Below are 57,671 nucleotides of genomic sequence, written 5' to 3'. Positions count from 1 at the left end.
ATCAATTAATAATTTAAGTGTAGGAATAGCAGATTTCTCATCTACAATCAAAGCAGCTTCTTCAACCGAAATAATTTCTCGAAGTTTCAATGCTTCGAAAACCAAGAATTCGTAATCATTTAATTCTTCAATCGTTTCGTAATTGGGATTAATCAATCGAACAAATGTTTGGGATTCTAATTTTAACGCTGAAGGAAAGGCATTCCGAAAAACATCTCCCAATGAGCACATATAATAATTCGACATCCATTCCCAAAACTTTATCTGTGTTTGCGTAACCAAAGGTTCGTCATCCAAAAAAGCATGAATTGATTTTGTTTTGTATAATTCTGGCGCATTTTGATGAACAGAATGTACAACACCTGTATACAGCTTTTGGGTTCCAAAAGGTACAGAAACACGCTGACCAATCTTAATTTGCTGTACATCTGATTCGGAAAGATGGTAAGTAAAAGTCCCATTCAACGATAGTGGTAAAATAATTTCAGCAAAATAAGTTATGTTCATTTTATACGATTAAAAGGGCAAGTTAAGCATTTTTTTTCTCAGAAATTAAGATTATAAAAGCATAAACTTTTACAAACTATTATCATTTCATTTTCAGTTTGTTTGGATAAATAATTATATAAAATGAGCTATAAATTTGAATTGAAAATTTTATCTTTAAGAATAATAAATTCTTTAAAATATGAAATCACTTTTCACTTTAGCAACTCTTTCTACCTTCATACTTTTTTCTTGTAGCACAACTGTTACACACGATCGCTTATTTACAGGAGAAATTGTTAGAGATTGTACAGGAACTTACATTCGTATAGATAATAAAGTGGATTATTTGGTTTGCAATGCTGAAATACTTTCAGAAAAAAAAGAAGGTGAAAGTGTAAGTGTTATTTATGATTTTGAAAAAACATGTGATGAGCTCGATAATAAAGCGACATGTATGATGTATCACGAACACAAAGGAAAAATTAGAATTAAGAAAAAATAGATTGAATAAAAAAATCCACTCGTTTGAGTGGATTTTTATTTATAATAAATTTCGATTATTTCGATTTTTTACGACGTTCTAATTCTTTTTCAATCAACATCAATTCTCGTCCAGTTTGTCCAGCAACAGAGGTATTTTCTTGTGCACGACGAACCAAGTATGGCATCACTTCTTTGATTGGTCCGTAAGGTAAATATTTTGCAATATTATAACCTAAATGAGCCAAGTTAAACGAAATATTATCACTCATTCCGAATAATTGTCCAAACCAGAAATTAGGATTATTTTTCTCGATTCCATTTTCGTTCATTAATTTAATCAACAATTCGCAACTTTCTTCGTTGTGCGAACCTGCAAATAAACCAAAACGCTCATGATGCGTTGTTATAAATTCTAAAGCTAAGTTATAATCTCTGTCTGATGCTTCCTTGTTTGGTTGAATTGGAGATGGATAACCTTCTGCTTGCGCACGTGCACGTTCTTTTTCCATATAAGCTCCACGAACAATTTTAAATCCTAAGAAATAACCTTCGCGTTCAGCTTTTGCATACATCTCTTTCAAATAAGCCAAACGGTCGTGACGATACATTTGCAACGTATTCCAAACCAAGGCACGTTTTGTATTGTACTTCATCATCATTTCGTCTGTCAAATCATCTGCAGATCCTTGCATCCAAGTTTCTTCTGCATCAATCATAATGTTAACGTCTAAATCGTAACCTTTTTGACAAACTGCTTCGAAACGTTGACGAATATTTGCCCAAGATTTTTCTTCTTCAGCTGTTAATGTTTGTTTTTTTCCTACTTTTTCAAATAATTCGATTCGTCCAAATGCTGTAGGTTTAAAAACTACAAATGGAATTGAAGGATTTGATTTTGCCAAATCAACTAAGTGTAACATCACGTCACGAACTTCGTCAAATTGTTTTTCTTCTGTTAATCCTTCAATCGAGTAATCTAAAATAGAACTTACATGGTATTTAAATAATTCATTTGCTACAACCACACCTTGCTCTGCTGTTTCGCCTCCTACAAATTGTTTGTAAATTGTTTCGCGAATGGCAGGTTTAACGAATGGTAAATCTACGGCAAATGGTAAATTAAAAAACTTAGTTCCAAAACTTGTTAATGCGGGGCTTCCGATTAATTTGTATAAGTAATAGGCTTTCTTTAAATCTTTGTCAGATTTCGATTCGAAAGCAAACTGTGTATTGTCGAATAATGACATGTGAGTTAATTATTTTTTGTGTTATATAACTTTACAAATTTATAATTAAAACCTGATTAAAATAAAAAAACCTACAAGAAATTCTTGTAGGTTTTTGATATATTTTAATGGTATAAAATAGTTGCCTATTCTTATCCTCTTTTAGCATATTTGCTTCTGAATTTGTCGATACGTCCTGCAGTATCAACCAATTTAGATTTACCTGTGTAAAATGGGTGAGATGTAGAAGAAATCTCCATTTTGATTAATGGGTACTCTACTCCGTCAACAACTAATGTATCTCTAGTATCTGCACAAGATTTTGTGATGAATACTTCTTCGTTAGACATATCTTTGAATGCTACTAAACGGTAATTTGTTGGGTGGATATCTTTTTTCATTTTTTTAATCTTCTTTGTTAACTTTATTGGAGTGCAAAGATAATATTATTTTGAGAATGTTGCAATCAATTTGACTGAAAAAACATCTTAAACAATACGTTAAGCAAATTTAATTTCGAGTGTAATGGGCTTCTTAAAATTAAACCTGCACTTCTTGTACACATTTTTTTCGTGGTGCAAATATAAACATTTTCGTTATTTGTACAAATATTTTTCTCAGATTCTCTCTATAAAAATCTAATTTTTATCTTTGTCTTATAAACAATAAATTACCGCATTTGTTGTTTAACTATTATCAATGAATCATTAATTCTATGAATGTAAAAACATTTGTCGCTGGACTTGGTATCGCTTCTTTGATTGGTTTTCAATCGTGTCGCGATGATTTTGACTATGATCCAATTAGTTCTGAATTGCGCTATAGCAAAGATACTGTTTCCGTAGACACCGTATATAATTTCTCGAAATCAGAGACATATCTCTTAAAAATTTATAACCCGGAAAATGATGATCGCGTGATTCCGAAAATTTATTTGACACGTGGAGATCAATCATTTTTTAATATTAATGTTGACGGAAAAGCAGGAACAAGTTTCGAAAATGTTCCTATCCGTAAAAAAGATAGTTTATTTATTTTCGTTGAAGTTAATGCACAAGAAGCTCCTCAAAATCCATTATACGATGATGAAATTAATTTCGAAACATCTAATTCTTCGAAAAAGATTAAATTATTATCGTGGATAGAAAAAGCTAAAATTCATCCGAAAGATGCTACGATTTCTTCTGCTAATTGGAATGTAAATGAAGCGCAAGTGATTGATGGAAATTTAACTGTTACCAGCGATTTAACAATTGACAAAGGTGCGAAAGTATATTTCAAAAAAGGTGCGAGTTTAACGATTGGTAACAGCGCGAAACTTATGGTAAATGGTGCTTTGAATGAGGAAATAAAATTCCGTTCGGCTCGTCATGACAACAAATATGATTCGATTCCTGATCAATGGAATAAAATAGAATTAGCGCCAAATAGTACGTCAAAAATTAATTATGCTAAAATTATTGGTGCCGATACTGGTTTACATGTGAACAATGCGAAGTTAGAGATTAGTAATGCGAAGATTGTTAATAATCAATCGTACGGAATTTTAGCTACAAATGCCACAATTACTGGTCATAATTTGGTTATGAACAACAGTAATTTAGCAACTTTAGCTATAGAATATGGTGGATCATACGAATTTTATCATTCAACATTTGCTAATTATTTCAATTTTGCAACTGCAGCCGGACCAGCTTATTCACTTTTCTTGAGTAACGAAAACAATGATAAAAATGTTTCGGCTTTAACAAAAGCGACTTTTGGAAACTGTATTTTTTATAATGAACGTACACCAAATGCAATCGTATTAGATAAAAAAGATGGTGCTCCATTTAATTATTTATTCGATACCAATATTATTCATAATTCGGATACCTCAACATTAAATGTAACAACTGCTCCAAATTTCTTGGACAATATTACATTAAACCCAATGTTTGAAAACACTGATTATAATGCCAATAAACTATGGCTAAAAGCCGAATCTCCTGCAAAGAATAAAGGAAAAGTTAGTTTTGCACAACAATTTCCGTTAGATTATAATGGTCAACCACGAGGAACGACTCCTACGATTGGGGCATATCAATAAAATTAAAAAGCTCAATCATAATTTGATTGAGCTTTTTTTATGAACTATAATTCATTTAAATAAATCTAAATTCGATTACTTTTTTCTCTAACTAATACGCCTACAACACCTAAAATAATCACCTCATCACTTTCTTGTATTTGTACACAATTTTTATAGCTCGCGTTAAGAGCAACTAATTTATTATTGACTTTATCAAAACGTTTCAAGGTATAATCATCATGATTGACTGATACAATTATATCATCATTATGCAAGGGAATCAAATCTGTTCGAATCACCAAAACATCATTTTTTTGATAAACAGGATACATCGAATCTCCACCAACCACAATCAAAAAAGTAGATTCGGGATGCGTTAAATAACGTTCGTCCAAACTTATTTTATCGTTTACAAAATCTTCCGCTGGCGAAGGAAAACCTGCATTTACTTGACCAAAATTTGGTATATAATATTTTTTACCTTCCGTATTGATTTCAAAAACTGTTAGTTCTTGGTCGATCATTTTTATAATATGTTTCATCTTTATTCGTTTAATAAACAACTAATAAATCCTTCCATTTTGTGGTATAACAAGGAGACAATTTATTTTGACGCATTTTCCATGTTTTATTCAAATCCTGCGAAGCTAACTTTATTTTTGAGGCACCAAACTTCTTGTTCATCGTATCAATTGCTTTCATCAAATTAGGATGATGTTGATTTTCTTCTTCAAAAAGTGACAATTGTTTTTGATCCGAAGAAACAATTCCCGAAACCACTACTCCAGCCTTTTTGTACTCGTATCCTTCTTTATAAATTTGTTCAAAAACCTTTATTGCAAACTTAGACAAGGTAATACTCGAATTGGATTCATAAGGCAATTGACACGAAATAGAACGATAATATTGTGGTTTATTTTTATCAAAATTATTGGTCTGAATGAATACTGTAATCAAATTACAAGATGATTTCTGTTTACGAAGTTTTTCTGCACACGAAACAGCAAAAGTCGAAACACGCTCTTTCACATATTCAAAATCGCTGGTATATTCTTCGAAGCTACGTGTTGTTGCAATACTTTTTTTGGCTGAAACGGTTTCTAAATCTAAAACAGCTTCTCCTAATAAATCTTTTTTCAGACGTAAACCAACAATCGAAAATTCTTTTCGAAGAAAATCATCTTTTAATTGTACAAAATCGAGTGCTTTTTTAACACCTATCCACCTCAATCGTCGAGACATTCGTCGACCAATTCCCCATACATCTTCTATATCTAACCATTTCAGTGCTTTGTAAATTTGTTCTTGCGTTTTGATTACATACACACCTTGGTGAATTTCTGGAAATTTTTTCGCAATATGATTGGCTAATTTTGCCAATGATTTTGTTGGTGCAATTCCAACACAAACGGGTAATTTGGTAAACTGATATATTTTAGATTTGATTTCTAATCCGTAATTTTTCAAATCAAAACGATTAAATCCTTCTAATTTTAGAAAACATTCATCGATCGAATAAATCTCATAATCAGGTGAATACGTCGATAAAATTGACATCACTCGATTGCTCATATCCGCATATAATTGATAATTAGACGAAAAAACCTCTATCTTTTTTTGTTCAAAAATTCGTTTAAATTGATGTGCAGGTGCTCCCATTGGAATCCCCTCTAACTTCGCTTCTGCAGAACGCGAAATGACACAACCATCATTATTAGACAAAACAACTATAGGCTGATGAAGAAGTTTCGGTTGAAATACACGATGACAACTGGCATAAAAATTATTACAATCAATTAAAGCGAACATGCTGCAAAGTTGAGAAGATTAAACGCCACATCGTGTCATCGAAAATGTTAATTTAATAAAAAATAAAGCCACTCCAATTGAAGTGACTTTTCAGTTATTTCATTTTATATTTTTTGCGCAATTCTTTTATCACAACCTCTGGTTCGTAAACGGTTTGATATTTTAATGGTTTATTGTTTTTGAAATATTGTACTTTCAACCATGTATCGTTAGTATCTAACTTCGTGTAACTGTTACTTTTTTCTAAAACTTTTTCGTTTACGGTGCTCAATACAGCAAAATAATCAAAGTTATTTCGTTGTCCTATTTCCGCTGCTCTTAACAAAGCATAATCAAATGTTCTTCCTTTTTTATTGTACTCATTTCCATCAAATGTTACAATATACGTATCATTATTCACCTTTTCTTCGGTGTAACCTCCTGTTCCATTATATTTTTGGTATGCAACAGCTTTGCTGTTATTACAGCTTGCCAAAGTCAATACAAAAACTCCAGCACATAAAATTTGAGTTATTCTTTTCATATTAAATTAAATTAAATTGGTAAAAAGAGCTTTAACAAAAGTTGTTCCTTTTACAACTCATTTTAAGAAATCTAAATATTTTCTTAACAAATTATTTTTTAATAAATGACATTCATTTCATATTCCCTTTTAAAGTCATTAAATTCAAAACATTAACATTCTTTTCTCGACCACTTATTTAACATTCTATTAACTCATTGATTCTAATAAAAATCATTTAAGTTATAATGCTTTATCTGATAAACTCGCCTATTTTTGTAAATCAATTATAAGTAATGAGTAAATTAGAAAAATATCTATTTTCTACCAGAACCATGACGCTCTTGCTGTTTATCTACGCAATCGCTATGGGGTATGCCACTTTCATTGAAAATGACTACGATACGGCTACTGCAAAAGCTGTTATTTACGAGGCAAAGTGGTTTGAGGTTTTAATGATTTGGTTAATCGTACTGTTCTTAATGAACATCAAACGATACAGATTATGGTCAAAGGAAAAATTGCCTTTATTGGTTTTCCACTTAGCATTTTTGTTTATTTTCATTGGAGGAGGAATTACTCGCTACATCAGTTTCGAGGGTGAAATGCCTATTCCAGAAGGAGGTACAAGCAACGAAATTACATCATACAAATCTTATTTCAAGATGATGGTTGATGACGGAACACAACGTTTGGCGTACGACAATCATCAATACAATATGACGTATTTTGATCGAAAAGACAGCACAAACTCTTTGTTATACAGACAATTTGAAGGTGAATACCAGTTCAAAGACAAAGTAATCAAACTACGCACATTTGATTTTGTTCCACATGCTTTGGATACAATTGTAAGAAGAAAAGACGGGATTAACGTTTTGGAAATTGTTACAGTTGGTCAAGGTGGACGTAATTCAGTTTTTATTCGTAATGGTGAAATCAAAAGCGTTAACGGAACACTTGTCGCGTATAACCGTCCGCAAGATGGCGCTGTACAAATTACAGGTGAAGGAGAAAATTTGACTATCAAATCTCCTTTCGAAGGTGATTATATACAAATGGCTGGTCAAGAGATTGGACAAGTAACAGACATGCAAAAATTGCAAGAAGGCGCTGGTAAAGTTGAATTTAATGTTGCTGCTCCATTAAAATTGCGTTCGTTATATACCATTAACGATGCTCAGTTTGTGATTCCAAACCCTTCGTTCAAAGGAGAAGTTTTATACAGACAAGGTTCTAAATTTAAAGCAGACGAAAAAAATCTTCCTGGCGCTATTAGAGCAGAAGTGATTGTTGGTGACAAACGTGATACAGTAACTATTGTTGGAGGAAAAGGTGTTTCGAATTACTCTGCAGATGTCCAAATTGACGGAATGAATATTTCGTTAGGATATGGTTCTAAGATGGTAAAAGTTCCGTTTAGTATTCGTTTAGATGACTTTATTTTAGATCGTTATCCTGGTTCTACCAATCCATCTTCTTTCGAATCTAATATTACAGTTATCGATGAAGGAAAAGAAACAAAACATCACATTTATATGAACAATGTAATGGATTATAAAGGTTATCGTTTTTTCCAATCAAGCTATTTCCCTACAGAGGACGGAACAATTTTATCTGTTAACCAAGACTGGTGGGGAACTAATATTACTTACTTAGGTTATTTTATGTTATTTGGAGGAATGTTTGTTTCTTTATTCTGGAAAGGGACTCGTTTCATACAGTTAAACTCTTTATTAAAAAGTTTACACACGAAAAAAACAACTATTTTACTTCCGTTCTTTTTATTGTCTGGATTAGCTTTTGCTCAAAATCCTACAACGACTGATGGAAATAAAGCAACGCACCAAAAAATAACAACTGAACCTGATCAAAATGTACATTCTCCAGAACATATCGCAAACTTCTCTTCGGAGATGGCTAATGGCGATGAGTTGGCGAAAGGAGTTAAAATTCCAGATGAACATGCTGACAAATTTGGTCATTTACTAATTCAAGATATCGAAGGACGTATAAAACCTGTGAATACACAGTCGTTAGAAATTCTTCGTAAAGTCTATAAAAAAGATAAATTTCACGGTTTATCTGCTGATAAATGGTTTATCTCTTTACAATTAGACCCTGCTTATTGGGTGAATGCACCTATGATTAAAGTTGGTTCTAAAGGAGGAGATCAATTAGCGAAAATAACAAATGCGAATGCTGATGGTTATACATCGTTAATGAATTTGATTGATCCTAAAACAACTCGTTTCAAATTAGATAAAGCCTATAACGAAGCGTTCTCAAGAAAACCTTCTGAGCGTTCAAAATTTGATGAAGAAGTTATTTCGGTAACAGAACGTTTCAATATTTTAGATCAAACAGCGAAAGGGTATCAGTTAAAAATCATTCCTGTACAAAATGATCCATCAGAACGTTGGACTTCTTGGATTTATCAGACACAAGAAAATCCTGTCGAAATTGATACAATGGCACTTGGAATGGTGAGTGTATATTTTAACATGGTATCAAAAGGTATCGAAAATGGTGATTGGACACCTGCTGATAATGCAGTTGATTACATTGATAAATACCAACACAAATGGGGGAAAAATGTTGTTCCTTCTGCAACAAAAGTTGAAATCGAAGTATTATACAACAAATATAATGTGTTCTTTTGGGTGATGGTTGCTTATGCAACTGTTGGTGGAATTTTAATGATTTTATCATTCATTCAATTATTCTCAGAAAGCAAAGCATTACACCGAATCATCAACGTTTGTTTAGGATTATTGTTAGTCATCTTTATAGGACAAGCAATAGGACTGGGTGTTCGTTGGTACTTAACAGGACACGCACCTTGGTCGAACGGATACGAAGCCATTGTATTTATCTCTTGGGTGAGTGTATTGGCTGGACTATTATTATACAAAAACCGAAACGCATTTATTCCAACTACAGGAGCTATGGTTGCTGTAATTATGATGGGGTTTGCGCACGGAGGTTCTATGTTAGATCCACAAATTACACCATTGGTACCTGTACTTAAATCGTATTGGTTAATTGTACACGTTGCAATTATTGTTTCGTCTTATGGTTTCTTTGGATTGAGCGCAATTTTAGGCGTTTTCTCGTTAATTATTATGATGATTAAACCAAACAAGAAGATTGAAATTTCGTTAAAAGAAATGACTTACGTTTCTGAAATGTCTTTAACAATCGGTATTTACCTACTTGCTGTCGGAACATTTTTAGGTGGTATGTGGGCTAATGAATCTTGGGGACGCTATTGGTCTTGGGATCCAAAAGAAACTTGGGCTTTCGTTTCAGTAATTATTTATGCAGTCGTTCTACATATGCGTTTAGTACCAGGTTTAAGAGGAAAATACGCGTTTAACGTTGCTGCGATGTGGGCGATTTGGACAGTTGTTATGACGTATTTCGGTGTTAACTATTACTTAGATGGATTACACTCGTACGCAGCTGGAGATGAAATTCCAATTCCATTTTGGGTTCCTGCAACAGCAGTTGGAATGTTAGTGTTAACACTTGCAGCGTGGTACCTACAAAACAAAGTGTATCATATCAAAACAAAAGAATAAATTTATTCAATTATAATTTCAAAAAAGCTCATTTAAAGATGAGCTTTTTTGTTTTCTAAATGTTTTTTCTCGCTGCCTACGACTCGCATATAAAATGAAAACACAATTCTGAGAATTATTCAGATTTATATTTTTCCCTTATCAATAAATTCGATCTAACTTTTTATCAGTTAACAAGAAGCTTCTTATTACAAGAAATGAAGCTTCTTGTTCCGTAAAAAGAAGCTTCTCGTTGCATGAAAGGAAGCTTCTCGTTGCATAAAAGGAAGCTTCTCGTTTAATAAAAAGAAAGCGCATTGTTACACTACTCTACTTTACCCCTCTTTTCATGCTTGCATTTCAGAAGACAAGCCTTCTTAATTTGTTCTTTGTTAAGTTCAGAAAAAAATGGTTGATGCACACATTCCACATCTTGATACAAAAGAAAAAGACAACCCAAAAAATTCGGATTGTCTTTTAACTTGAAAAATATTTAAAAGAATTGTTTCTATTTAAAATCAGCTTCTGTAACGTTCTTATTTACTTCTACTGTATCAATTGTAATTTTAGTTGTTTGAGGTCCAGCTTCTGTTGTCATTTCAGAAGGCAACAAGACACCATCAAAAGATTTATAACCTTTATTTATTGTCGTTGCGACCATCTCACCTTGAGGAGATTTCATTACTTGTTCAGACTTCATCAATAAACCAGTTTTTACATCATAATAATCTGTACGAGAAATTTCTGCAGCAACAACTTTGTAATATTCAACTCCGTTTTCAGAAACGATTCCTTCTACTTTAGCAGTTTTATATCCTTCCGATAAAGGAGCAAATAAAGAGTTTGTTTTCTTTAAAGGAGCTGTCATTTCAGCTGGTAAATCAATTTTCTGACCAACATTATAAAAACCTTTTTCTCCATCAAAAGCTTGAGTAACATTCATTCCGCCAAGACTCATTACAGTCAACGTTTTATTTGGTGCTAAATCTTTTTTAGTATAATCACCGCTCATTCCCATTGTTTCAATTTTCCCTTTTTGAACCAATGATTTTACAGCTTTTACTTTATCCGCTCCACCAATCGCTTTCAAATAATTATCTGTAATTTGAGTTATTGTAGTTGTTGTCGATTTTGCTCCAGAGGTTGGTTTATCTATTTTATTACCATAAGAATCGTAATATGTTACAGGATAACCCAATTTTTCTAAAGCGGGTGCGATTTGTTCTAACTTTCCAGTTACATTAATTTTCGCTTGATCAGGACGGAAATATTTTTTCGAAACACGTAACACATCATCTACTGTAACTGCGTTTATATTTTTGATATAATCGGCATAAAAGTTATCCGATAATTGATTCGTCTTTTTCGTTAAAGCTTGACCTGCAACAGTTGAAGGACTTTCTAATGTCAAAATAAAGTTTCCTAAGAATTTCGATTTTACATCTTCCAACATTTGTTGATCGATTTTATTTACCGTCATTCCTTTAATCTCTTTCATCGTTTCGACAATAGCAGAATCTGTTACTTCGTTACGAACAGTTGCATTTGTATTGAAACGACCGATATAGCGAGAATCAGAAACTCCTCCACGTGCACCGTATGTCCAACCGTGTGCTTCACGAAGATTCATGTTTAATTTTGAGTTGAAATCTCCTCCTAAAATAGAAGAAGCAATTAATGAAGCGTAATAATCAGGGTCTTTCTTCGTCAATTGAACTGGATAAGATACCGATACAACAGACTGAACTGCATTTGGCATATTAATCGCATTTAACTCTGTTTTTGTTACTTCTTCAACTTTAGGAAAAGCAGGAATATTTAATTGTCCAGCTTTCCACGATTTGAAGTTTTTATCGGCTAATGCTTTTACATCTTTTGTTGAAATATCTCCAACAACGATTAAATAAGCATTATTTGGTTTGTAGTAGGTATTGTAGTAATCCTTTACGTCTTGCAACGTTATTTTTTCGATTTGTTCTGGTGTATCAAACTCAGAGAAAGGATTGTTTTTTCCGTAAACTAAAATATTAGAAACGCGAGAAGCTGCACTTTCTACAGATTTCTCATTCGCTTTTAAACCTTCGATGTAACGTTTTTTAACATCTGCAAATTCGCTTTCAGTAAAATTTGGATTTAAAGCACCATCGGCCATATAACCAAAAATCTCGTTAAAATATTTTGTCAAAGAACTTGCCGAAGCACCTTCTTCCCAAAAGTTAACACGAGCACCTAAAAACTCAATTCTTTTATTGAATTCATCTTTCGATTTCGAAACAGTTCCTGTTCCTAACATCTCGCTCAATAAAGATTCGGCACCTTTCTTAGCACCTAATGCAAAAGGTGGATTATCAATTGTTAATGTCGCAGAAACGCGAGGTAATTTGTGATTCTCTACAACGATAACCGTTAAACCATTTTTTAGTTTAAATTCGTTTGATTTCCCTAAGTTAACCGTAGGCGCTGGACCTGGTTTAGGCATAGGGATTTGAACTTGAGCATTTACGCTAACTGCCATAAAAGCAATCGCAAGAGATAATATCTTTGTTTTCATAATTCAGTCGTTTTTTATTTGGCAGCTTTTTTAGATTCTGGTAAATAGTGGATAATTACACGTTGGTTTTTGTTAAGATACTTTTTCGCAACATTTTTGATATCTTCTCTCGAAACTGATTGATAGATTTTCAATTCTTCGTTGATTTTATTTGTATCTCCACCCAACATATATGCATCGGCCAAAGCATGTGCAATATTTTGAACGCCTGATTTTGAAGCAACAAAACTATTTTCGATTCCATTTAAGATTTTTTGGTAATCTTCTTCAGAAATTAAATTCGTTTGTACTTTCTCTATATCTTGTTGTAAATCATTTTCTAATTTATCAAACGAAACTTCTCCTTGAGGTAAAATTCCGATTGAATAGATTCCGTAGTCTTCCATTTGACGATTGAAAGCAAAAATCTGTAAAGCTTCTTTCTTCTCATCAACATATTTTTTATATAAAACTGAGGATTTTCCTCCTGTTAAATAACTTGATAACATTTCTAATGCATAGGCATCTTTCGATTTGTTATCTGGAGTACGATAATTAATAGCTAACAAAGGAATCTGAATATTAGAATCATACTCCGTTGCACGCACTTCAGTCGTAATTGGATCTTCTTGAATTACTGTTTTTACAACCTCTTTTCCACGAGGAATTACACCAAAATATTTTTCAATTAATTTCTTAGCATCCTCTTTCTTGAAATCTCCTGCAACCACTAACACTGCATTATTTGGCACATAGTATTGTTGACTAAAGTGTTTAAAATCCTCTAATTTGGCATTACTCAAATCTTCAAACGAACCAATTACACTCCAACGATATCCACTTTTCTTGAAAACATGCGGGTTAACGGCTTCTCCGTAAGAAAATCTTCCATAAGGTTGATTGTCTAAACGAGAACGTTTTTCTTCTTTTACAACCTCTTTTTGGGTATCAACACCAATTTGATTAATGATTGGCTGACGCAAACGATCTGATTCCATCCATAATCCTAACTCTAAATTATTTGACGGAAATGTTTCGTAATAATATGTTCTATCAGTCGTTGTATTCGCGTTATTTGATCCTCCATGAGAAGAAACAATCTTGAACCATTCTCCTCTTTTGATATTTTCTGTCCCTTCGAATAATAAATGCTCAAAAAAGTGAGCAAATCCAGTTTTACCAACTTGTTCATCTTTCGATCCTACGTGATACATCACACCAGTTGTCACTACTGGAGCTGAATTATCCTGATGAAGGATAACATGTAATCCATTTGGTAAAGTATACTCATCAAATTCTATTTGCTGTCCAAAAAGTGCTGAACCTACAAATAAGATAGACATAAAAAGTTTCTTCATTTAGTAGTTTTTAAAGTTTTTATCAATTTACTTATGTAACATTAGTAGCAGTATTTTCAAAAATGTTACACCAAATTTGCATTAATATTAAAAAAATGTAAAATAGCACATGTCTATTGATTTAGTAGGCATTTCTATTAATTTACAACATTATTTATGAATAAACCTATAGTAAATGTTTTAGTATTTACTATAGATTTGTAAAAATCGAGAGAAAGAAAATGGATTTTATAGAGTTTTTTGGTTTCGTAGGTGCTTTTTTCATTGGACTTATCATGGGAGTTCTTGGTGGTGGCGGTTCTATCTTAGCTGTACCTATCTTAGCTTATATTTTTCATTTCGACGAGAGAATTGCAACTGCATATTCTTTATGTATAGTTGGTTCTACAGGATTAGTTGGTGGAATAAAGCAAGCTTCTAAAAAAATGGTCGATTGGAAAGTTGTTTATCAATTTGGTGTACCTGCAGTTATTGGAATTACGTTGGTTCGTGCTTTTTTAATTCCAGCACTTCCGAGTAATTTATTTTCTATAGGTGATTTTATCGTCACACGTCGAATGGCTATGTTTGGTCTTTTTGCGTTTCTAATGATATTTGCAGCAGTTTCTATGCTAAAAGGTAAAAAAGAAACGGAAATCGTTCAGCGAGATGAAAAATTAAATCCTGTTTTATTAATTCAAGGATTTTTGATTGGAGGATTAACAGGAATGGTTGGTGCAGGTGGTGGATTTTTAATTGTCCCTGCTTTGATGATGGTCGCAAAATTGGATATGAAAAAGGCTTCGGCTACATCATTAGTCATCATTGCGATTAATTCGTTAATAGGATTTTTTATTGGTGATGCATTTCACATTAAAATAAATTGGGAATTCTTAAGTGTTTTTATTGGAATTTCTATGGCTGGTATTTTTGTTGGAACCTACATTAACAAATTTTTACCTGTACAATTTTTAAAACGAACATTTGCAATTTTCATTATCTTAATGGCTGTTTTCATGTTCATCGAAGAATTTATAATTCAATAATTTATCATATGGAATTCAACGAAAATTTTTGGAATGATAAATATATCAATAACCAAACTGGCTGGGATCTAAAGTCCCCTTCTACTCCATTAAAAGCTTATATTGATCAATTAGAAGATAAAAATATCCGTATTTTAATTCCGGGGTGCGGGAATGCTTACGAAGCTGAATATCTTTTGGAAAAAGGTTTTACAAACCTCACATTAATTGATATAGCTGAAATTGTAGTCGAAAAAATAAAAGAAAAATTTAAAGACAACCCTCATATAAAAGTTCTTCACAAAGACTTTTTCGAATTAGATGATCAATTTGATTTGATATTAGAGCAAACATTTTTTTGTGCTTTAAACCCTGAATTACGCCAAAAGTATAGCATCAAAATGAATCAATTATTAGCGGAAAATGGTAAATTGGTTGGTGTTTTATTCAACAGAGATTTTGGAAATGACACTCCTCCTTTTGGCGGAAACAAAGCCGAATACCATACCTATTTCAACGATTATTTTGATTTCAAAGTCATGGAAGAATGTTACAACTCAATTCCTCCACGAGCTGGAAATGAATTGTTTATCAATTTAAAAAAGATCACAAAATAACCTATGATTTCATTCATAGTTTTAGCGTTAACTATCAATCTTATTTGATTTTAAATAAACAAAAAGTATCAGAATTTGTCCATTAACGGAAAGTTCTAAATTTAATTATTTGTATTTTTACACACTAAATTCATACTTATGAAAATTGAACAAATTTACACCGGATGTCTTGCACAAGGTGCTTATTATATAGAAAGCAATGGTGAAGTTGCAATTATTGATCCGTTGAGAGAAACACAATCTTATGTTGATCAAGCAACAAAAGATAACGCAAAAATCAAGTATATTTTTGAAACACATTTCCATGCTGATTTCGTTTCTGGACATGTCGATTTAGCCCAAAAAACTGGTGCAACAATTGTTTATGGTCCAACAGCTGAACCAAGTTTTGACGCGCATATTGCGACAGATGGAGAAGTATTTACTTTAGGTAATATTACGATTACAGCGTTACATACCCCAGGTCATACGATGGAGAGTACAACCTATTTGTTGAAGGATGAAAACGGTAAAGATTATGCAATTTTTACAGGAGATACATTATTTATTGGTGATGTTGGTCGTCCTGATTTGGCTCAAAAATTAAATTCAGATTTAACACAAGAGAAATTAGCTGGTTATTTATTTGATTCGTTACGAAACAAAATTATGCCTTTAGCGAATGATATTATTGTTTATCCTGCGCATGGAGCTGGTTCTGCTTGTGGTAAAAATATGAGTAAAGAAACTTTTGATACATTAGGAAATCAAAAAAATGTAAATTATGCATTGAATCCTAACATGACAAAAGAGGAGTTTATTACAGAATTAACTTCAGGGTTAATGCCTCCTCCTTTCTATTTTCCAGAAAATGTGATGATGAATAAATTGGGTGTAGAATCTTTAGACGTCGTAAAAGAACGTGCCAATAAAGCTTTATCGCCTGATGAATTTATTCAAGTTGCTGAAGACGCAAACGCCTTAATTTTAGACGTACGTGATTCGCAAACATTCGCAGAAGGATTTGTTCCAAATTCAATTAACATCGGAATCAAAGGAAATTTTGCTCCATGGGTTGGAACTTTAATTACAGATATCAAACAACCAATTTTACTAATTGCAGAAGTTGGTGCAGAAGAAGAAGCGGTAACACGTTTAGCACGTGTTGGATATGATAATGTGATTGGATTTTTGAACAATGGTTTCCAAGCTTGGCTTGATGCAGAAAAGGATTTTGATGAAATTGTTTCTATTTCACCTGAAGAATTTGTCGAATTAGTTGATGAAACAGAATTAAAAGTCTTAGACGTTCGTAAACCAGGAGAATTCGAAACTGCTCATGTAGAAGATGCAATTACTGCTCCATTAGATTTTATCAACGAATCAATGAAAGTAATCGATCCAGAAGAAACTTATTTAGTACATTGTGCTGGTGGATACCGTTCGATGATTTTCACGTCTATTTTACGTGCTCGTGGTTACGAAAATTTAATTGATGTAGCAGGAGGTTTTGGTAAAATAAAAGAAGTAGAAGGTGTTAAAATAGTAGAAGGAACCTCTCCATGTCAATTGGGAAATAATTCTTGCTCAACGAAATAAACAATTTTTTGCAATAAATAACGTTATAGCCTTGGAACACCAAGGCTATTTTCGTATTCTTCAACTCAAACATTATACATGAAAAATATAGTATTCATTTGTACCCTACTCTTTTGCTCAACACTTTTTGCTCAACAAAAAATACGTGGAGCTGAATCGTTTGTATTAACAATTCCGAAAGATTATCAGCGCACAATTGGATTAAATGACTATGCAACTATTCAATTTGAAAGTATTGCACCAAAACCAAATTCGTACGGATTTTTAATTTTCGAGCATAAAGATGAATTAAAATTAGCCGATCCTAAATTAGATATGATCGACTATACATTGAATTCTATAGAGCCGTATACGACACAAAACGGATTTAAATATCTAAAAAAACCTTATGTTTCGTATGAACAAGGATTCAATTTCGCTTATGCTGAATTTGAGACAAATGAACCCGAATCTGGTCACATTTATTTTTTGCAAACTGTTATCGAAACAAAAGAGTTTGTTTATCAAATTCTACAATATTGTAGTTTCGAAGACCGAGATATCATGAAAAGTGATTTTGTTTCTATTGTAAATAGTTTCAAATTGAAATAGCTGTAAGAAAGAAATAAAAAAATCTCCTTCCAAAAATTTGAAAGGAGATTTTTTATCTTATCTCGTTATTGTTAAATCGTATTCATTATCAGATTCATCAAGCTTATATGTTAATTTCATATTGAAATCCTGCATAAATTTCTTACAAAATGTTTCAATATTTAATGAATCTGGAAAAGTAGATTTGTTCACAGTCAAAAACAAAGTTGTCCAACTTGTATTGTTTTTAAAAATTGTTGTAAACCTGTTTTCCCAATAATTTAAAAACTTTTCTTCTTTTTCATTGCTTAAAATCTCTTCCATTTTACCTGCTTTATAAACCAATAACAAATTTACAATTATTTCTATTTAAAAACCTCTTTTTTACGATTTATTAACTTTTATTCATGACTAATTTTCCAGTATATTGCCATTCTTAAGATTCGCTTAAGATTCCCTTATTTACTTTTAAGAGTAACTAAACATTAAGACATTTGAATATTAATTCAAAACAAAATGTTGACAATCATCGGAAGTGATGTTATAATATTTTACGATTTGAAATAAATGCAGATGATTTGAAACTCGTACAGGAACGATTTTTTCGCGCAGAAAATGATGCAACTGTACATATTTCTGGTTCGGGATCAGGTCTAAATATTGCCACTAAATTAGCTGAAATGTAAGGGATTACGATAAAAATTGAAAGTATACAACTGAAAAGAACAAAGATTAATTTAATTTTTAATATTGAACATTTTTGAGTAATTTCAATCAATTAAAATTCAAAAAAATGAGCCAACACGAGTACACGAACGGAGAAGTTACCATAATTTGGAAACCTGAATTGTGCGAGCATGCAGGAATTTGCACTAAATTACTCCCAAAAGTATATCATCCTAAAGAAATACCTTGGATAAAACCTGAAAACGCAAGCAGCGAAGAAATTAAGAAACAAGTTTCTCAATGTCCTTCTGGTGCTTTAAGTTTTAAATAATACTAAACTATTATTTTTTATTGATTTCGATAGCTCTGAAACCTTTTTCAGAAATTTCTTTCTTATAAGTTACTTTATCATATTTTTTCACTTCTTGTTTCAATTGACTTTGGTGAAAAAATATGCTATCGTTTGATTTTTCTTCTGTAATAAAACCAAATCCTTTCTCATTAAAAGAATTGATTACACCCGTAAAAACTTGTGTAGGATCAAACGCTGTATTTGGATTTTCTTGGCGACTTAGCAAATCCTCTTCTCTATTTTGTAAATGTGGAGGAACATCTGTTAAATTTCCGTTGATATCAACATAAGCAATCATTTCTTCTAATGATTTTCCTTTGTTGTTATTTGTTTTTCTTTCTTCTCTTTGAAGAAGTTTTTCTTGTCTTTTTTTCTCTTTTTTCTTGATATTCTCTTTCTTAGAATATGAATCTGCCATATTTATATATTTTTTATAATTTGAATTTAACCCGATTTACTTGAAAAACTTTTAATTTTTATATTTTCTTTCAAATTTTAAAAATAAAAAATTTGAAAACTAAATCTGTAAAATAGCTTACGCTTTTATTACTAATAAAATGCTTGGATAAAAAATGTAGTACCAATTTGATAATAAAGTTTAAGTGCTAAACATAAACTGAAGCGATAAATTTGTACAGTAAAGCAAATAAAAGAAGCTTTGTAAACCAATTATTGCACAAAGATACAAAAAATTAAGCAACTGAATTAGTTGCAAATCTACAATCAAAAAAACTCATCTTCAATTCATAAATTTATCCCACTAAAACCACACAATAGATATACAAACAATACAGAAATTTTGTAATTTCAACAGACCACATGGATCATTTAAAGGAAAAACACCTTATGAAATACTAAAATCTAAACTAAAATAATTAAATTTATTATCTACGAAGTGATGAAGTACGACAAAATGTATTTAATAAAAAAGCAATGGATGAAATGGAAAGTTTTTGATCTAAATATTTCTCAATTTTAAATAGTTCTTGAAGGGTTAATCTTGTATAATTTTAGCTCATAACAACACTAAATTAATAATTTATAGTGTCGCATTAGTTTTCTGAACCCGCGCTTTTCTTCTTCCTCCAATGAACTGGTGTTACAATAAGATAGCATTAAAATCTCTTGGTCTTGAAAAATTTTAAGGCTATCTCTTGAGGCCTCTAAGATTTCAATCTCTTGTTTTACATCCAAACAAAATGAGTCTTTCTTGGCTTCTATTACTTTTAATGATTTGTAATAATGTAACTTCTCGTAAATTTTTGGTTAGTCTTTTTTGAAATAATCTAATTCGTCTTGCAATGAATTAAATTGGTGAGTAGTTAAAATCATTTGGATCTGATCTAAGAAGTCTGTAATTAAAGCGATTGCTTTTTTAGACTCTTCGATTGGATCATCACATGCAAACTTTAATTCAGCTAATTGTAATTCAAAATTGCTGAATTTCGAAATTAATTCTTGACTCATCTAATTTTGATTACGGTTAGTTAAATTGTTATTATTCAGAAATTTAATACAAATTCAACAATTCTAAAAATTAAATTTATAGTTGAAATACCTTTCTGTTTTGAATTACATTTTTTAAATGTTCCATATCATGAATAATTTTTTGTTCCGTAATCCTTGCATAATGTTGCGTTGTCGTGATATTTGTATGACCTAACATTTTGGAAACTGATTCGATTGGTACACCATTGGAAAGTGTTACCGTTGTTGCAAACGTATGTCTAGCACAATGAAAAGTCAGTTCTTTATTGATCCCAGATAAAGTTGCAATTTCTTTAAGGTATGCATTCATCTTTTGGTTACTGAATACAGGTAATAATTTTCAGTTTTGACATAAAAAATGTTCCTTGTATTTTTCGATTATGTCTAACGGAATATTTAATAATGGAATTTTTGTAGGAGTAGAAGTTTTCTGTCTATAAGTATGAATCCACAATTGACCATCAATACCCTTTACGATATGGTTTTTCGTTAAATTAAAAATATCAATATAGGCTAAACCTGTATAGCAGGAAAAAATAAAAATATCTCTTACAAGGTTTAATCTTTCAGTGCAATGTTCTTTTTCGTAAATCGCATAGATTTCCTCTTGCGAAAGAAAGATTCGTTCTACTTTTTCGACTTTCGGTTTATAATTGACAAATGGATCTTTTTGAATCCAATCTTTTGCCATACATTCTCTAATTATCTTTTTGAAATTCTTAATATATTTGACTGTTGTGTTATTGTTGCATTTGCGTTCGGCTCGAAAATAGAAATCTAAATCCATAATAAAAGCGTGGTCGATATCATCAATAGCTATGTCTTCTTTTTTGTATTGATGTTTTAGAAATTCTTTGATGTGCTTTAGTGTGGTTTCATAGCGTTCTATTGTTCCAGGTGCGACTTCTTTGTTGATTATTTTTTTTAATTGATCGTTGTGTTGATGGAAGATAGGTACTAGCATACGTTTGTTTGCGTTGCCTTGTGAATTAAGGAATTGTTTTATTTCTTCTATTGTTAAAACTTCATTACGTAAGCTGTATTGAATTTCGAGGTTAATTATTTTAGATTTGATGACTTCTAGGTAACCATTAATTGAATAGGCTTCTTCTGTCTTTCCTTTGATTTTGGAATTTTTGTGGTCCCACGTTTTAGGATCGATGTATTTTTTTGTGGAGAATTCGTAGCGTTTATTGGCTATACGGATTGTAAAGTATATTGGTTGTAGTCCTTGTTTATTGGTCTTTGAGTTACGTGGACCAACATTAATTTTAAGATTCTGTCTCATCTGATTCAATTTTTATTGGTTAGATAAAATTTAAAGTGTTATTAGTGTAGAATCAAGATGTTCATCTATTGGACACGTTCTTGGTTAGGCTATGACAAGGGCTATGAAAAAGGTTAGGGTATTTTCATTGTCCTTTTTTACTATCTCTTTTGGGTAAAGGGATAGGACTTATTTCTTTAATATTTCTGCGACCTTTTTTTGAAATTAAAATAGGTCGCTAAATAGTCGCTGTTTTTTCTGAAACAAATGTTTTAATCTGAAAGTTTATTGCATAAAAAAACCTCTATTTCGTTAAAAATAGAGGTTATTTGAATCAACTTTGTTTAAAGTTGCGGAGAGTGAGGGATTCGAACCCCCGGAGGTGTGACCCTCAACAGTTTTCAAGACTGCCGCATTCGACCACTCTGCCAACTCTCCTACACAGCGTTTATTGCCGTATTGCGAGTGCAAATATAGAACGCTTTTTCGAATTAGCAAACCTTAATTTAAAGTTTTTTTTATACAACTTGTTAGTTAATTCAGTATCAAATAACTATTTTTTAAAATAATTAGGTAAAAAGGACTAAACCGACCTGAATTATGAAACCAAGTGTAAAAAATAATGCTGCAAACTTTAATAAAGTAAATCGGAAAGCATCATTTAAAATTAATTTTTCGATTAATGGTCTTGAAATTTTATCATCAAGAATTTGTTCTAATTTTTTATAAAAAAGCAACATAAACCCTATGATGATAAGCACTGAAATAAATACAAATAACGAACTAATTGAATGATAAAACATCATTCCCATAAACATTCCAAAAACAGCTAATATTAGCTGAGGGATTTGACGAATCATTTTACGTATTAGGTCTTCTGTTTTTCTCAACCAATCTGCTCCTAAAATTTCTGGAGCTGCCATCCAAAAAGCTAAAAACTGCAAAACTAAACCTAAAATTGTAAGTGTTTTGATCATGAATACAATTTAGCTTTAAAGATAAAAAAAACCACTCAATTAAATTGAATGGTTTAATAAATTATAGTTTTCAGAAAAGATATTATTCATCTTCTTCGTCATCCTCTTTCATTGTATGATACACGTTATTCACGTCTTCATCTTCATCAAATTTCTCTAACAATTTCTCGATGTCAGCTCTTTCTTCTTCTGTTAATTCCTTTGTTGTTTGAGGAATTCTTTCAAATTCTGATGATATAATTTCGTATCCGCCCTCTTCTAAAGATTTAAAGATTGTTCCATAATTCTCAAAAGGTGCAATTAACACAATTCCATCTTCATCTTCAAAAACTTCTTCTACACCAAAATCGATCATTTCAAATTCTAATTCTTCCATATCAACCCCTTCAGGTTTTTGAATTTTAAAATTACAAATATGATCAAACATAAATTCAACAGAACCTTGTGTTCCTAATTGTCCATTACATTTACTAAAGTAAGAACGAACGCTGGCAACTGTACGGTTGTTATTGTTTGTAGAAGTTTCAACTAACATTGCAATTCCATGCGGTCCATAACCTTCAAAAATTACTTCTTTATAGTTTTCTGTATTTTTATCAGATGCTTTTTTGATTGCGCGTTCGATATTATCTTTCGGCATATTAACCGCTTTGGCATTCTGAATTACCGCACGAAGATGAGAATTTGAATGCGGATCAGGCCCTCCTGCTTTTACTGCCATTACGATATCCTTCCCAATTTTAGTAAACGCTTTAGACATTGCCGCCCAACGTTTCAATTTACGTCCTTTTCTAAATTCAAATGCTCTTCCCATTTATACTTGTTTTAATAGTTGCAAATTTATTCATAATACGAAAAAAATCCAAGAACTATGTCCTGGATTTTTAAGTTGTTATTATTTTAGACTGATTATTTCAATCCGTGGTATTTTAACATCGGTTCAATTGATGGATTTTTACCTCTAAAATTTTTGTACACTTCATTCAAGTTATCCGAATTACCTTGAGAGAAAACTTTATCACGTAAAATTTGACCATTTTCTCTGGTCATTCCTCCATTTTCTAATGTCCATTCGTATGCATCATGATCTAACATTTCTGCCCAAATATAAGCGAAGTAACCTGCTGCATAACCTCCCCCAAAAATATGGCTAAAATACGTAGAACGATAACGTGGCGGAACCTGTGGTAAATTTGTTTTATTCGCTATCAATGCTTGTTTCTCAAATTCATCTACATTCGATATTGTTTGATCTGAAGAAACTGTATGCCAAGACAAATCTAACGATGCTGCAGAAAGTAATTCTGTTAATGTATAACCTTTGTTAAAGTTAGCTGCTTTTTTCATTTTTTCTACTAACGCATCAGGAATTGTAGCACCTGTTTGATAATGTTTTGCGTAGTTTCTTAGTACAGAAGGCTCTGTTACATAATGTTCGTGAAATTGAGATGGGAACTCAACAAAATCTCTCGAAACATTCGTTCCTGATAAGGTTGGGTAAGTTTGATTCGCAAAAAAACCGTGTAAAGCATGTCCAAATTCGTGGAAAGTTGTAACCACATCATCATACGAAATCAACGCAGGTTGACCTTTTGCAGGTTTTGTATAATTACCTACATTATAGATTACAGGTTTTGTCCCGAATAAGTGCGATTGCTCAACGATATTACTCATCCAAGCACCTCCTTGTTTAGAATCTCTTTTGAAATAATCTGTATAGAATAATCCTAATTGTGAACCATCTTCATTAAACAATTCGTACACTTTTACATCTTCGTGCCAAGTTGGAATATCCGTTCGTTTTTTGAATGTAATTCCGTACAATTCTTTAGCCATAAAGAAAAGACCATTTTCTACAACAGACTCTAAAACAAAATAAGATTTCATTGCATTTTCATCTAAGTCATATTTTTCTTTACGCACTTTTTCAGCATAATAATTCCAATCTGCAGCTGATAAAGTATTTGACGAATTTTCTTTTTTTGCTAAAGTTTCAAATTCTAATGCATCTTTTTGCGCCATTGCTGTTGCAGCAGGAATCATTTTATTCAAAAGACCTTTTGCAGCAGTAGGATTTTGTGCCATTTGATCTTGTAAATTCCACTCTGCATAGTTATTAAAACCTAACAATTTAGCTTTCTCCGCACGACTTTTTACCAAAGCTAAAATTGTAGCACGCGTATCATTTTCATCATTTTTTTCTGTTCGAATCCAAGCTGCATCAAATAATTTTTTTCGTGATACTGGATTCGACATATTTTGTAATTCTGGCTGTTGTGTTGTATTTAATAAACTAATCAAATATGTTCCATCTGCTTGTTTGAACGATTCCAAATCAGCTTCGCTTAATCCTGCTAATTCTTCTTTTGTAAAGGTTACACCTCCAGCTTTTGTTCCTTTCAATAATTGATTCGAGAATTTTGTTTCAAGTGAAGCGATTTCTCCATTCAATTTTTTCAATTCGTCTTTCTGCGATAAAGTTAAATTAGCACCAGCCAATTCAAATCGTTGGTAATACACATCTAACAAGCGAGCAGATTCTTTATCTAAGTTCAACGATTTTTTATTTTCGTATAAACTTTTTACACGTTGAAATAATTGATCATTCAAATAAATTGCATCGCTGTGCGCTGCAAATTTAGGAGACATCTCCTCCTCTATTGCTTGCAATGTTTCGTTTGTATTTGCTCCTGTCAATAATCCAAAAACATGACTTACACGAGTTAAAAGTTGTCCAGACTTTTCCATTTCTACCAACGTATTTTCAAAAGTTGGTACTGCAGGATTCGTTGCAATTTTATTAATTTCAGCTAATTGTTCAGCCATTCCTTGCAATAAAGCAGGTTTGAAATCTTCGTTCTTAATTTTCGTAAAATCAGCTGTTTGGTAAGGCAATTTACTTACCTCGAAAAAAGGATTTGTATCGTTCCACATCGTATTTGTTGACTTTTGACTACAAGAAGTGGCTAAGATTGAAGAACCAACCATCATTCCGTAAAAAAGTTTTTTATTGAACATTTTATATTATTTTAAACTTAACGAAGTTAAAACTTATAACTCAAAGTTTCAAAAATATTAATGTGTAGAAGATTAAAATATGACTTTCAACCTCATTCTCTATGCGTTAAATAATTGATAAAGCTTCTTGAAAAGGTTGATTTATTTTCACCTAAAATAATTACCTTTGAAGAAGAGTGTGGAAGAGATTTCACTCTTTTTTATGACCTTAAAAATCAACAAATTTTGTATTTAGATTTAGAAGAATTAAAATATTTATTAGCCGAAAGTGTAGAGGAATTACCAAATTGGGAATCACATGAAAAACTTTCGCCTCCATATCGTCAAAAATTTGATTTAGAATATGTAAAACGTACCAATCCAAGAAGTGCGTCTGTCATGATCTTATTGTATCAAAATGAATTTGGAGAAATAGAATTTCCTGTAACGATGCGTGTATCGTATGATGGTGCACATTCTCATCAATTTTCTTTACCAGGCGGACAGTTTGAAGAACAAGATATCAGTTTTGATGAAACGGCTATTCGCGAAACGGTAGAAGAATTGGGTGTAGATTATGAAAATATCGAAATTATTCGACAACTGAGTGAGATGTACATTCCGCCAAGTAACTTTTTGGTTTATCCTTATATTGGTATATATCACGGAGAACCATTGTTTAACCCTGATGAACGAGAAGTACAATATGTTGTTCCATTAAATTTGGAAGCTTTTTTGAATGCTGATTACGAGGTTTTTGAAAGAGAATTTTCTGGTCAAGTGGTTGAAATTCCAGGTTACAACATCGGTGATGATGAATATCTTTGGGGTGCAACAGCAATGATTTTAGAAGAATTTAAAGATTATCTAAAAATCCTATTAAATTTGTAAATTAAACAATTAAGAACTCGTGTCTCAAAAAGCAAAGAAAAAGAACGCATTTCGCGATTCATTTGGACATTTATATTTCCTAAAAAGAACATTGATTTTCTTATTGGGATCTTTTACATATAACCGTTACAATGGTTTTAATAAATTAAAAGTTACTGGAACAAAAAACTTAGTCGATTTACCTGCTCAAAATGTATTATTCGTTTCAAATCATCAAACTTATTTTGCAGATGTATTTGCGATGTATCATGTATTTTGTAGTGTGAAAAATGGATTTATTGATACCATCAAAAATCCGATTTATCTACTAAACCCTAAGATTGATTTTTATTACGTTGCTGCAGAAGAAACGATGAAAGATAATCTTTTGACAAAGTTATTCGCGTATACAGGAGCGGTAACAGTGAAAAGAACATGGCGTGCAAAAGGAGAGAATGTAAATCGAAAAGTTGATTTATCAGAAATTAACAATATCGATATCGCCTTGCAAAGTGGTTGGGTTGTAACTTTTCCGCAAGGAACTACAACTGCATTTGCGCCTGGTCGCCGTGGAACTGCGCATTTAATCAAAAAAAATAAACCCATTGTTATTCCAGTTGTAATTGATGGTTTTCGTAGAGCTTTTGATAAAAAAGGTTTGCGCATCAAAAAAAGAGGAATTAATGCAACAATGACTTTTAAAGAACCATTGGATATTGATTACGAAAATGATTCGAGTGATGCTATTATGCAAAAAATAATGAATGCAATTGAACAAGCTCCAGAATTTAATAAAGTTCGACCAATGGACGAAATTCTTGCAGAAAACAGCGAAAAATCATTGGATGATTATCTAAACGAAGATGACGAAGAGTTTGATGATTTCGAAGAAATGGGATACGACGAAGAAAATAAAAAAGACTAAAAGAATACAACATACAAAATGAAAAAAGTTCATTTTATTGCAATTGGCGGAAGTACTATGCATAATCTGGCAATTGCTTTGCACGAAAAAGGATATCAAGTTACAGGTTCTGATGACGCTATTTTCGAACCTTCGAAAACTCGTTTAGCTCAGCGTGGAATTCTGCCAGAAGAAATGGGATGGTATCCAGAAAAAATCACAGCTGATATCGATGCTGTTATTTTAGGAATGCATGCTCATGCTGATAATCCTGAAATGTTACGTGCACAAGAATTAGGTTTAAAAATCTATTCATATCCAGAATATTTATACGAACAATCAAAAGACAAAACACGTATTGTAATTGGTGGTTCTCATGGAAAAACAACCATTACATCGATGATTTTACATGTTTTGCATTACCACAACATCGATGTTGATTATATGGTCGGTGCACAATTGGATGGTTTTGATGTGATGGTAAAACTAACAGATGACAACGAATTTATGATTATGGAAGGTGACGAATATTTATCATCAGCCTTAGATCGTCGCTCTAAATTTTTGTTGTATCAACCTAATATTGCTTTAATATCTGGGATTGCTTGGGATCACATCAACGTTTTCCCTACGTTTGAAGATTATACTTCTCAATTCTCAAAATTTGTCGATTCTATCGTTAATGGAGGTGCTTTAATCTATAACGAAACAGACGAAGAAGTTGTAAAAGTGGTAGAAGAAACCGAAAAAGCAATTAAGAAGTTTCCGTATCATTTACCACAACACTTTATAGAGAACGGAGTTACATTTATCGAAACAGAAGACGGTCCAATTCCATTGGAAGTTTTTGGTAACCATAATTTAATGAATTTAGAAGGTGCGCGTGCGATTTGTAAACAATTAGGTGTAATGGATGATGATTTCAATGAAGCAATTCAATCTTTCAAAGGTGCATCTAAACGTTTGGAATTAATTAACCGTACCTCTGATTTTGTTGCGTACAAAGATTTTGCACATGCACCAAGTAAAGTAACTTCGGTTACCAATGCGGTAAAAGAACAATATACGGATAAAACTGTTGTAGGTTGTTTGGAAATTCATACGTATTCTTCTTTGAATCCTGAATTTTTAGTACAATACAAAGGCGCTTTAGATAAAGCTGATATCAAAATTGTAATGTATAGCCCTGAGGCTTTAGAAATAAAACGTATGCCAATGATTTCTCCAGAAGATATCAAGAAAGCTTTTGGTGACGATTCTATTTTAGTCTTTACAAATGGGGAGCAATTAAAACAATACATCGAAAGTTTGGATAAAAAAGAGAAGGTCTTTTTGATGATGAGCTCTGGAAACTTTGGTGGAGTTGATTTGAATGAACTATTCAAAGCATAAATAAAAAAAGGAGAACCTGAAATTTCAAGTTCTCCTTTTTTATGAATAATTTAATTTGGTTCATTCCATTAATTTGACACAAATTTTAATCCTATTATCGAACAGATTAAACTTGTTAAAAAGAAAACTCGCCAGAAACTTGCGGGTTCTTTAAAAATAAAAATCCCGACTAAAACAGTTCCCACAGCACCAATTCCTGTCCATACAGCATAAGCTGTTCCTATTGGTAAGGTTTGGGTTGCTTTTACCAGTAAAACCATACTTATGGTTAAGAAGAATAAAAATCCACCATACCATAAATAAGTCTCATTACCAGTCGCTTCCTTAGCTTTTCCTAAGCATGATGCAAAGCCTACTTCGCACAAACCTGCTATCAATAAAATAATCCAATTCATTCTGATAAAAATTAAGACTACAAAAATGTAGCCTCAAAATTAATTATTTATACTATTATTTACCGAAACTATCACTAAATTCTACTTGTCCTTTGATGTGAACTTCGCTCCACGTTTTAGAAATTCCGTCAGCACCTTTGTGCAACTCTAAACACGCTTGATTTAAAGCATCCATTGCTTTAGTTGTATTAAAGTCCATTAAATCGACATCGGCTTCGATTGCAAATGTATTATTATCAAAAGATGATTTCACTTCATATTCTTTCGATGTATTATTTAAGGTTAAATTCAAAAATGTTTTTCCTTCTCTAAAGTGTAATTGACCTTTTATTTCACTTGTATTGATCATATTTCCAAACAAAATATCTTTCAATTTTTGATCACGATCAATTTGATCAGAATTTAAAGTCGCAATAGAAGCTAAAATATTTGCGCCTTCTAAAACTTCTTGAGGTGTTTTACCTTCTTCATTCGCATCTTTCACTAAAACGACATCAAATCGTCCTGAAACTGCAACTTTATCAGTTGTTTTATAAGCTGTCCATTCTACTGCAGACTTACGAATTACACCTTCTACGATTTCGGTTGGTTCTTCAACTGTTACTTCAGTTTTAACTTCTTTTTCAACCACATTTTCTTCTGACTTATTTGTACAATTCATCAGCATAACAGACATACAACATACAAGTGCTGTAGATATTTTTTTCATTTCAAACATTTATTGCACAAAAGTACAATAAGCCTACACGAATTCACAATTGATTTTTAACATATTCTAAAAATAGTCTACTTTTGTATCATGATAAAAAATATTTTAAACACTTGTTTGATTATCATTTGCTTACCTTTTATTTTAATCTACGAGATATATTGTTCAGTTTATAAATACAGAAAATAAATTGGTACCTTCGCTTACAAATTTTAAAAATGAGCGAAAGAATAATTGGAATAATGGGTGCTATACCTCAAGAAATAAATGGTGTAGTTAACTTATTATCAAATAAAGAGGAACACGAAATTGGTCAAAGACATTATTATACAGGTGAATTAAATAATCAAAAAGTTGTTGTAGTTTATTCACGAGTTGGTAAAGTTGCAGCAGCTACAACAGTTTCTACCTTAATATTAGAGTTTAAAATTACAGAATTAATTTTTACAGGTGTTGCAGGAGGAATCCATTCTAACGTAAAAATAGGCGATATCGTATTGGGGCAAAGTTTAATTCAACATGACATGAATGCCTCTCCTTTGTTTCCTACTTTTGAAATTCCAATGTTAGGAAAAGCTTATTTCGAAGCCAATCCTTTTCAATTAGAAATAGCAACAACCGCTATATTAGATTTATTAGAAGAACAGCATCTTCACAATGTTATTTCCGAAAAAGATTTGAATAAATTTAATATTCACGAACCTCAGTTACATGTTGGTTTAATAGGATCAGGAGATTTATTTTTCTCGACAACTGCAAAAAAAGAAAAACTTCAACAAAATTTACCCGAAATTCTTTGTGTCGAAATGGAAGGAGCAGCGGTAGCGCAAGTTTGTTATGAATTTGGAATTCCTTTTATCATTATTAGAACAATATCAGACGATGCAGATGATCATTCGACAATGGATTTTAATAGTTTTATAGAGAAAGTTTCGAATGTTTATTCGATCGAAATTATAAAGAATATCATCAAGTAAAAAGTCCTTTTTTTAAAGGGCTCTTTTTGATGCACACATTAATAAAAAAATCATCAATTATTTGATGATTTTGTATTCCAATAATTAAATGGAGTGTGGGGAGAGCAGGATTCGAACCTGCGAAGGTGAAACCAACGGATTTACAGTCCGTCCTCGTTGGCCGCTTGAGTATCTCCCCGCCTAATAATAAAGTATTCTTCAAAAAAGAAGAGCCGATAGAGGGACTCGAACCCACGACCTGCTGATTACAAATCAGCTGCTCTAGCCAGCTGAGCTACATCGGCGATTGTTATTTTTGTTTTAAAAGTAAAATATAAACTTTTTTGGAGCCGATAGAGGGACTCGAACCCACGACCTGCTGATTACAAATCAGCTGCTCTAGCCAGCTGAGCTACATCGGCAATTTTGTGGGGAGAGCAGGATTCGAACCTGCGAAGGTGAAACCAACGGATTTACAGTCCGTCCTCGTTGGCCGCTTGAGTATCTCCCCAACCTATATTTTTGCTGAGCCGATAGAGGGACTCGAACCCACGACCTGCTGATTACAAATCAGCTGCTCTAGCCAGCTGAGCTACATCGGCAAAAATATTTGTTATTTGAATATTTCAAATCGAAAACAAGAATTTAATTTCTAAAGAGAAGTGTTGTTCCTTTTTCGTGGTGCAATATTAGGGCAGTTTTTCGAAACTCGCAAATGTTTTTACAAAAAAAAGAAGAAGTTTTTGATAAATCTTAACTTCAATTTTGATAATCAGAATTTTAGAATTTAAAAAAAAATAAACTTTTTTTTAATAAAAGTAAAAAAGATAATATTCTATTTACATTAGAGTACTTATTTTTGTAGTCAATTCATCATTAATGCATCTTATCATACAAATTTTGCAACTTTTCGGAGCAATTGCGTTGTTCATTTTTGCGATAAAATTATTGAGCGAAAATTTACAGGCCTTATCTGGATCGAATTTTAAACGTACATTAAACAAACTAACCAAAAACAATTTTTCTACAATTGTTACAGGAACTCTTTTTACAACTGCCATACAATCTTCGTCAGCTGCAAGTGTATTTATATTAGGTTTTGTAAACGCAGGTTTGATTAATTTGCGAAAAGCATTTGGATTGATATTAGGTGCAAACATCGGAACAACGCTTACTTTGTGGTTGGTTTATTTTGGATTGAAATTCGATTTAATACAAATTGCCTTGCCTCTGGTATTAATTGCCTTTCCTTTTTATCTATCGAAAAAACGAAATCAACGAAAAATTGGAGGAATTCTGTTTTCACTTTCTCTATTATTTCTATCGTTGTATTTCTTAAAAACATTCTTGCCTTCTATAGAAAGTCATCAAAAATTACAAGAATTTTTCCAAGATTTAGCGAACTATGGAATTTTAACAAATTTATTATTCATCTTTTTTGGTGTTTTACTGACCGTTTTGGTTCATTTCTCTTCGGCCTCTATTACAATTGCGATTCTATTAGCAAGTAAAGGTTTACCTATCGAATTAGCTGCAATGATAGTTTTAGGAGCAAATATAGGGACGACTTTTACGGCTCACTTAGTAGCTGCAATCGGTGATAAATACACAAAAGTAGTAGCTGCATTCCATACATTATTTAATATCTTGGTTGCAATTATTTTTATGTTACTTGCAAGTTTCTTATTAAAATTTATAGGTTCGACGATTTCGACAAATATTGCCGTACAACTTATTACTTTTGATACAATTAGTAATTTGGTTGGGGTTGTTTTTCTTACTCCTTTCATTAATAAATTGGCTTTTTATTGTCAGAAAAAATATTTTTCGATCAAGCAAACTGATAATAAATTAGAATTTTATGCCATTCCATTTGGTACAAATTCTGATCTCTATAAAAACGAAGCAAACAAGAAATTGTTAAAACTTGCTTCCACAACTAAACAAACGATTTATACGCTTGGACGAATGATTACGGAAAGTGATGAAGAAAAGATTTTGGTTTTTCGCGAACGTATTTTAGAACTTGAAAAAGAAGGCGATCAGTTGGAACGTGAGGTAAATGAATTTTTAAATGAAATTGCTGATTTAGATTTACCAAACGAAAATACCATTGCTATTCATCAGTTGATAACGCTTTGTCATCATTTGGAAAGTGTGGGTGATATTGCGATTAAAATATCATCTATTCACCGTCGTCGTCGTATGACCAATAGTTATTTCACCCCAAAAATGAGATCTTATTTGGTCGATTTTCAAGATAATTTGGATCAAACGACTCGAATTTTAAATCAAAACCTGAACGAAACACAAGAAGAAATTTCGATTAAACAAGCCGAATTTATTGAAAAAACAATTAATGCTATTTACAAAGAAGCAGAAACAAATCTGATGAAAACGATCGAAAAAGAAAAGTTAATGACTACAAGTGCGCTTTTCTACAAAGATTTGATTCAGTATTACGAAATTCTTGGCGATCATCTTTATAAAGCGAATACAACAATTGTTAAGCTAAAAAATCAGTAGAAATTTGTAAGTTTGAGTTAAAGTATAACTAATGATTTTTGAATATCAAACCAAAAAAACTTTCGATGAAATAATTGAAAGTTTAAATCAATTTAAAAAATTACAAAACGATAATTTATTTGGATTTATTGAAGAATTTGATTTTCAGAATATAGAATTTGATTCGAATAAAATTATAGTTAATAGAAATAATATCTCACCCTACTCTTTCTTAAATGGTAAAGGTGCAATAGAATATACTTTTCAAAATAAAAATATTATTGAGATAACTTTACAACCTAATAAACTATTTGAAAAGGGAAGAAAATTTAATATTATCGTAAGTATTATTTTCCTTATCATTATAAATCTTTATTCAAGTTATCTTTACAAAGAAATCAAGTATACATTTATAATACTTTCAGTAATAATCATTTTATTACAATTTCTGTTTTTTAAAATTTTAGATCAATTAAATCTCTATTTTTTAAAAATTTATGCAATCAGATTCTATAGAAACTTAGAAAAACAATAGAATTCATAATAAATTCGCACACTTCTTCTCTATTTTGTAATTTTGCAAAATGTTTGATTCAAAGCAAATTTTTAGTATTCAATCCGAAGAAGATTTCCAAAACGTTGCATTGGAAGTTTTCCGTTATCAAGCGCAAGAAAATGAAGTGTACAATAACTTCTTAAACTTCTTGAATGTTGATTATTCTACTGTAAAACACACCAACGAAATTCCTTTTTTACCGATTCAATTTTTTAAGAAATATAATCTTATTTCTGGAAATCGTGCCGTTGAAAAGGTTTTCACAAGTTCAGGAACCACAGGAATGTCAACAAGCAAACATTTGGTGACCGATTTGGCATTGTATCATTACAATTTAGAAAAATGTTTTGAACAGTTTTATGGACCACTTTCTGATTATACAATATTTGCACTTTTACCTTCGTATTTAGAACGTACAGGCTCTTCGTTGATAGATATGGTGGAATATTGGATTGAAAAATCTGGTAGCGATAAAAGCGGATTTTATTTGTATAATCACGATGAATTGTATGAAAATCTTATCGCACACGAGAAAACAGGTAAAAAAGCTATTTTGATTGGTGTTTCGTTCGCCTTGTTAGATTTTGTAGAAAATTATAAAATGAAATTGAAACATACCATCGTGATGGAAACTGGCGGAATGAAAGGTCGTAAAAAAGAAATTACACGCGAAGAATTACATACAATCTTAAAAGATGGTTTTGGAACTAATGAAATTCATTCGGAATATGGAATGACTGAATTGCTTTCGCAAGGGTATTCTCGTGGAGATTTAACGTTTAAATCGCCCAATTGGATGCGAATAATGATTCGCGAAACTGAAGATCCATTAAGCTATGTTGAACAAGGAAAAACTGGTGGCGTAAATGTGATAGATTTAGCCAATTACAATTCGATTAGTTTTATTGCGACTGATGATTTGGGAAAAAAAGTAGCCACAAATCAATTTGAAATTTTAGGACGTTTTGACCATTCTGATGTAAGAGGTTGCAATTTGATGGTGATAGAATCATAAAAAAACGCACTAAAATTTAGTGCGTTTTTTTATTTTTTATTCATTAAAATGACAATATCTTTATTCCTTTCCGCTATTTTAGTTAAAAATTCCGAATATTCTTTTAGTTCCTTACTGCTTATAATTGATTGATTAATCAATAGAATATAGGTAATTACAAACTCATTATTCACAACTTCTATCTGTTGTTTGTATTGTAATTTATTTCCAATGGCTTTAATTTCGTGATTAAATTTATCATATTTTAAAACAAAATCTTTTGGAATTTTAGATTTGAATTGAACAACTTTTTGAAACGGAAAATCTAATTCAACTTGGTATTTTCTTTCTTTTTCAAAATTTAAAAAATTAAGCGCATCATTAAACGGAAATTCAAATCCAAAATAGTTGACCATTTTTCCTTTATTCACAAAAATTTTATTTATCGAGCTGTAATTACCTTGATTATTCAAATCCTCTGAAGAATATGTTAGCTCATTGAACATTGGAAAATCATAATTCTTTTGATTTTCTTTGTTAAAATAACCTTTGAATTTATTTAAAGATTTCATTTTAACCTCATCTCCTTTAAACTCTAATTCATTTATCAAATAACTTTCAGATAAGGGAGGTTGAATATTTAGAAATTCATTTGTACTGGTTTCAAGCTTCAAAACAAGTTGATTATAATATTCTGAATATGGAAAAACGACTTTTTCTTTGTAATTATCATCCGTTATTTTCAATATATTTTCATCAAAAAGATAAACTTGATTATCTACAATTGTCATTGTTTGAATATTAGAAATTCTCGAAACAATAGGAAAATCCATAATTAACCTTCCTCTGTTTCTAAAGCTATTAATAACCAAATGCGATTCTAAACCTTTTGATTTCAATAATCGATTAACGAGAACAACGAAATCCAAATTACTTCCAGTTTTAGTTCCTAATAAACCAGTTTTAAAATTCGACATTTTGTCCACATAATTCGTTTCTATAAGCTTAAAATTCTGCTTAACGTAATCCATTACATTTTTATACGTTTCTAATTGCGAATTTCCATTATTAATTTTAATAGCGATTTCATTAAAGTCAACATTTCTTGTATTCGTTGCTATATTTTTAGCAAAAACTGATCGTAATGAAAGCCAGTTCGAAGAAGAAAAAATCGTTCCATGCCAATCTTGTTCAGCTGAATATTGAAAACCGATTGTTTCTTTAAAATCATTAACATTGTATATTTTATCAAACTTTTTTACACTTGCTACATTCTCTATTTCCCATGATTTATTCCCTTTTCGGTTCCCATATTTTTCATTCAACTTTTGCCCAATTAAAAAAATCTATTATCAAAATCTGTGTGTATCCGAACATCTAATTTTGATTTCAATATTGGATAATCGTTTTGGAAATTCCATGGCGTTGCATATAGATTAGCTGTACGGGTTACTTCAGTTTCATACTCTATAATTGATCCTACTTTTACATTTGGAATCGCATAAATCAGTTGAATTGTATTTTCATCAATTGTTTCTTGTATAATATCTTTCTGATCCAACTTTGACACTACAACCTCACCTCCTATTTTATTATAAACCTGTACTTTATTTATTTTTACACGATTATATTTGTTCGTTGGATTAAAGCTGAATTTTAACACATTTCCTTCAATAGCATCTTGTTTTAAAATCTTTTTACGAACATGTTGTTTGAGAACATATCCATAATTTTTTAATTGCAATTCTCCATATTCTGAAAGGGTCACTGCAGATGCATCTTGTTCAAACGGAACAATGTTGTAATTATATTCTTCTTCTGATATTTTGCCAAATTCTAATTTAGTTGATTGAGAAAAAGCAAATTGACAAAGCAAAAAACTTAAAACAAAATAAATTTTATTATTCATACATCGTGTTAATTGATTAAATATACAAAAAATAGCACTGAAATCTCAGTGCTATTTAGTTAGTTCTTTTTCATTAAAATTTCTTTTAGAGATGCTGTTTTTACTTTCTCAAAAAATTGTTTTAACTCGTTGTATTTTTCTGCTTCGTATACGCCTTCTGGTAACAAAAATTGAATGGCTATAATCAACTGTCCGTCTTTTATTTTTGCCTCTTGATAATATTCTAAATTAAGTTCTATTTTATGATGAGTTTTGTAATTTTCATCAATCACAACTTCGTAACCTGCTGGTATTTTAGACTTAACCTGGATGTTAAATAAATACGGGTAATTAAATTCTATTTTGCGTTGACGATTTGTATCTTCAAAAGTATATTGTTTCAAAAACTCGCGCAAAGGATTAATAAATGTGTAAAATGCAGCATTTGGAGTTTTAGTTTTAGATTTATATGATTTGACATAAGAATCGGTCTCAAAAATCAATTTATCACTTGATTCTTCATCCAAACGCATTTCTAAAGATTCTGTTACAAATCGATTCAATACATTCTTTTCTTCTGCATTTTCATCATAAAAATATCCATTAAATTTATCTTTTCTATACAAAACTAAATTTCCATTGTTCAAGAAATCATATTTTATCGAAGATTCGTAATAAGACAATTTCTGATTTAATTTCACAAATGAAGGCTCACCTTTTTTAATTACAACACCATGATAATTAAACACATCTAATGGACCAAATTCGATTTGCTCTTTATTTAATTTTGAAGCATCTAAAATAACATTTGCAGTTCCATTATTCAATTTCACAACTGTCACAACAGAATTAAATTGATTAACAAATGGATAAGAAAATAAAATTTGTCCATGATGACGAGAACTGAACAAAACCAATGATGTTTCGAAACCTTTTGCCGTTAAAATTTCGTTTAATAATAAATTCATATCCGCGGTAGAACCTGCTTTCTCCTTCAATAATGTTCTATTGGAACGAGATGGAATTATTCCATAAAATCTATTCCATTTTACATTAGTATCAATATATTCGATCACATTTCGCAAAGTTTCGACTTCATCTTTTCCATTAGGAATTTTTTGGGTAATTTCTCTAATTGCAGATGGATTTCTGTAGTTTTCGTACTGTGAATTAATATCTTGAATCAAGTCTTGCCAAGCATTCAATGTTGTTTTTTTAGCTCCATCTGTATGATAATTATCTGCCTGAAGTTTAATACGTTCACTTTGATCCTCAGGATTATAAACGTATTTTAATTGATTATAACTCTGAATATTATTCAAACTCCATTCAGATGAACTTGATTTATTTTTATATTTTTCATTTAAAGCATCTCCAATTGTAATAATTGAATAAGCGCTATAAGCTTTATTAATCAATCTGAATTTACTTGAAAGTGTAGGAATATCATGTTGGAAATTCCATGCGTCGATAGAAAAATTATGTTCGCTTCCTTTTACATAAGTGTACTCGATAATAGAACCAACTTTTACATTTGGAAACGTAAATCGTTTTGCAGAATACAATTCATTCAAAGAAATGTCAAAAATTTCTTTCTCATCAATTGGTATTACCTGCTCTATTCCATTTGAGATATTTATAGTATTTCCTTTGATTCCTGTAATAGATTCTTGTTTATTTTTACTATAATAATTCAATTGTATATTGGCTTGATCAACGCCTTTTTCGGTAAGGATTTTTATTCTACGCTTTACAGTCAAATAATAATTAGATTGTATCAAATCCATTTTTCCTTCTTCGGAAAGGATAACAGCATCTGCATCTTTTTCGAACGGTGCCTGATTAAACGCTATTTCTTGCTGAGAAATTTTTCCTAATTTGAACTCTTTATTTTGAGCGTTAGAAAAGATTGTAAGTAGTAGAAAAAATAAAGTAAATATAATTTTCATGAGGATTATTTAAGATTACAAAAATACATTTTACAACATATTATATGGTTTAATTTATTTAAAATTTTTAACAACTTTACACTAAATCATTAAAAGCTTTCTCCAACGTAGGAAATTGAAATGTAAACCCTGTTTCTTCTATTTTGTTTGCATCAATTCGCGAACCTTTTAAAACCAAATCACTCATTTCTCCTAATGTTAATCTCATCACAAAACCTGGAATATTTGGAAGAAAAAATGGTTTATTTAGTTTTTTAGCTAACGTACGATTGAAAGTTGAATGATCGCTATGTTCTGGTGCAGATGCATTAAAACTTCCTTTTATATTTTCATTCTCTACTGCTTGAGCATAAATCTGCAACAAATCTTCGATATGTATCCAAGGCATCCATTGCTTTCCATCACCAAGATTAGCGCCTACACCTAATTGAATTGGTTTTTTCAATAGTTTGAAACCTTCTCCATTTTTTGCCAAAACCAAAGCTGTTCTTAAGCAAACCACTCTCGCTCCTATTTTCTCAAATTGGTAAGCCGCATTTTCCCATGCTACACAAACTTTTGCTAAAAAATCGGTATTTGGTTCATCTGATTCTTTAAAAATTTTGTCTGAAGTAATTTGTCCATAATAAGCACTTCCTGAAGCTGAAATGAAAAATTTTAGATTAACATCAAGTTTATTCACATACTCAAAAAGTAAATTTGCTGTATCAACTCTACTTGATAAAATTTCTTCTTTATACCTTTTTGTCCACCTTTTAGCGATTAAACATCCAGCCAAATGAATAATTCCGTCTAAATTATCAAAAACCTTTTCATCAATTTTATTTTTATCCCAATGATAAAAAGGATGCTCAACATTTTTCTCTCTTGTTAAAATCCGTACTTGATGTCCTTTCTCAATTAAAATTTTCGTTAATTCTGAACCAATTAAACCACTTCCACCAGTTAAGAGAATATTCATACTATTTTTTTTCCTAATTTAGCTCATTCCAAAATATAAACCAATGTTCAAAGGTCGATTTCCTTACCTCAAAAAAATGGGTGCGGATGAAGAAAAGAAATTGAAACAAAAAATCTTCGATATAATTTTTGAAGCCGATACACCTTATGGTAAACTTTTCGACATTTCGTTATTATTTTTAATCTTAACGAGTGTTGGTTTGGTAATGTTAGAATCTATTCCAGCTATTAATGCAAGACATCATACGGTTTTAATTACACTCGAATGGATTTTAACTTGTTTATTTACACTTGAATATTTATTGCGAATTTATTGCGTAAAAAATCGTTGGCGATACATTTTTAGTTTTTATGGAGTCATTGATTTATTATCAATTTTACCATTTTATCTGGGATTATTCCTACCAACAAGCAAATATTTGGCGAGTATCCGAATTTTACGTTTACTACGTATTTTCAGAATTTTTAATCTAACTCGATTTACTCGAGGAAGAAATGTATTGGTTCTTGGTTTAAAAGAAAGTAAAGATAAAATCATCGTTTTTTTATCTTTTGTCCTTTTGATAGTTGTGGTTATTGGTTCAATTATGTATATGGTTGAGCATGATCATCCCGAATCTGGTTTTACAAGTATTCCGATTAGTATTTATTGGGCAATCGTCACCTTAACAACAGTTGGTTATGGCGATATTTCTCCAGTTACTGGATTAGGTCAATTTTTAGCTTCTGTTGTTATGATTATAGGTTATGGTGTTATTGCTGTTCCTACAAGTATCGTGACAATGGAAATGAACAAAGCATCAAAAACCAAAGACGATATTCCCAATAATACGGAGCGTTGTAGAAATTGTGGAGATGATTATCATCTTGATGGATCGGTCTATTGCAAAACGTGCGGACACAAATTAAATGAGCATTAAGATTTATCCAAATTAATAAAACGATTACTGTCAATATGATGGATATCTTCATAGTTTTTGGTATAATTAATCGACATATTCAATTCGTAACCAACTAACATCAAAATCACATTGATGTAAACAAAAATCATCATAATCATTACTAATCCAAGTGATCCATAAAGCAAATCAATATTGGTAAAATAACTTAAGTACGAATTAAAACCTATTACAGTTAACAAGAACAAGACTGATGTTAACAATGCACCTGGCAATACTGTACTTCTTGACTTTTTATGGTTTGGACCAAAATAATACAACATACACATCGAGACAAAATAGAAAATAAATACGGAAAAATAATTGATAAGATAAGAAAACTGACCAAGTTTACTCAAAAAAGAAACGTTTGTTAAATACTTCCAAATAATAGATGTTGAGTAAGATAAAAAAACTTGTAAGACTATAAATACAGTAAAAAACAATGTCAATATAATCGAAATAACTCTCGATTTTGAATTTTTTCGTTTGACATAGACATCTTGATACGATACATTAAATCCATTAATAATTCCTTGTATTCCGTTAGAAGACATAAAAATTGTAATCAAAACCAACAGATAATTTACTTTTCGTTTGCCTTGTAAAGCTGTCGTTTTATCGATGTAAGATATCACTTCATTACTCACGTGTTTGGGTAAAATTTGCGGTAAAAATTGTGTAAAAAGTAATTCTTTTATATCGCCATAATAAGTCAAATGAGGTAAAACACTAAACAAAAAAAGTAGAAATGGAAACATACTAAAAAATAAGATCCACGAAACGGCTGCCGAACGCAACGGAAAATTCCCTTTCATGACGCGAATCCAAAAAACTCTCAAGAAATCATATACCGTGATGTCTGTATTTTTGTTCATCAATTTTGTTTTCGACCAATCTCGAAAATAATTTATTCCTGTATATGTTTTAAAATCTTGTAGAATGCGCATATTTTTGTCTCAATAAATAATTTTGAATGAATATTACGACCATTTGTATTGGTAAAACAGACGAAAAAGCCATCGAAATGCTATTACAAAAGTATGAAAATCGATTGCCTTCGCATATTAATTATCAAAGAATTGAAATTCCTGACATCAAAAATCGTAAAAATTTGTCCGAAATTCAACAAAAACAAAAAGAAGCTGAACAAATTTTGAGCAAAATCGTAAATACAGACTTTGTTATTATTTTAGATGAAAAAGGAAAACAACCAACTTCGAAGCAATTTGCAGATGATATTCAAAATTATATGAATCAAGCGGTCAAAAATTTAGTCTTTGTGATTGGTGGTCCTTATGGTTTCGATGAATCTGTTTACAACCGTGGAAACAAGAAAATGTCTTTATCCAATATGACATTTACGCATCAAATGGTTCGCCTATTTTTAACAGAACAAATTTATCGCGGATTTAGTATCTTGCAAGGTAAACCTTATCACCATGAATAAGACATCTCCTTTTGAAGAAATAGTTCAAAAAAATGAAAACAAATTGAGTTTTGGAATCGGAAAAGCAATTTTATATAGTGCCATCGCAGTAATTATAATGCAATTTGCTGGCGGAATTATCTCTATTCCTGCAATCTTTTACCAACCACTTAATCACGTTCTTTTACCATTAGGCTTTTTGGCTGGAACAGTATCTGCAATTGTTATTTTATTGATGCTAACGCAAACAAAGTTTACGACAATTTTACAAGCGATTAAACATCCTTTTACCGCCATTCAACTTATTCTCTCTATTGCTTGTTGGCTATTTCTTTTGCCTTTGGCAGAAGTTTTTACAAGTTTAATTCCTACAACTGGTCCTTTAGAAGATATTTATAAAATCTTTCAAAGTTCTTTCGAAATGATGTTAGATTATAAAATCGCAGGATTTATTATGGTATGTCTTTTTGCACCAATTTTCGAAGAAATTATTTTTAGAGGAATTATTCTGAAAGGAATGCTAAATTATAAGGTCAATGCAACAATTGCAATTTTAATAAACGGTTTTGTCTTTGGAATGGCTCATATGAATCCATGGCAATTTATTGGTGCAGGGCTTTTAGGAATCATTTTTGGCATTGTTTACCATCGTACAAAATCATTGTTTTTACCCATTCTATTGCATTTCCTAAATAATACTCTTTCCTATTCGTTGATGCTGATACAAGGCGATATGGAAGGCGAAGTTTTTGCGCATAGAGATTATTTATTAATTGGTGGAATGACACTGATTGGAATTTTATCGGTGTTTTTATTAATGAAACAAACAGAACAAAAAACAATATAAAATGGAATTAATTTTTGCCACACATAACAACAATAAAGTAAAAGAAGTTACTAAAATGTTACCCTCTTACTTGTCGATGAAATCTTTGACAGCGATTGATTTCTTTGAAGAAATCGAAGAAACTGGTGAAACATTTGAAGAAAATGCCTTGCTAAAAGCTAAAACTATCTTTAATAAAACAGGAAAAAATGTTTTTGCAGATGATTCAGGATTGGTTATCGAGGCTTTGGACGGAGCACCTGGAGTTTATTCAGCTCGATATGCTGGAACTGGAAAAGATGAAGACAATATTGCAAAAGCTTTGAAAGAATTAGATGGAAAAACAAACCGAAAAGCTTACTTTATTTCTATTTTCTGTTTAATTTTGAATGGAAAGGAATATTTTTTCGAAGGTCGTGTAAATGGAACAATTGCAACCGAAATTATGGGTGACAATGGTTTTGGTTACGATCCTATTTTTATTCCAGATGGTTTTTCAAAATCATTTGCTCAAATGACTCCTGAAGAAAAAAACGCAATTAGTCATAGAGGAAAAGCCATCGGAAAATTAAACGATTTTTTAACTAATCTAAACGTAAATTGAGTTTACAACTAACTATATTAGGATTTAATTCGGCGTTACCAACTGCTTATACGCATCCTACCGCTCAATTATTAAATATTGCAGAACGCTATTTTTTAATTGATTGTGGAGAAGGAACTCAAGTTCAGTTGCGAAAAGCAAAAGCTAAATTTAACCGAATTAATCACATTTTTATATCGCATTTGCATGGCGATCATGTTTTTGGTTTGATCGGATTAATTTCTACACTTCAATTACTTGGTCGCGATATGCCCTTGCATATTCATGGTCCAAAAGGAATCGAAGAATTTATTACCACACAATTACGCTTAACAGAGTCTAACAATTCATTCGAAATTATTTTTAATGAATTACATACAAAAGAATCTGTTTTAGTATTTGAAGATGATAAAGTCGAAGTTTTTTCAATTCCTCTTAATCACCGTGTTTACACGAATGGATATCTTTTTCGAGAAAAGCCAAAACCTCGAAAATTGAATATGGATACCATTGAAGAATTTTCAGAAATCGAGATTTGTGATTATCAAAATTTAAAAAATGGTAGGGATTTTACGTTAGAATCTGGAGAAATCATTCCGAATGATTATTTAACGTTCGATGCGCAAAAATCGTTGAGTTATGCCTTTTGTTCGGATACTAAATATAAGCCTGATATTGTTCCTATTATCAAAGAAGTAGACTTGTTGTATCATGAATCAACTTTCTTACACGAATTGAAAGATTTGGCTATCTATACAGGACATACAACGGCAAAAGAAGCTGGAATGATTGCGAAACAAGCCAACGTGAAAAAATTAATTTTAGGCCATTTTTCTAATCGCTACCATGATTATAAACCTTTGTTAATCGAAGCACAACAAGAGTTTCCAAACACAGTTTTACCCGAATTATTGAAAACCATCAAAATCGATAGTTAATAAAATAAAAAGTCCTCAATACAAAAACTATTGAGGACTTTCTTTATGAAATAACTTCTATTAAACTACCTTTTTCTTCATCTTTTGTAATTTGTAAAGCGACTGGAATTCGATCTTTCAACTCATCAACATGTGAAATAATTCCAACAATTCTGTTTTCTTTTTGCAGACTCATCAACGTTTCAAACACAATATTTACAGCGTCTGCATCTTGCGTTCCAAAACCCTCGTCAATAAAAAAGAAATTCTTATCTGACTTCGCATTCGTTTGTACACTTTCTGCCAAAGCCAAAGCCAAACTCAATGAAACTTGAAAAGATTGTCCTCCAGAGAGTGTTTTCACACTTCTCGAACGACCTTCATTCAAATAATCTATAATCTCAAAATCATTGTTGTCATTCATCTGTAAACTCAATTGATTTCTGGTCATTCGATGAAAACGAACATTTGCATTATCACACAGTTGTTTCAAATAAATTGACGATACATATTGTACAAAACCCGCAGAATTAAACAAATTTCGCATCGTTTGTAAATTTGTAGCACGCTTCTGCAACTTCTCTAATTCGATTAATAAATCTTTCTTTTCGGCATAGGATTTGGTCAATCGTTCAATTTCAGTTTTGGTTTTAGTTACAATTTCAGCAGTTTCCTTCAACTGTTTTGTAATTAAATTTAACTGTTCTTCTTGCGTTTTAAATACCATTTCATCAAAAGAAACTTCAGCTAATTTTTGTTCTAATTCTTGGATAGAGCTTCTTAATGTTTCAAATAAAATCCTAAAATCTTCTAATTCTTTACGGATTTGAACCACATTCAACTGTTGATTTAAAACTTGCTTAACAACTTCTATCGATTGAAGCTGATGAACTTCTAACGCTTTATCAATTTGATGTTGATGTTGTTTTAATTCCTCATTCAATTCAATAATCTGTTTATCAATCAATTCAATTGATGTTTTTTGAGAAACTAATTTTAGATTTAAAGTGTTTAAATTTTCTGTAAATTGCTGATAATCATGTTCAACTTTAATGTTATTAGATTTTAAATCAATTAAATCTTGTTGAACAGTTTCATTAGATTGTTGTTGAAAATCATCAAATTTCAAAACTTTTAAATTCAGTTTATTTTGTTTTATTTGAGAAGCTTTTTCTGCTTCCTCTACTCTAAATTTTTCTAAAAACTGTTTATATTTCGTCAAATTCTGACGTTCTTTCTCCAAAGATTCACGAAGTTTATCAAGTTCATTATTTTTATCTGTAATCGTTTGTTCCAACAAAATAGCAGCTTCCTTTTTTTCTTCAAAAGAGGTTCTATTTTTTGGATCAAAATCTTTCCAATTAAACAAATTCAAATGTTTTTCTTGTTGAATTTTCAACTCATTCAAAACCTGATTTTCTTGTGCTATTTGCTTTTCTATAAACTGCTTTTGATCTACAATTTTCTGAATTTCATGTTGCTTTTTTTGCAATGCTTTTACCTCATCATCCAACTGCGACAACTTGGTATTAACCGCACTTAATTTTGAAGTTACATCATCAACCTCAACTATATTTGGATGCTCCAAAGCTCCACATAACGGACAAGCTTCACCATCATGCAAATTATGCGCATAATGAGCCAATTTCTGCTGAACTTCTATGTCATTTTTCTGTTTTTCTAATGATTTTTTGGTTAATTCTAATTGATCAAAAGTGGAATTAAACCAATTTTCGGACGTAGAAATATCTATATTTTGTTCTTTTAACTGAAATTCGAAACTATTAATTTGTTGATGCTGACTTTCAATTTTTAAGTGTTGTTTTTCTATCGATTGATCTAAATTTTGGTGATGAACAAACCAATTTTCTACTTCTATCAATGTTTTCGAATCAATTTTTTTTGCCGAAAATGTTTTTAATTCTTTTTCGGATAGTTTGATTGATTCTTCTATTTTTTGCTCTCTTTGCTGAACTTCTTCAACTTCTTTTAACCCTTTTGCAGTTCTTTCTTTTAGTTTTTCAATTTCCTGAGAAAAAGTCAAAATCTGAACAATTAGTTCTAAATCCGATTCCTCTTTTCGCTTTGTTGGCAAAGCTTCGTAATTCGATTTAATTAAATCAAGTTGAGTTGAAACTTCTTTGATTTGATTTTCGATTAAAGCCAATTGTTTTTGTTGCGCTTCGACAGAATTCGACTTTTCTACAAGTTGTTTTTCAACTTGATTTTGACGTTCTAAAACTTGATGAAAAGCATTAAAAATCAATTCAAAATGATCCATTTCAACTTTACGTTGATCCATTTCAACTTTTTGAGCAGTAACTTTTTCGAAATCAATTTTCTTTTGTTTCAAATTCTCAAAATCAGATTTCAATACTTTCAGACGTTGAAACGATTCATTGATATAATGATATTCTTCCTGAACTTGATTGTTTAAATTCGTTTGTTCGATTAAATTTTGTTCAAGTTCTTTTATTTTTTCTTCCGAAATTTCCTCAAAACCTGATAATTTTCCTTCTAATTGATTGAGATTCGTTAAATTTTTGGCATTTAATGTCGAAACTTTGTCCTGTAAATCATAACGATGAAGACCAAAAATTTCTTTCATCATTTGAGTACGATCTTTTGCGCCCAATTCGATAAATTCCTTGAATTGTCCTTGCGGAATAATAATTGTACGTTTAAAATTTTCGTAACTCAAACCAATTATTTCTTCAGCTTTCGAATGGTTTAGAGGAATCCATTCTCCCTCTTTATGTTCGTAAAAAACAACTGTCGGTGATTTAACATCTTCAAAACGTTTGGAATTTCGTTTGAATTCTCTTGTTGCTCTGAATAATTTTTGTTCGAAATTATAGAAATCAAACTCGATATAAGCCAAGTTCGATTTCAGGTTCATCATATTGTATGCGCGTTTATCTTTAGAGTTTAAGCGTTCTGTTTCGCCATACAACACATACATAATCGCCTCTAAAATAGACGATTTTCCAGAACCAACATTCCCGAATATTCCGAATAATCCTGCTTCAGTCAAATTAGAAAAATCAATCGTTTGACGTTCTTGATAGGAATAAAGTCCTTCTATGGTTAATTTTACTGGAATCATTTTTTATGTTTAAGATTGAGATTAAGGATAAGATTTCTTGATATCATAATATAGCTTCAGCAAATTCAATTTAACTATTCAAAATTTCATTAAACAAGTCTTTCATTTCGTCGTTTGGTTCTTGGTTGCCATTCTTCGATTTAAAATAATCAACAAACAATTCTTTTATATCTTTTGTTTGATCTGCAAATTTATATTCAACCGTTTCTATGGCTTGATTTTTTACTTTTGGAATCAAATGAATAATTCCACTATGGGATTGATAAATCAATTTTCGGTCTTCTGCTTTCAGAAACGTATCACTTTCTAAGGTTAATTCAACCAACGCATTTTGATGATTGTTTAACCATTCAACCGCATTATTTACCTCATCAAACGTTTTACGAATAAGCGGTTTTCCGTTTTTTAATTCAATTTGATGATACGAAACATTTTCATTTGGTTGCGCTTCGATAATCGAAACATATTTCGTTTGTCCAGCTTCCGAAAAACTATAGCACAATGGCGAAGAACTGTAAATGACAGGTTTTTCTCGTGTTCCGATATTCTTAAAACCGTGCAAATGCCCCAAAGCTGTATATTGAATTTGAGGTGGAATTGCTTCAGAAAAAATCATATCAGCATTACCAATTTTAATTGGTTTTTCACCTTCTGGTTCTTCTAAAATTTCAGCACCTTTTTGGTTCATATACAAATGCGCCATCAATAAATTGACTCCATTTTTATCGCAATGATTGTCTGCAATCGTTTTCCAATTAATTGCTAAAATTTCATTTAATGCATCTTCTTTGTTTTCACCCAAATATTGTTTCAGACGAATTTCATTCGCATAAGGTGTATGTAAAATTCGAATAGGAAAATCATGATTATTTAATTTCAATTCAATCATTCCTTCGACAGATTTAGAAATTTTAAAATCATTTAGTTCAAATTCCTGAACTTTCGCGTTGGGATGACCTATCAAAATAATTCCACATTCGCGTGCCAAAGGATCTGGAGCGTCTATTAAATTTGGCGAATCGTGATTTCCAGAAATCGCTACAACAGGACGTTTTCCATTATTCGAAAGTCGTTTTAACGTTTTATAAAATAATTCTACAGCTTCTACACTTGGATTAAAATTATCGAATAAATCACCTGCAATTAAGACAAGATCTACCTGTTCTTGCTCTGCAATTTCGACAATCTCATTCATCACTAAAATTTGTTCTTCTAAACGTGAAAAACTATCTAATTTTTTACCCAAATGCCAATCGGCTGTATGTAGAATTCTCATCATTATTCTTCCTTTTCTGGTTTCGTTTTATCGTTAAATTGTTGATTAATTTCTTTTAGTCGAGCTTTACGTTCAGCTTCGGCATCTTGTACTTTTCGTTTTTTTTGGTCTAATTTTTTTTTATGTGCTTTTTTATTGGCATCTGTATTTCGACTCATATTATTTTGTTCTAAAATTATACTTTATCTACGACAAAATATGTCGCAAAGTTAATTGAAATCTGAAAGAATTGTCAATCATTTATTCAATTAAGTTAGAATTATTAACTTGGTTGGAAAGTAATCGAATTTATTAATTTTAAAACATTTAGTAATGGGAAAAGGCGATAAAAAATCGAGAAGAGGAAAAATTGTAAATGGCTCTTATGGTGTAAAACGTACGAGACATAAGTATTCTTATGAGGAAGATATAGTTGAAGAAAAAACTACCCAAAAAGCTAAAAAGTAATTTTTGAAGGAAGCTGTCTCAAAACTAGACAGCTTCTTTTTTTTGCTTTTTAGAATATATATGTTCTTTTATAGTTGGATTTTTACTGTATTTTTTGTAAATTTAATGTAAGAATTCCATCTATTTCTCTATGAATTTCAAGCATTACAATCAGCGTCAAACCGCACTTTTTCCTTATTCGTTTGACGACTTAATTTCAGAAAAACATCCTGTTCGGGTAGTTGATCAAGTTGTAGAGTCCATTAATATCCAACCACTATTAAAAGCCTACAGTAAAGAAGGTAATCCGGGTTATCATCCAAAAATGTTATTAAAGGTGATGATTTATGCTTATATGAGTAATGTTTATTCTTCACGAAAAATAGAGTTGGCTATCAGAGAAAACATCAACTTTATGTGGCTTACGGGAATGAGCACTGTGGATCACAATACCATTAACCGATTTAGAAGTGATAAATTAAAAGATAGTTTTAAAGAAATCTTTAAACAAGTGGTCATGATGCTGGCAGAGGAAGGATTGATTTCAATGAAACAAATTTATACCGATGGCACAAAAATAGAAGCTCAGGCAGGCAGATACACTTTTATTTGGGGTAAAAGCATTAAAACCAACAAAGCTAAAATGCTTACTCAGTTAGAAGAATTGTGGAATTATGCTCAAAGTATATCTAATGATGACGATCCTGATACCGAGCCACCTCAGTTCAAGGAAATCAGTCAGGAAGTTATCCAAAAAACCGTTGAACAGATAGATACCAAATTATCGGGTAATGAAAAAGCTTCCAAGAAATCTAAAGCAAAATTGCGTTACATCAAACAGAACTTTGAAAAAAATCTTCGGAAATATGAAGAACAGGAAGCTATTTTAGGCGGAAGAAACTCATACAGTAAAACCGATCCTGATGCAACTTTTATGCGTATGAAAGAAGACCATATGCAAAACGGACAGTTAAAACCCGGTTACAACGCCCAAATATCAACAGAAAACCAAATCATTATTAATTACACTTTACATCAAAACCCTACAGATACCAAAACTTTAAAGCCACACTTAGAAAATCTTAAAGAAACTTATGGGGCAGAAATCTTTAAAAAAATAGAAAACATTACAGCCGATGCAGGCTATGGTAGCGAAGAGAACTACGATTACCTTGAAAAAGAAGAGCTGACCGCTTATGTGAAGTACAATACTTTTGAAAAAGAACAAGATAAAAATTACCAAAAAAAGCACAAAACCTTTAGGAAAGAAAACCTTTATTACAACCAAGAAGAAGATTATTATGTGTGTCCGATTGGTCAGAAAATGCACAAAACCCATGAAAGCACAAAAACAACCCAAGCCGGATATATACAGCAATTATCGCATTATCAGGCTCAAAATTGCGAAGGATGTCCGCTGCGGGGAGTCTGCTTTAAAGCCAAGGGAAACCGAAGTATAGAACGCAATCATAACCTTGAAAGACATAAAGAAAAAATCAGGGAATTACTCACAAGTCAAACGGGAATACAAAAAAGGAAACAACGCTCTGCCGATGTAGAGCCTGTATTTGCCCAAATGAAACACAACAACAATTTTAGAAGATTTTCGTTAAAAGGAATCCAAAAAACCGAGTTAGAATTCGGATTAATGGCTTTAGCACACAACTTAAGAAAGAAAATTGCTGCATAAGGGCAATTTTACCCTTTTCTAAAATGATGAAATTTTATTGGAAATTAATTCAAATAAAAAAAACCGCCTCAAATTTTAATATTGAGACGGCTTCTTTTTTTTATGGGATAATTCGATTTCAGAATTCATATAATTTATAGAATATATTGAGGTAAACTTCTTTTTTAAATGATTATGTTTTAGCTTTGAAGCCTTATAATTGGTAGGTTTAGGTAGTATGAGACATAATGATTTGGAAATTAACCGTTTGATTGAACGATTGGAATCTTTAGGAATTTTGGTCGAAAAAGTTGAAAGTTCTGGTTTTGGTAGTATGTTGAATTTTGAGATGACGTATCAACTTCCAAATGAAGATATTTCACAGAGCATTCACTTCAGAAGATATGATATTCAAGATGTTTTTTTACATTTTAAGAATACTGCTAACCAAAAAGGAAAATTACTTTTTGTTGATTTATAAAAAAAGCTGTCTTCCTTTTTGAGACAGCTTTTAAAATACTATATTGTAATTTATATTTGTTGATACATAAAGTTTTCACCAAGATAAACACGACGAACATCTTCGTCATTTGCTAATTCTTCTGGCGAACCTTCTTTTAGGATTTTACCTTCGAACATGATATAGGTTTTATCAGTAATTGCTAATGTTTGCGAGACATTGTGGTCAGTAATTAAAATTCCAATATTCTTTTCTTTCAATGAACGGACAATCTTCTGAATATCCTCTACTGCAATAGGGTCTACTCCAGCAAAAGGTTCATCTAACAAGATAAAATTTGGTTCTGTCGCCAAACAACGTGCAATTTCGCAACGACGACGCTCACCTCCAGAAAGTAAATCTCCACGGTTTTTACGCACGTGTTCTAACGAAAACTCTTCAATCAGCGCATCGGTACGCATTTGTTGTTCTTTTTTCGAATGTTTAGTGAATTGTAAAACGGATTTGATGTTGTCTTCTACAGAAAGTTTGCGAAAAACAGATGCTTCTTGCGCTAAATATCCAATTCCTTTCTGTGCACGTCTGTACATTGCATCGCTTGTAATATCTTGTTTATCTAAAAAAACTTTTCCTTGCGTGGCTTTTACCAAACCAACAATCATATAAAAAGAAGTGGTCTTACCAGCACCATTTGGTCCTAATAATCCAATAATTTCTCCTTGTTCTACTTGAAAAGACACATTTTTCACAACGTGTTTTTTACCGTAATCTTTTACTAAATTCTGACCTTTTAATACAATTCCCATATCGCTTCAAAGATAGGATTTTTGTTATTTAATCGAGTTAATAATATCATATTTTGTGATGATATGATATTTCCCATTTTCTAATTCTATTAAAACCGCTTGATTATCCTTAGTAATTAACTTCGAAACTTCTTCGATAGATGTTCCAGCTTTTACAATAGGGTAAGGTTCTCCCATGATTTCGTGAATAGGTTTTTCAGCAACATTTCTGTCTTCTAAAAATGCTTGAAACAAATCTGATTCGTCCAAAGATCCAACAATTCCATTCACATCCATTACAGGAATTTGAGAAATTTTGAAACGACGCATACGATCAATTGCATGAGATGCCAATTCTTCTGTACGAACTGTTACCAATGGTTTATCGACATGTTCTTTAATTAAATCTACAGCAGTTTTAATCTCTTCGTCCAAATATCCTCTATCACGCATCCAATCATCATTAAATATTTTTCCAACATAACGAGAACCTGAATCATGGAATAATACAACAACAACGTCATCTGGTCCGAATTCGTCTTTCATTTGTAACAATCCTTTAATTGCAGACCCCGAAGACATTCCGACAAACAAACCTTCTTCTAAAGCTAAACGACGCGTATAAACCGCCGCATCTTTATCTGTCACTTTTGTAAATCCATCAATAATATCAAAATCAACATTTTCTGGTAAAATATCTTCACCAATTCCTTCTGTTACATAAGAATACACTTCATTTTCATCGAAAACTCCAGTTTCTTTGTATTTTTTGAAAACTGACCCATAGGTATCAACTCCCCAAATTTTGATGTTTGGATTTTTTTCTTTTAAATATTTTCCTACTCCAGAAATAGTTCCTCCAGTTCCTACTCCTACAATAAAATGCGTAACCTTTCCTTCTGTTTGTTCCCAAATTTCTGGTCCAGTTTGCTCATAATTTGCTTGTGTATTCGATGGATTATCGTACTGATTGACATACCAACCATTTGGTGTTTCTTTTGCCAAGCGTTTCGAAACAGAATAATAAGAACGTGGATCATCTGGCTCGACATCCGTAGGACAAACCACAACTTTTGCACCAACAGCGCGCAAAATATCCATTTTCTCTTTTGATTGTTTGTCTGTAATCACACAAATTAATTTATAACCTTTGATTACTGCAGCCAATGCCAATCCCATTCCAGTATTACCAGAAGTTCCTTCGATAATAGTTCCTCCAGGAACCAAACGACCGTCTTTCTCTGCATCTTCTACCATTTTCAATGCCATACGATCTTTACATGAATGACCTGGATTGAAATATTCAACCTTTGCTAAAACAGTACATGGTAAATCTTTTGTTATCTTATTAATTTTAACCAAAGGCGTGTTTCCTATGGTTTCTAAAATATTATTTGCGTATTTCATTTTTTTCTGATTTTAAAATTAAATGGTTAATTTTTATCTAAAATTAATTGCTTTAGCCGGAGTAATTTTAGATATCATGTACGAAGGCAAAAGTAATACAATTGCACAAACTAATAAAGCTCCAGCATTTAATAATATAATTGTTCCAAAATCTAAATAGACTGGAGCAGTCGATAAATAATAATTTTCTGCAGGAAGTTGGATGATTTCGAAATGTTTTTGAGCTAACAACAAACCAAGCCCTATTACATTACCAGCAATCAATCCAGGTAACATAATAAATAAGGCGTAATTGATGAATAACTTTCGGATACGCCAATTGGTTGCTCCAAATGCTTTTAAAATTCCTATCGAATGTGTTCGTTCTAATATTAAAATCAATAAAACCATCACCATATTGATGACAACAACAAAAAGCATAATAAAGACAATAATGACAATATTCTTATCAAAAATGGTGATCCAATCGTTAATCTGAGCAAAAGAAGCAGTTGCCGATTCTGCATACAAGTTATATGGTATTTTCGCTTGAACTAATTTTGCAACAGGATCAATATTTTCTACATCGTTCACAAATAACTCAAAACCACCAACAGTTACCGAATCCCAACGATTCAGGCGCTGTACATGCTTGATATCTCCAAACATGATTTGATCATCAAAATTTTTGATATCTGTTTTAAACAATCCAGAAATGGTAAATCGACGATAAATTGGTTTTGTATCTTCTTGAATGAAATACATCACAAACGAACTGTCAATATCCAATTTCATTTCATCTGCAATCTTTTCTGATAATAAAACCTCATCCATAATCGAATCTTTATTGATTCGAGGAAAGTGTCCTTTTACCAAAAATTTTTCGAACCGAACCGAATCAAAGTCTGTTCCAACTCCCTTAAAAACAACTCCACTAAAGTTTTCTTTGGTGCGAATCACACCACTTTTATTCGCAATTGCTTGTACATGTTCAATCGCTGGAATGGATTTGAAGGTTGGATAAAAAGTTTGGTTAATCGTTAACGAATCCGAATTTAACGAGGTATTGCTATTGTAATTTCTAATGGTAATATGCCCATTAAAATCAGCCAACTTTTCTTTAATTGCCTTCCTTGCACCAACACCAGTGGAAATCGTCACCAAAGAAACGATTAAACCTAATGCTACGGCAATTTGACCTACACGAATAATGATACTCGATAAGTTATTTTTAGTATTTTTACCAAGCGCAATTTTTTTTGAAAACCACCAAGAAAAACTCAAATTATATATTTTTTTAAGATTAAAACTAACTTTAGGCTTTATCTTTCGCCTAAATTCAAATGATGAAAAACGAAATGAAAAACTTTGTCAAATATACATCAATTGCTTTACTTCTAAGTATTCCTTTTTTTAGTATTGCTCAAACTTTAAATCAAACAAATTCTACTTCTACAAATGAAATAAATGGTTTAGAAATTGGTTTGGGTGCAGAAAATGTGATGCAATATTTACCACTATTAAAAGATAAAAAAGTTGGAGTTGTATCTAATCAAACTGGAATTCTTAGAAAAATTTTAAAGAAAAAACCTTCTGATTATGACTATAAAAATACAATTCATATTGTTGATTTTTTAATTGATAATGGAATAAATGTTACTAAAATATATTCTCCAGAACATGGCTTTCGTGGAGATGCAGATGCTGGTGCTAAAATAAAATCTGGTATTGATGCGAAAACAGGTTTACCAATTGTTTCACTTTATGGTGACAATAAAAAACCGAAAGCTAATCAAATTGCAGATGTAGATGTATTGGTTTTTGATATGCAAGATGTAGGAGCACGTTTTTACACCTATATTTCGACTTTACATTATGTAATGGAAGCTGCGGCTGAAAATGGTAAAAAAATAATTGTATTGGATAGACCAAATCCAAATGCACATTATGTAGACGGACCTGTAATGAAAAATGAGTATAAATCGTTTGTTGGGATGCACAATGTTCCGATTGTTTATGGAATGACCATTGGTGAATATGCGCAAATGATTAACGGTGAAGGTTGGTTAGCGAATGGCGTAAAAGCAAATTTAGAAATCGTTCCTTTGCTTAATTACACACATCAATCTACTTATCATTTACCCGTAAAACCTTCTCCAAATTTACCAAATGCACATGCAATTAATTTGTATCCGAGTACTTGTTTATTTGAAGGCACAAATGTAAATGAAGGACGAGGTACAACTTTTCAGTTTCAGGTTTATGGTTCTCCTTTTTTGAAAAATATGCCGTTTCAATATACACCTGTTTCTAAACCTGGCGCAACAAGTCCAAAATTTAAAGATCAAGTGTGTTATGGTGAAGATTTATCTGATGTATCGTATCAATCATCTATTAATTTGAAATGGTTAATTAATGCGTATAAAAACAATACAAAACAACCTTTTTGGACGATGAATGGAAAAAAATTATGGATCGATCAACTTTCTGGAACAGATGAATTGCGTAAACAAATAGAAGCTGGCCTATCGGAAGAAGAAATAAAAGCAACTTGGCAAAAAGATTTGGAAGCATTCAAAAAAATAAGATCAAAATATTTGATTTACAAAGATTAAGCAATGTACAGAAATACAAATTCCAACTTAGATAAAAGTTGGAATTTGTATTTAATTTTATGAATTTAAGATTTTTCACCTACAACTTCAGCAATTGCTTTACCGATATTTTTCACTTTTTCGTAGAGTTTTGTTGAACCTTTTTCTAATTCAATTGTTACTCTACCTTCACGCGCTTTTATTTCCAACACATCGCTTTCTCGCCAAACATAATTTTTTCCTTCTATAATTGGTTTACCAAACGTTTTTTCTATTTCTTTAATTGCTTTTGCTGATTTTGATCTATCAAAAATTGCAGAATAAGAATACACTTCATTACTATCACTCACACTTACCGAAACATTAGAATGCGTTGTTAAACTTGATGTTTTTGAACTGGCATAAGATGTAGCCGTTTGTCCATTAACTAAGCTTGCACAAAAAACTACAGCGATTAAAATTATCTTTTTCATGTTTTTATTTTTTTATAAAAGTCTAAAAAAGATTAATTTATATTGGTTAATGCACGGTTAACGAAGAGTTAATATAAAAAAACTCCAAGCAAATTTTGGAGTTTCTATTTTAAGAATTGACTTTATTTATATTTTTTATAGCATAATTTTTTCTCCTAAATTTTTGATTTTCATGACAATTTCTTGGTTATCATTACTCTTTTGAATCTCTATTTAAGAAAATTTTTATTCAAAATAATTTCAAAACTACCTCTTCCAGACCAAACAAAATCATTATTTTCAATTGTTGGAGTGCCTAATTCTTTTTCGATTGTGTTTTTGATGATCTCTGTTTTCTCTGAATTAAAAGTTCCTTTTACTGAAAAAAAAGTATCCGTATTACTCGCTCGTAATTGTGCAAATACTGAGAACGAAAGGATAGTTAGAATAAAACATAAATATTTTTTCATAACAATTGATTTAAAATATATTCACTAATATAATCAAAAATAAACTTATAGTCGTTTATTAATTACTTGTTTTTTTTATAAATCAATTAAAGTGGGTTTGTTAAAATTCATTTAAAACCTCAATTGATAAAAATTCTCCCGTCATCGAGTCAAAGGAAAAGATACAATTTTCTCGTTTATAATCATTTGTCAAACGATTGGGATCATTATTATTAATTCTCTCGTAAAGTTCATTTTTCCGAATTTGTATTTCATCCGTAATACGTTTCAATTCAAAAATATTTTCACCCTCATATACTTTACAAATTGGGTTTGGAGAAAGATAAAATTTAATCGCACTTATTCTACCGTTAACAATTTTAATCGATATTCCTTTCTCTTTATAAAGTAACGTTTTCTCATTCGTCACATGTTGTTCAACAATTTCAGAATCAAGTTCTGCTTGAAATGATTGAAATAAATCGTCATTCTCAGTTTTTCCAATTAAAGAAAAGTAATTATTTGGATTGCCTTGAAATGTATTCATATCTCTATTTTTTTCAAAATTAAAGTTTACAAAAAAACCTTTCCAAAAAAGAAAGGTTTTTATTCATATTTTTAGAAAAATCTTAGTTTTCTTTCAAATAAACACCATCAGCTTCAAAATTATATTGCAACTGAGGTTTTGTTATTTTAGCAATCTCTTCTTTTGTTTTTCCAGCATCTTCTGCATAATGACGTAATTTCTCT

At 31.3% G+C, this 57,671-nt stretch carries 57 protein-coding genes and 6 tRNA genes (2 of these 63 cut by a window edge); 24 read left to right on the top strand and 39 right to left on the bottom strand.

Annotated elements, in window-relative coordinates:
• Window positions 1-507, bottom strand: partial view of a replication restart helicase PriA gene (gene priA, locus NZD85_RS14110; protein WP_260542491.1) — the start only. Its footprint begins 1,953 nt before the window's first position; only the first 507 of its 2,460 coding nucleotides appear in the window; the start codon lies at window positions 505-507; its stop codon lies beyond the left edge, outside the window.
• A 181-nt stretch (window positions 508-688) separates the two neighbouring features.
• Here priA and NZD85_RS14105 point away from each other — a divergent pair, with 181 nt between their 5' ends.
• Window positions 689-991: a hypothetical protein gene (locus NZD85_RS14105; RefSeq protein WP_171623680.1), complete on the top strand. Its 303-nt coding sequence runs from the start codon at window positions 689-691 to the stop codon at window positions 989-991.
• 55 nt (window positions 992-1,046) lie between these two features.
• Here NZD85_RS14105 and NZD85_RS14100 read toward each other — a convergent pair whose 3' ends face one another.
• Both NZD85_RS14100 and NZD85_RS14095 read right to left on the bottom strand, forming a co-directional pair.
• Window positions 1,047-2,219: a proline dehydrogenase family protein gene (locus tag NZD85_RS14100; protein WP_171623681.1), complete on the bottom strand. Its 1,173-nt coding sequence runs from the start codon at window positions 2,217-2,219 to the stop codon at window positions 1,047-1,049.
• A 131-nt stretch (window positions 2,220-2,350) separates the two neighbouring features.
• Entirely contained in the window at window positions 2,351-2,599 is a 249-nt protein-coding gene (locus tag NZD85_RS14095) for a type B 50S ribosomal protein L31 (RefSeq protein ID WP_171623682.1), read from the bottom strand.
• A 314-nt stretch (window positions 2,600-2,913) separates the two neighbouring features.
• On the opposite strand from NZD85_RS14095, the gene NZD85_RS14090 reads away from it, so the two are divergent.
• Window positions 2,914-4,287: a hypothetical protein gene (locus tag NZD85_RS14090; protein ID WP_260542488.1), complete on the top strand. Its 1,374-nt coding sequence runs from the start codon at window positions 2,914-2,916 to the stop codon at window positions 4,285-4,287.
• A gap of 65 nt (window positions 4,288-4,352) precedes the next feature.
• Here the strand turns inward: NZD85_RS14090 and NZD85_RS14085 are convergent, their stop codons facing one another.
• From NZD85_RS14085 to NZD85_RS14075, 3 genes are all read right to left on the bottom strand, one after another.
• Window positions 4,353-4,811, bottom strand: coding sequence for a LexA family protein (locus NZD85_RS14085; protein ID WP_260542486.1), 459 nt, complete (start codon window positions 4,809-4,811; stop codon window positions 4,353-4,355).
• 10 nt (window positions 4,812-4,821) lie between these two features.
• Window positions 4,822-6,078, bottom strand: a complete 1,257-nt coding sequence (locus NZD85_RS14080) for a Y-family DNA polymerase (RefSeq protein ID WP_260542483.1) — start codon at window positions 6,076-6,078, stop codon at window positions 4,822-4,824.
• A gap of 94 nt (window positions 6,079-6,172) precedes the next feature.
• Complete coding sequence (locus NZD85_RS14075; protein ID WP_188319027.1) at window positions 6,173-6,601, bottom strand: CC0125/CC1285 family lipoprotein; 429 nt, start codon at window positions 6,599-6,601, stop codon at window positions 6,173-6,175.
• A gap of 275 nt (window positions 6,602-6,876) precedes the next feature.
• On the opposite strand from NZD85_RS14075, the gene ccsA reads away from it, so the two are divergent.
• A complete protein-coding gene (gene ccsA, locus NZD85_RS14070; RefSeq protein WP_260542481.1) occupies window positions 6,877-10,164 on the top strand; it encodes a cytochrome c biogenesis protein in 3,288 nt (1,095 codons plus the stop codon).
• 487 nt (window positions 10,165-10,651) lie between these two features.
• Here the strand turns inward: ccsA and NZD85_RS14065 are convergent, their stop codons facing one another.
• Window positions 10,652-12,694 carry an insulinase family protein gene (locus NZD85_RS14065; protein ID WP_260542479.1) on the bottom strand — a complete coding sequence of 681 codons (2,043 nt, stop codon included), beginning with the start codon at window positions 12,692-12,694 and terminating at the stop codon, window positions 10,652-10,654.
• 14 nt (window positions 12,695-12,708) lie between these two features.
• Window positions 12,709-14,031, bottom strand: a complete 1,323-nt coding sequence (locus NZD85_RS14060; protein WP_188319029.1) for a M16 family metallopeptidase — start codon at window positions 14,029-14,031, stop codon at window positions 12,709-12,711.
• Window positions 14,032-14,252: 221 nt separating this feature from the next.
• Here NZD85_RS14060 and NZD85_RS14055 point away from each other — a divergent pair, with 221 nt between their 5' ends.
• From NZD85_RS14055 to NZD85_RS14040, 4 genes are all read left to right on the top strand, one after another.
• The gene (locus NZD85_RS14055; RefSeq protein WP_260542476.1) at window positions 14,253-15,056 is read left to right on the top strand and encodes a sulfite exporter TauE/SafE family protein; all 804 of its coding nucleotides are present in this window, start codon (window positions 14,253-14,255) and stop codon (window positions 15,054-15,056) included.
• A gap of 8 nt (window positions 15,057-15,064) precedes the next feature.
• Entirely contained in the window at window positions 15,065-15,652 is a 588-nt protein-coding gene (locus NZD85_RS14050; protein WP_260542474.1) for a TPMT family class I SAM-dependent methyltransferase, read from the top strand.
• Window positions 15,653-15,790: 138 nt separating this feature from the next.
• A complete protein-coding gene (locus NZD85_RS14045; RefSeq protein WP_260542472.1) occupies window positions 15,791-17,230 on the top strand; it encodes an MBL fold metallo-hydrolase in 1,440 nt (479 codons plus the stop codon).
• Between the two features lie 78 nt (window positions 17,231-17,308).
• On the top strand, window positions 17,309-17,821 hold the full coding sequence (locus NZD85_RS14040; protein ID WP_188319032.1) for a hypothetical protein: 513 nt from the start codon (window positions 17,309-17,311) through the stop codon (window positions 17,819-17,821).
• A gap of 57 nt (window positions 17,822-17,878) precedes the next feature.
• On the opposite strand, the gene NZD85_RS14035 is transcribed toward NZD85_RS14040, so the two are convergent.
• Window positions 17,879-18,124, bottom strand: a complete 246-nt coding sequence (locus tag NZD85_RS14035; RefSeq protein WP_171623693.1) for a hypothetical protein — start codon at window positions 18,122-18,124, stop codon at window positions 17,879-17,881.
• A gap of 469 nt (window positions 18,125-18,593) precedes the next feature.
• Between NZD85_RS14035 and NZD85_RS14030 the strand changes: the two genes are divergently transcribed.
• Entirely contained in the window at window positions 18,594-18,797 is a 204-nt protein-coding gene (locus NZD85_RS14030) for a (4Fe-4S)-binding protein (protein WP_260542468.1), read from the top strand.
• A 10-nt stretch (window positions 18,798-18,807) separates the two neighbouring features.
• On the opposite strand, the gene NZD85_RS14025 is transcribed toward NZD85_RS14030, so the two are convergent.
• The 8 genes from NZD85_RS14025 to NZD85_RS13990 form a co-directional block, all read right to left on the bottom strand.
• Entirely contained in the window at window positions 18,808-19,236 is a 429-nt protein-coding gene (locus tag NZD85_RS14025) for a cold shock domain-containing protein (RefSeq protein WP_171623696.1), read from the bottom strand.
• Window positions 19,237-20,084: 848 nt separating this feature from the next.
• Complete coding sequence (locus NZD85_RS14020; RefSeq protein WP_225542423.1) at window positions 20,085-20,285, bottom strand: hypothetical protein; 201 nt, start codon at window positions 20,283-20,285, stop codon at window positions 20,085-20,087.
• A gap of 76 nt (window positions 20,286-20,361) precedes the next feature.
• The gene (locus tag NZD85_RS14015) at window positions 20,362-20,616 is read right to left on the bottom strand and encodes a tyrosine-type recombinase/integrase (protein WP_260542466.1); all 255 of its coding nucleotides are present in this window, start codon (window positions 20,614-20,616) and stop codon (window positions 20,362-20,364) included.
• 30 nt (window positions 20,617-20,646) lie between these two features.
• Complete coding sequence (locus NZD85_RS14010; RefSeq protein WP_260542463.1) at window positions 20,647-21,594, bottom strand: site-specific integrase; 948 nt, start codon at window positions 21,592-21,594, stop codon at window positions 20,647-20,649.
• Between the two features lie 332 nt (window positions 21,595-21,926).
• A tRNA-Ser gene (locus NZD85_RS14005) sits at window positions 21,927-22,011 on the bottom strand.
• A 131-nt stretch (window positions 22,012-22,142) separates the two neighbouring features.
• A complete protein-coding gene (locus NZD85_RS14000) occupies window positions 22,143-22,550 on the bottom strand; it encodes a hypothetical protein (RefSeq protein ID WP_260542461.1) in 408 nt (135 codons plus the stop codon).
• Window positions 22,551-22,632: 82 nt separating this feature from the next.
• On the bottom strand, window positions 22,633-23,364 hold the full coding sequence (locus NZD85_RS13995; RefSeq protein ID WP_225540470.1) for a YebC/PmpR family DNA-binding transcriptional regulator: 732 nt from the start codon (window positions 23,362-23,364) through the stop codon (window positions 22,633-22,635).
• 95 nt (window positions 23,365-23,459) lie between these two features.
• On the bottom strand, window positions 23,460-25,568 hold the full coding sequence (locus NZD85_RS13990) for a M3 family metallopeptidase (protein WP_260542459.1): 2,109 nt from the start codon (window positions 25,566-25,568) through the stop codon (window positions 23,460-23,462).
• Window positions 25,569-25,682: 114 nt separating this feature from the next.
• Here NZD85_RS13990 and NZD85_RS13985 point away from each other — a divergent pair, with 114 nt between their 5' ends.
• From NZD85_RS13985 to NZD85_RS13975, 3 genes are read left to right on the top strand one after another with little or no spacing between them, the layout of a single operon-like run.
• The gene (locus NZD85_RS13985; protein ID WP_225540466.1) at window positions 25,683-26,438 is read left to right on the top strand and encodes an NUDIX hydrolase; all 756 of its coding nucleotides are present in this window, start codon (window positions 25,683-25,685) and stop codon (window positions 26,436-26,438) included.
• A gap of 19 nt (window positions 26,439-26,457) precedes the next feature.
• Window positions 26,458-27,342 (top strand): lysophospholipid acyltransferase family protein, encoded by an 885-nt coding sequence (locus NZD85_RS13980; protein ID WP_225540464.1) that lies wholly within the window; start codon window positions 26,458-26,460, stop codon window positions 27,340-27,342.
• A gap of 18 nt (window positions 27,343-27,360) precedes the next feature.
• Window positions 27,361-28,713 carry a UDP-N-acetylmuramate--L-alanine ligase gene (locus NZD85_RS13975; RefSeq protein WP_260542456.1) on the top strand — a complete coding sequence of 451 codons (1,353 nt, stop codon included), beginning with the start codon at window positions 27,361-27,363 and terminating at the stop codon, window positions 28,711-28,713.
• A 68-nt stretch (window positions 28,714-28,781) separates the two neighbouring features.
• Here the strand turns inward: NZD85_RS13975 and NZD85_RS13970 are convergent, their stop codons facing one another.
• Together NZD85_RS13970 and NZD85_RS13965 are read right to left on the bottom strand one after the other, a co-directional pair.
• Window positions 28,782-29,108 (bottom strand): DMT family transporter, encoded by a 327-nt coding sequence (locus NZD85_RS13970; protein ID WP_171622028.1) that lies wholly within the window; start codon window positions 29,106-29,108, stop codon window positions 28,782-28,784.
• A 55-nt stretch (window positions 29,109-29,163) separates the two neighbouring features.
• Window positions 29,164-29,817, bottom strand: a complete 654-nt coding sequence (locus tag NZD85_RS13965) for a hypothetical protein (RefSeq protein WP_260542454.1) — start codon at window positions 29,815-29,817, stop codon at window positions 29,164-29,166.
• Between the two features lie 218 nt (window positions 29,818-30,035).
• On the opposite strand from NZD85_RS13965, the gene NZD85_RS13960 reads away from it, so the two are divergent.
• A complete protein-coding gene (locus NZD85_RS13960; protein ID WP_171622030.1) occupies window positions 30,036-30,794 on the top strand; it encodes a 5'-methylthioadenosine/adenosylhomocysteine nucleosidase in 759 nt (252 codons plus the stop codon).
• A gap of 96 nt (window positions 30,795-30,890) precedes the next feature.
• Here NZD85_RS13960 and NZD85_RS13955 read toward each other — a convergent pair.
• The 5 genes from NZD85_RS13955 to NZD85_RS13935 all read right to left on the bottom strand — a co-directional run bounded on the left by NZD85_RS13955 (window position 30,891) and on the right by NZD85_RS13935 (window position 31,375).
• Window positions 30,891-30,972: transfer RNA gene (locus tag NZD85_RS13955), tRNA-Tyr, on the bottom strand.
• Window positions 30,973-31,004: 32 nt separating this feature from the next.
• A tRNA-Thr gene (locus NZD85_RS13950) sits at window positions 31,005-31,078 on the bottom strand.
• A gap of 40 nt (window positions 31,079-31,118) precedes the next feature.
• A tRNA-Thr gene (locus NZD85_RS13945) sits at window positions 31,119-31,195 on the bottom strand.
• 7 nt (window positions 31,196-31,202) lie between these two features.
• A tRNA-Tyr gene (locus NZD85_RS13940) sits at window positions 31,203-31,284 on the bottom strand.
• Between the two features lie 17 nt (window positions 31,285-31,301).
• Window positions 31,302-31,375, bottom strand: a tRNA-Thr gene (locus NZD85_RS13935).
• A 298-nt stretch (window positions 31,376-31,673) separates the two neighbouring features.
• Between NZD85_RS13935 and NZD85_RS13930 the strand changes: the two genes are divergently transcribed.
• Genes NZD85_RS13930 through NZD85_RS13920 form a run of 3 tightly spaced genes read left to right on the top strand, consistent with a single transcriptional unit; the run spans window position 31,674 to window position 34,849 of the window.
• A complete protein-coding gene (locus NZD85_RS13930; RefSeq protein WP_260542451.1) occupies window positions 31,674-33,299 on the top strand; it encodes a Na/Pi cotransporter family protein in 1,626 nt (541 codons plus the stop codon).
• A 31-nt stretch (window positions 33,300-33,330) separates the two neighbouring features.
• Entirely contained in the window at window positions 33,331-33,813 is a 483-nt protein-coding gene (locus tag NZD85_RS13925; RefSeq protein ID WP_260542449.1) for a hypothetical protein, read from the top strand.
• 49 nt (window positions 33,814-33,862) lie between these two features.
• Window positions 33,863-34,849, top strand: coding sequence for a LuxE/PaaK family acyltransferase (locus NZD85_RS13920; RefSeq protein WP_260542447.1), 987 nt, complete (start codon window positions 33,863-33,865; stop codon window positions 34,847-34,849).
• Window positions 34,850-34,878: 29 nt separating this feature from the next.
• Here NZD85_RS13920 and NZD85_RS13915 read toward each other — a convergent pair whose 3' ends face one another.
• The 4 genes from NZD85_RS13915 to NZD85_RS13900 form a co-directional block, all read right to left on the bottom strand.
• Window positions 34,879-36,153: a hypothetical protein gene (locus NZD85_RS13915; protein WP_260542445.1), complete on the bottom strand. Its 1,275-nt coding sequence runs from the start codon at window positions 36,151-36,153 to the stop codon at window positions 34,879-34,881.
• An 11-nt stretch (window positions 36,154-36,164) separates the two neighbouring features.
• The gene (locus NZD85_RS13910; protein ID WP_260542443.1) at window positions 36,165-36,737 is read right to left on the bottom strand and encodes a DUF3857 domain-containing protein; all 573 of its coding nucleotides are present in this window, start codon (window positions 36,735-36,737) and stop codon (window positions 36,165-36,167) included.
• A 59-nt stretch (window positions 36,738-36,796) separates the two neighbouring features.
• Window positions 36,797-38,665 carry a DUF3857 domain-containing protein gene (locus NZD85_RS13905; protein ID WP_260542441.1) on the bottom strand — a complete coding sequence of 623 codons (1,869 nt, stop codon included), beginning with the start codon at window positions 38,663-38,665 and terminating at the stop codon, window positions 36,797-36,799.
• A gap of 76 nt (window positions 38,666-38,741) precedes the next feature.
• Complete coding sequence (locus NZD85_RS13900) at window positions 38,742-39,626, bottom strand: TIGR01777 family oxidoreductase (RefSeq protein ID WP_260542439.1); 885 nt, start codon at window positions 39,624-39,626, stop codon at window positions 38,742-38,744.
• Between the two features lie 43 nt (window positions 39,627-39,669).
• Here NZD85_RS13900 and NZD85_RS13895 point away from each other — a divergent pair, with 43 nt between their 5' ends.
• Window positions 39,670-40,545 (top strand): ion transporter, encoded by an 876-nt coding sequence (locus NZD85_RS13895; protein WP_225542835.1) that lies wholly within the window; start codon window positions 39,670-39,672, stop codon window positions 40,543-40,545.
• Here the strand turns inward: NZD85_RS13895 and NZD85_RS13890 are convergent.
• Window positions 40,542-41,513: a YihY/virulence factor BrkB family protein gene (locus NZD85_RS13890; RefSeq protein WP_260542437.1), complete on the bottom strand. Its 972-nt coding sequence runs from the start codon at window positions 41,511-41,513 to the stop codon at window positions 40,542-40,544. The genes NZD85_RS13895 and NZD85_RS13890 overlap by 4 nt on opposite strands.
• A 26-nt stretch (window positions 41,514-41,539) precedes the next feature.
• Here NZD85_RS13890 and rlmH point away from each other — a divergent pair, with 26 nt between their 5' ends.
• Genes rlmH through NZD85_RS13870 form a run of 4 tightly spaced genes read left to right on the top strand, consistent with a single transcriptional unit; the run spans window position 41,540 to window position 44,339 of the window.
• Window positions 41,540-42,013 (top strand): 23S rRNA (pseudouridine(1915)-N(3))-methyltransferase RlmH, encoded by a 474-nt coding sequence (gene rlmH, locus NZD85_RS13885; protein WP_260542435.1) that lies wholly within the window; start codon window positions 41,540-41,542, stop codon window positions 42,011-42,013.
• Window positions 42,006-42,839 (top strand): CPBP family intramembrane glutamic endopeptidase, encoded by an 834-nt coding sequence (locus tag NZD85_RS13880; RefSeq protein WP_260542433.1) that lies wholly within the window; start codon window positions 42,006-42,008, stop codon window positions 42,837-42,839. Before rlmH ends, NZD85_RS13880 begins: the two co-directional genes overlap by 8 nt.
• A 1-nt stretch (window position 42,840) precedes the next feature.
• A complete protein-coding gene (gene rdgB / locus NZD85_RS13875; protein WP_260542431.1) occupies window positions 42,841-43,422 on the top strand; it encodes an RdgB/HAM1 family non-canonical purine NTP pyrophosphatase in 582 nt (193 codons plus the stop codon).
• On the top strand, window positions 43,419-44,339 hold the full coding sequence (locus tag NZD85_RS13870) for a ribonuclease Z (RefSeq protein WP_171623717.1): 921 nt from the start codon (window positions 43,419-43,421) through the stop codon (window positions 44,337-44,339). Before rdgB ends, NZD85_RS13870 begins: the two co-directional genes overlap by 4 nt.
• Window positions 44,340-44,382: 43 nt before the next feature.
• Here NZD85_RS13870 and NZD85_RS13865 read toward each other — a convergent pair whose 3' ends face one another.
• The 3 genes from NZD85_RS13865 to NZD85_RS13855 form a co-directional block, all read right to left on the bottom strand.
• A complete protein-coding gene (locus NZD85_RS13865) occupies window positions 44,383-47,424 on the bottom strand; it encodes an AAA family ATPase (RefSeq protein WP_260542429.1) in 3,042 nt (1,013 codons plus the stop codon).
• 70 nt (window positions 47,425-47,494) lie between these two features.
• The gene (locus NZD85_RS13860) at window positions 47,495-48,700 is read right to left on the bottom strand and encodes a metallophosphoesterase family protein (protein WP_260544598.1); all 1,206 of its coding nucleotides are present in this window, start codon (window positions 48,698-48,700) and stop codon (window positions 47,495-47,497) included.
• Between the two features lie 2 nt (window positions 48,701-48,702).
• On the bottom strand, window positions 48,703-48,858 hold the full coding sequence (locus NZD85_RS13855; protein ID WP_260542428.1) for a hypothetical protein: 156 nt from the start codon (window positions 48,856-48,858) through the stop codon (window positions 48,703-48,705).
• Between the two features lie 154 nt (window positions 48,859-49,012).
• Here NZD85_RS13855 and NZD85_RS13850 point away from each other — a divergent pair, with 154 nt between their 5' ends.
• From NZD85_RS13850 to NZD85_RS13840, 3 genes are all read left to right on the top strand, one after another.
• Window positions 49,013-49,147 carry a 30S ribosomal protein THX gene (locus NZD85_RS13850; RefSeq protein WP_260542427.1) on the top strand — a complete coding sequence of 45 codons (135 nt, stop codon included), beginning with the start codon at window positions 49,013-49,015 and terminating at the stop codon, window positions 49,145-49,147.
• A 130-nt stretch (window positions 49,148-49,277) separates the two neighbouring features.
• Entirely contained in the window at window positions 49,278-50,816 is a 1,539-nt protein-coding gene (locus NZD85_RS13845) for an IS1182 family transposase (protein WP_260541296.1), read from the top strand.
• 217 nt (window positions 50,817-51,033) lie between these two features.
• Window positions 51,034-51,276 (top strand): hypothetical protein, encoded by a 243-nt coding sequence (locus NZD85_RS13840; protein ID WP_171623713.1) that lies wholly within the window; start codon window positions 51,034-51,036, stop codon window positions 51,274-51,276.
• A 50-nt stretch (window positions 51,277-51,326) separates the two neighbouring features.
• On the opposite strand, the gene lptB is transcribed toward NZD85_RS13840, so the two are convergent.
• The 3 genes from lptB to NZD85_RS13825 are packed head-to-tail and all read right to left on the bottom strand — an operon-like array spanning window position 51,327 to window position 54,710.
• The gene (gene lptB / locus NZD85_RS13835) at window positions 51,327-52,055 is read right to left on the bottom strand and encodes an LPS export ABC transporter ATP-binding protein (RefSeq protein ID WP_171623727.1); all 729 of its coding nucleotides are present in this window, start codon (window positions 52,053-52,055) and stop codon (window positions 51,327-51,329) included.
• Window positions 52,056-52,085: 30 nt separating this feature from the next.
• On the bottom strand, window positions 52,086-53,447 hold the full coding sequence (locus tag NZD85_RS13830) for a pyridoxal-phosphate dependent enzyme (protein ID WP_225542844.1): 1,362 nt from the start codon (window positions 53,445-53,447) through the stop codon (window positions 52,086-52,088).
• Between the two features lie 33 nt (window positions 53,448-53,480).
• The gene (locus NZD85_RS13825; protein WP_225540165.1) at window positions 53,481-54,710 is read right to left on the bottom strand and encodes an ABC transporter permease; all 1,230 of its coding nucleotides are present in this window, start codon (window positions 54,708-54,710) and stop codon (window positions 53,481-53,483) included.
• 74 nt (window positions 54,711-54,784) lie between these two features.
• On the opposite strand from NZD85_RS13825, the gene NZD85_RS13820 reads away from it, so the two are divergent.
• Window positions 54,785-56,041, top strand: coding sequence for an exo-beta-N-acetylmuramidase NamZ family protein (locus NZD85_RS13820; RefSeq protein WP_260393895.1), 1,257 nt, complete (start codon window positions 54,785-54,787; stop codon window positions 56,039-56,041).
• Window positions 56,042-56,106: 65 nt separating this feature from the next.
• Here NZD85_RS13820 and NZD85_RS13815 read toward each other — a convergent pair whose 3' ends face one another.
• From NZD85_RS13815 to NZD85_RS13800, 4 genes are all read right to left on the bottom strand, one after another.
• Window positions 56,107-56,493: a hypothetical protein gene (locus NZD85_RS13815; RefSeq protein ID WP_260542425.1), complete on the bottom strand. Its 387-nt coding sequence runs from the start codon at window positions 56,491-56,493 to the stop codon at window positions 56,107-56,109.
• A 209-nt stretch (window positions 56,494-56,702) separates the two neighbouring features.
• On the bottom strand, window positions 56,703-56,942 hold the full coding sequence (locus NZD85_RS13810) for a hypothetical protein (RefSeq protein ID WP_260542424.1): 240 nt from the start codon (window positions 56,940-56,942) through the stop codon (window positions 56,703-56,705).
• 100 nt (window positions 56,943-57,042) lie between these two features.
• A complete protein-coding gene (locus NZD85_RS13805) occupies window positions 57,043-57,468 on the bottom strand; it encodes a hypothetical protein (RefSeq protein WP_171623705.1) in 426 nt (141 codons plus the stop codon).
• 82 nt (window positions 57,469-57,550) lie between these two features.
• Window positions 57,551-57,671, bottom strand: partial view of a DUF4920 domain-containing protein gene (locus tag NZD85_RS13800; RefSeq protein ID WP_260542422.1) — the 3' portion only. Its footprint extends 446 nt past the window's final position; only the last 121 of its 567 coding nucleotides appear in the window; its start codon lies beyond the right edge, outside the window; the stop codon is at window positions 57,551-57,553.

The organism is Empedobacter stercoris, assembly GCF_025244765.1.
Classification (GTDB): domain Bacteria; phylum Bacteroidota; class Bacteroidia; order Flavobacteriales; family Weeksellaceae; genus Empedobacter; species Empedobacter stercoris.
Note: the sequence above shows the minus strand (reverse complement) of the source record. Positions and strands in the feature narration are given on the sequence as shown.

Coding starts and splice junctions, on each gene's coding strand:
- ccsA (WP_260542481.1), top strand. CDS start 6,877: ATGAGTAAATTAGAAAAATATCTATTTTCTACCAGAACCATGACGCTC.
- NZD85_RS14000 (WP_260542461.1), bottom strand. CDS start 22,550: ATGATCAAAACACTTACAATTTTAGGTTTAGTTTTGCAGTTTTTAGCT.
- NZD85_RS14045 (WP_260542472.1), top strand. CDS start 15,791: ATGAAAATTGAACAAATTTACACCGGATGTCTTGCACAAGGTGCTTAT.
- NZD85_RS14060 (WP_188319029.1), bottom strand. CDS start 14,031: ATGAAGAAACTTTTTATGTCTATCTTATTTGTAGGTTCAGCACTTTTT.
- NZD85_RS13960 (WP_171622030.1), top strand. CDS start 30,036: ATGAGCGAAAGAATAATTGGAATAATGGGTGCTATACCTCAAGAAATA.
- NZD85_RS13865 (WP_260542429.1), bottom strand. CDS start 47,424: ATGATTCCAGTAAAATTAACCATAGAAGGACTTTATTCCTATCAAGAA.
- NZD85_RS13920 (WP_260542447.1), top strand. CDS start 33,863: ATGTTTGATTCAAAGCAAATTTTTAGTATTCAATCCGAAGAAGATTTC.
- NZD85_RS13975 (WP_260542456.1), top strand. CDS start 27,361: ATGAAAAAAGTTCATTTTATTGCAATTGGCGGAAGTACTATGCATAAT.
- NZD85_RS13820 (WP_260393895.1), top strand. CDS start 54,785: ATGAAAAACTTTGTCAAATATACATCAATTGCTTTACTTCTAAGTATT.
- NZD85_RS14050 (WP_260542474.1), top strand. CDS start 15,065: ATGGAATTCAACGAAAATTTTTGGAATGATAAATATATCAATAACCAA.
- NZD85_RS13805 (WP_171623705.1), bottom strand. CDS start 57,468: ATGAATACATTTCAAGGCAATCCAAATAATTACTTTTCTTTAATTGGA.
- NZD85_RS13910 (WP_260542443.1), bottom strand. CDS start 36,737: ATGAATAATAAAATTTATTTTGTTTTAAGTTTTTTGCTTTGTCAATTT.
- NZD85_RS13890 (WP_260542437.1), bottom strand. CDS start 41,513: ATGCGCATTCTACAAGATTTTAAAACATATACAGGAATAAATTATTTT.
- NZD85_RS13965 (WP_260542454.1), bottom strand. CDS start 29,817: ATGAAAAAAATATCTACAGCACTTGTATGTTGTATGTCTGTTATGCTG.
- NZD85_RS14010 (WP_260542463.1), bottom strand. CDS start 21,594: ATGAGACAGAATCTTAAAATTAATGTTGGTCCACGTAACTCAAAGACC.
- NZD85_RS13810 (WP_260542424.1), bottom strand. CDS start 56,942: ATGAAAAAATATTTATGTTTTATTCTAACTATCCTTTCGTTCTCAGTA.
- NZD85_RS14100 (WP_171623681.1), bottom strand. CDS start 2,219: ATGTCATTATTCGACAATACACAGTTTGCTTTCGAATCGAAATCTGAC.
- NZD85_RS14055 (WP_260542476.1), top strand. CDS start 14,253: ATGGATTTTATAGAGTTTTTTGGTTTCGTAGGTGCTTTTTTCATTGGA.
- NZD85_RS13845 (WP_260541296.1), top strand. CDS start 49,278: ATGAATTTCAAGCATTACAATCAGCGTCAAACCGCACTTTTTCCTTAT.
- NZD85_RS13860 (WP_260544598.1), bottom strand. CDS start 48,700: ATGAGAATTCTACATACAGCCGATTGGCATTTGGGTAAAAAATTAGAT.
- rlmH (WP_260542435.1), top strand. CDS start 41,540: ATGAATATTACGACCATTTGTATTGGTAAAACAGACGAAAAAGCCATC.
- NZD85_RS14015 (WP_260542466.1), bottom strand. CDS start 20,616: ATGAATGCATACCTTAAAGAAATTGCAACTTTATCTGGGATCAATAAA.
- NZD85_RS13900 (WP_260542439.1), bottom strand. CDS start 39,626: ATGAATATTCTCTTAACTGGTGGAAGTGGTTTAATTGGTTCAGAATTA.
- NZD85_RS14035 (WP_171623693.1), bottom strand. CDS start 18,124: ATGGAAGAGATTTTAAGCAATGAAAAAGAAGAAAAGTTTTTAAATTAT.
- NZD85_RS14085 (WP_260542486.1), bottom strand. CDS start 4,811: ATGAAACATATTATAAAAATGATCGACCAAGAACTAACAGTTTTTGAA.
- NZD85_RS13840 (WP_171623713.1), top strand. CDS start 51,034: ATGAGACATAATGATTTGGAAATTAACCGTTTGATTGAACGATTGGAA.
- NZD85_RS13990 (WP_260542459.1), bottom strand. CDS start 25,568: ATGTTCAATAAAAAACTTTTTTACGGAATGATGGTTGGTTCTTCAATC.
- NZD85_RS14025 (WP_171623696.1), bottom strand. CDS start 19,236: ATGGCAGATTCATATTCTAAGAAAGAGAATATCAAGAAAAAAGAGAAA.
- NZD85_RS13830 (WP_225542844.1), bottom strand. CDS start 53,447: ATGAAATACGCAAATAATATTTTAGAAACCATAGGAAACACGCCTTTG.
- rdgB (WP_260542431.1), top strand. CDS start 42,841: ATGGAATTAATTTTTGCCACACATAACAACAATAAAGTAAAAGAAGTT.
- NZD85_RS13995 (WP_225540470.1), bottom strand. CDS start 23,364: ATGGGAAGAGCATTTGAATTTAGAAAAGGACGTAAATTGAAACGTTGG.
- NZD85_RS13815 (WP_260542425.1), bottom strand. CDS start 56,493: ATGAAAAAGATAATTTTAATCGCTGTAGTTTTTTGTGCAAGCTTAGTT.
- NZD85_RS14075 (WP_188319027.1), bottom strand. CDS start 6,601: ATGAAAAGAATAACTCAAATTTTATGTGCTGGAGTTTTTGTATTGACT.
- NZD85_RS13880 (WP_260542433.1), top strand. CDS start 42,006: ATGAATAAGACATCTCCTTTTGAAGAAATAGTTCAAAAAAATGAAAAC.
- NZD85_RS14080 (WP_260542483.1), bottom strand. CDS start 6,078: ATGTTCGCTTTAATTGATTGTAATAATTTTTATGCCAGTTGTCATCGT.
- NZD85_RS14020 (WP_225542423.1), bottom strand. CDS start 20,285: ATGAGTCAAGAATTAATTTCGAAATTCAGCAATTTTGAATTACAATTA.
- NZD85_RS14090 (WP_260542488.1), top strand. CDS start 2,914: ATGAATGTAAAAACATTTGTCGCTGGACTTGGTATCGCTTCTTTGATT.
- NZD85_RS13895 (WP_225542835.1), top strand. CDS start 39,670: ATGTTCAAAGGTCGATTTCCTTACCTCAAAAAAATGGGTGCGGATGAA.
- NZD85_RS13970 (WP_171622028.1), bottom strand. CDS start 29,108: ATGAATTGGATTATTTTATTGATAGCAGGTTTGTGCGAAGTAGGCTTT.
- NZD85_RS14040 (WP_188319032.1), top strand. CDS start 17,309: ATGAAAAATATAGTATTCATTTGTACCCTACTCTTTTGCTCAACACTT.
- NZD85_RS13905 (WP_260542441.1), bottom strand. CDS start 38,665: ATGAAAATTATATTTACTTTATTTTTTCTACTACTTACAATCTTTTCT.
- NZD85_RS14030 (WP_260542468.1), top strand. CDS start 18,594: ATGAGCCAACACGAGTACACGAACGGAGAAGTTACCATAATTTGGAAA.
- NZD85_RS13855 (WP_260542428.1), bottom strand. CDS start 48,858: ATGAGTCGAAATACAGATGCCAATAAAAAAGCACATAAAAAAAAATTA.
- NZD85_RS14105 (WP_171623680.1), top strand. CDS start 689: ATGAAATCACTTTTCACTTTAGCAACTCTTTCTACCTTCATACTTTTT.
- NZD85_RS13850 (WP_260542427.1), top strand. CDS start 49,013: ATGGGAAAAGGCGATAAAAAATCGAGAAGAGGAAAAATTGTAAATGGC.
- NZD85_RS14095 (WP_171623682.1), bottom strand. CDS start 2,599: ATGAAAAAAGATATCCACCCAACAAATTACCGTTTAGTAGCATTCAAA.
- NZD85_RS14065 (WP_260542479.1), bottom strand. CDS start 12,694: ATGAAAACAAAGATATTATCTCTTGCGATTGCTTTTATGGCAGTTAGC.
- NZD85_RS13925 (WP_260542449.1), top strand. CDS start 33,331: ATGATTTTTGAATATCAAACCAAAAAAACTTTCGATGAAATAATTGAA.